The organism is Pseudomonas lundensis, from assembly GCF_001042985.1.
Lineage (GTDB): Bacteria > Pseudomonadota > Gammaproteobacteria > Pseudomonadales > Pseudomonadaceae > Aquipseudomonas > Aquipseudomonas lundensis.
The window spans coordinates 115344-160922 of record NZ_JYKY01000009.1; the positions used below are offsets into that span (position 1 = coordinate 115344).

The 45579-nt window shown below is 59.2% G+C and carries 45 protein-coding genes and 1 pseudogene (1 of these 46 cut by a window edge); 21 read left to right on the plus strand and 25 right to left on the minus strand.

The genetic code is table 11. The annotated features are described in order from the left end of the window. Together TU74_RS25190 and TU74_RS25195 are read left to right on the plus strand one after the other, a co-directional pair. A pseudogene (locus TU74_RS25190) lies at window positions 1-235 on the plus strand (HAMP domain-containing protein); its annotated part reaches 797 nt to the left of the window's first position; the annotation flags it as partial. A 93-nt stretch (window positions 236-328) separates the two neighbouring features. Then, window positions 329-1093 carry a methyl-accepting chemotaxis protein gene (locus TU74_RS25195; protein WP_428982728.1) on the plus strand — a complete coding sequence of 255 codons (765 nt, stop codon included), beginning with the start codon at window positions 329-331 and terminating at the stop codon, window positions 1091-1093. A gap of 32 nt (window positions 1094-1125) precedes the next feature. Here the strand turns inward: TU74_RS25195 and TU74_RS24450 are convergent, their stop codons facing one another. Both TU74_RS24450 and purU read right to left on the minus strand, forming a co-directional pair. Further along, window positions 1126-1299: a hypothetical protein gene (locus TU74_RS24450; protein WP_162841624.1), complete on the minus strand. Its 174-nt coding sequence runs from the start codon at window positions 1297-1299 to the stop codon at window positions 1126-1128. 116 nt (window positions 1300-1415) lie between these two features. Next, the gene (gene purU / locus TU74_RS09850) at window positions 1416-2264 is read right to left on the minus strand and encodes a formyltetrahydrofolate deformylase (RefSeq protein WP_047276766.1); all 849 of its coding nucleotides are present in this window, start codon (window positions 2262-2264) and stop codon (window positions 1416-1418) included. A 351-nt stretch (window positions 2265-2615) separates the two neighbouring features. Here purU and mvaT point away from each other — a divergent pair, with 351 nt between their 5' ends. Beyond that, window positions 2616-2993: a histone-like nucleoid-structuring protein MvaT gene (mvaT, locus tag TU74_RS09855; protein WP_047276768.1), complete on the plus strand. Its 378-nt coding sequence runs from the start codon at window positions 2616-2618 to the stop codon at window positions 2991-2993. 75 nt (window positions 2994-3068) lie between these two features. Here mvaT and sbcB read toward each other — a convergent pair whose 3' ends face one another. The 3 genes from sbcB to TU74_RS09870 form a co-directional block, all read right to left on the minus strand. Further along, entirely contained in the window at window positions 3069-4520 is a 1452-nt protein-coding gene (gene sbcB / locus TU74_RS09860; RefSeq protein WP_047276770.1) for an exodeoxyribonuclease I, read from the minus strand. 71 nt (window positions 4521-4591) lie between these two features. Then, complete coding sequence (locus TU74_RS09865; RefSeq protein ID WP_047276772.1) at window positions 4592-4951, minus strand: PilZ domain-containing protein; 360 nt, start codon at window positions 4949-4951, stop codon at window positions 4592-4594. A gap of 210 nt (window positions 4952-5161) precedes the next feature. After that, on the minus strand, window positions 5162-5536 hold the full coding sequence (locus TU74_RS09870; protein WP_048376285.1) for a lipoprotein: 375 nt from the start codon (window positions 5534-5536) through the stop codon (window positions 5162-5164). A gap of 160 nt (window positions 5537-5696) precedes the next feature. On the opposite strand from TU74_RS09870, the gene pyk reads away from it, so the two are divergent. Beyond that, window positions 5697-7148, plus strand: coding sequence for a pyruvate kinase (gene pyk, locus TU74_RS09875; protein WP_048376286.1), 1452 nt, complete (start codon window positions 5697-5699; stop codon window positions 7146-7148). 57 nt (window positions 7149-7205) lie between these two features. Here pyk and TU74_RS09880 read toward each other — a convergent pair whose 3' ends face one another. After that, the gene (locus TU74_RS09880) at window positions 7206-7961 is read right to left on the minus strand and encodes an enoyl-CoA hydratase-related protein (RefSeq protein ID WP_047278034.1); all 756 of its coding nucleotides are present in this window, start codon (window positions 7959-7961) and stop codon (window positions 7206-7208) included. 30 nt (window positions 7962-7991) lie between these two features. Further along, entirely contained in the window at window positions 7992-8930 is a 939-nt protein-coding gene (locus tag TU74_RS09885; protein ID WP_048376288.1) for an iron-sulfur-binding ferredoxin reductase, read from the minus strand. Window positions 8931-9241: 311 nt separating this feature from the next. Here TU74_RS09885 and TU74_RS09890 point away from each other — a divergent pair, with 311 nt between their 5' ends. Further along, window positions 9242-10765, plus strand: coding sequence for a fumarate hydratase (locus TU74_RS09890; protein ID WP_048376290.1), 1524 nt, complete (start codon window positions 9242-9244; stop codon window positions 10763-10765). A 123-nt stretch (window positions 10766-10888) separates the two neighbouring features. On the opposite strand, the gene yiaY is transcribed toward TU74_RS09890, so the two are convergent. After that, a complete protein-coding gene (gene yiaY / locus TU74_RS09895; protein ID WP_047281025.1) occupies window positions 10889-12037 on the minus strand; it encodes an L-threonine dehydrogenase in 1149 nt (382 codons plus the stop codon). A 147-nt stretch (window positions 12038-12184) separates the two neighbouring features. On the opposite strand from yiaY, the gene TU74_RS09900 reads away from it, so the two are divergent. Next, on the plus strand, window positions 12185-13210 hold the full coding sequence (locus tag TU74_RS09900) for a DUF4917 family protein (RefSeq protein WP_048376317.1): 1026 nt from the start codon (window positions 12185-12187) through the stop codon (window positions 13208-13210). 14 nt (window positions 13211-13224) lie between these two features. Here the strand turns inward: TU74_RS09900 and TU74_RS09905 are convergent, their stop codons facing one another. After that, window positions 13225-13767 (minus strand): helix-turn-helix domain-containing protein, encoded by a 543-nt coding sequence (locus TU74_RS09905; protein WP_047276786.1) that lies wholly within the window; start codon window positions 13765-13767, stop codon window positions 13225-13227. A gap of 150 nt (window positions 13768-13917) precedes the next feature. Between TU74_RS09905 and TU74_RS09910 the strand changes: the two genes are divergently transcribed. Together TU74_RS09910 and TU74_RS09915 are read left to right on the plus strand one after the other, a co-directional pair. Then, window positions 13918-14700, plus strand: coding sequence for an aldolase (locus TU74_RS09910; RefSeq protein WP_048376292.1), 783 nt, complete (start codon window positions 13918-13920; stop codon window positions 14698-14700). 30 nt (window positions 14701-14730) lie between these two features. After that, entirely contained in the window at window positions 14731-15618 is an 888-nt protein-coding gene (locus tag TU74_RS09915; RefSeq protein ID WP_047281028.1) for a dihydrodipicolinate synthase family protein, read from the plus strand. A 58-nt stretch (window positions 15619-15676) separates the two neighbouring features. On the opposite strand, the gene TU74_RS09920 is transcribed toward TU74_RS09915, so the two are convergent. Further along, a complete protein-coding gene (locus tag TU74_RS09920) occupies window positions 15677-16009 on the minus strand; it encodes a YegP family protein (RefSeq protein ID WP_047276791.1) in 333 nt (110 codons plus the stop codon). Window positions 16010-16190: 181 nt separating this feature from the next. Here TU74_RS09920 and TU74_RS09925 point away from each other — a divergent pair, with 181 nt between their 5' ends. The 3 genes from TU74_RS09925 to TU74_RS09935 all read left to right on the plus strand — a co-directional run bounded on the left by TU74_RS09925 (window position 16191) and on the right by TU74_RS09935 (window position 20347). Then, the gene (locus TU74_RS09925; protein ID WP_047276793.1) at window positions 16191-16730 is read left to right on the plus strand and encodes an RNA polymerase sigma factor; all 540 of its coding nucleotides are present in this window, start codon (window positions 16191-16193) and stop codon (window positions 16728-16730) included. After that, window positions 16727-17677, plus strand: a complete 951-nt coding sequence (locus TU74_RS09930) for a FecR family protein (protein ID WP_048376294.1) — start codon at window positions 16727-16729, stop codon at window positions 17675-17677. The genes TU74_RS09925 and TU74_RS09930 overlap by 4 nt, the downstream gene beginning before the upstream one ends. Window positions 17678-17797: 120 nt before the next feature. Next, window positions 17798-20347 carry a TonB-dependent receptor gene (locus tag TU74_RS09935; RefSeq protein WP_048376296.1) on the plus strand — a complete coding sequence of 850 codons (2550 nt, stop codon included), beginning with the start codon at window positions 17798-17800 and terminating at the stop codon, window positions 20345-20347. Window positions 20348-20380: 33 nt separating this feature from the next. On the opposite strand, the gene TU74_RS09940 is transcribed toward TU74_RS09935, so the two are convergent. From TU74_RS09940 to TU74_RS09965, 6 genes are all read right to left on the minus strand, one after another. Further along, a complete protein-coding gene (locus TU74_RS09940) occupies window positions 20381-20686 on the minus strand; it encodes a ribbon-helix-helix domain-containing protein (RefSeq protein WP_047281031.1) in 306 nt (101 codons plus the stop codon). A gap of 15 nt (window positions 20687-20701) precedes the next feature. Continuing rightward, window positions 20702-21283 carry a DJ-1/PfpI family protein gene (locus TU74_RS09945; RefSeq protein ID WP_047276800.1) on the minus strand — a complete coding sequence of 194 codons (582 nt, stop codon included), beginning with the start codon at window positions 21281-21283 and terminating at the stop codon, window positions 20702-20704. Window positions 21284-21429: 146 nt separating this feature from the next. Then, a complete protein-coding gene (locus tag TU74_RS09950; protein WP_047281135.1) occupies window positions 21430-22647 on the minus strand; it encodes a class I SAM-dependent methyltransferase in 1218 nt (405 codons plus the stop codon). Window positions 22648-22754: 107 nt separating this feature from the next. After that, window positions 22755-23369, minus strand: a complete 615-nt coding sequence (locus TU74_RS09955; RefSeq protein WP_048376298.1) for a TPM domain-containing protein — start codon at window positions 23367-23369, stop codon at window positions 22755-22757. Window positions 23370-23396: 27 nt separating this feature from the next. Continuing rightward, window positions 23397-24140, minus strand: coding sequence for a TPM domain-containing protein (locus tag TU74_RS24905; protein WP_048376300.1), 744 nt, complete (start codon window positions 24138-24140; stop codon window positions 23397-23399). A gap of 65 nt (window positions 24141-24205) precedes the next feature. Beyond that, window positions 24206-24817, minus strand: coding sequence for a LemA family protein (locus TU74_RS09965; protein WP_047276808.1), 612 nt, complete (start codon window positions 24815-24817; stop codon window positions 24206-24208). Between the two features lie 262 nt (window positions 24818-25079). On the opposite strand from TU74_RS09965, the gene bglX reads away from it, so the two are divergent. Further along, window positions 25080-27371: a beta-glucosidase BglX gene (gene bglX / locus TU74_RS09970; protein ID WP_048376302.1), complete on the plus strand. Its 2292-nt coding sequence runs from the start codon at window positions 25080-25082 to the stop codon at window positions 27369-27371. A 355-nt stretch (window positions 27372-27726) separates the two neighbouring features. Here the strand turns inward: bglX and TU74_RS24135 are convergent, their stop codons facing one another. After that, window positions 27727-27936, minus strand: a complete 210-nt coding sequence (locus TU74_RS24135; protein WP_141228740.1) for a hypothetical protein — start codon at window positions 27934-27936, stop codon at window positions 27727-27729. A gap of 125 nt (window positions 27937-28061) precedes the next feature. Here TU74_RS24135 and TU74_RS09975 point away from each other — a divergent pair, with 125 nt between their 5' ends. Continuing rightward, the gene (locus TU74_RS09975; RefSeq protein ID WP_047276812.1) at window positions 28062-30947 is read left to right on the plus strand and encodes a ribonucleoside-diphosphate reductase subunit alpha; all 2886 of its coding nucleotides are present in this window, start codon (window positions 28062-28064) and stop codon (window positions 30945-30947) included. Window positions 30948-31161: 214 nt separating this feature from the next. On the opposite strand, the gene flgE is transcribed toward TU74_RS09975, so the two are convergent. The 6 genes from flgE to TU74_RS10005 form a co-directional block, all read right to left on the minus strand. Continuing rightward, entirely contained in the window at window positions 31162-32490 is a 1329-nt protein-coding gene (gene flgE, locus TU74_RS09980; protein WP_047276814.1) for a flagellar hook protein FlgE, read from the minus strand. Between the two features lie 29 nt (window positions 32491-32519). Beyond that, window positions 32520-33248, minus strand: coding sequence for a flagellar hook assembly protein FlgD (gene flgD, locus TU74_RS09985; RefSeq protein ID WP_048376304.1), 729 nt, complete (start codon window positions 33246-33248; stop codon window positions 32520-32522). A gap of 15 nt (window positions 33249-33263) precedes the next feature. Further along, a complete protein-coding gene (gene flgC, locus TU74_RS09990; protein WP_047276817.1) occupies window positions 33264-33707 on the minus strand; it encodes a flagellar basal body rod protein FlgC in 444 nt (147 codons plus the stop codon). 3 nt (window positions 33708-33710) lie between these two features. Further along, entirely contained in the window at window positions 33711-34118 is a 408-nt protein-coding gene (gene flgB / locus TU74_RS09995; RefSeq protein ID WP_047276819.1) for a flagellar basal body rod protein FlgB, read from the minus strand. 252 nt (window positions 34119-34370) lie between these two features. Next, on the minus strand, window positions 34371-35198 hold the full coding sequence (cheR, locus tag TU74_RS10000; protein WP_047276821.1) for a protein-glutamate O-methyltransferase CheR: 828 nt from the start codon (window positions 35196-35198) through the stop codon (window positions 34371-34373). A gap of 46 nt (window positions 35199-35244) precedes the next feature. Further along, on the minus strand, window positions 35245-36177 hold the full coding sequence (locus TU74_RS10005) for a chemotaxis protein CheV (RefSeq protein WP_047276825.1): 933 nt from the start codon (window positions 36175-36177) through the stop codon (window positions 35245-35247). A 77-nt stretch (window positions 36178-36254) separates the two neighbouring features. Between TU74_RS10005 and flgA the strand changes: the two genes are divergently transcribed. The 4 genes from flgA to TU74_RS10025 all read left to right on the plus strand — a co-directional run bounded on the left by flgA (window position 36255) and on the right by TU74_RS10025 (window position 38852). Beyond that, window positions 36255-37025, plus strand: coding sequence for a flagellar basal body P-ring formation chaperone FlgA (gene flgA / locus TU74_RS10010; protein ID WP_047281034.1), 771 nt, complete (start codon window positions 36255-36257; stop codon window positions 37023-37025). A 151-nt stretch (window positions 37026-37176) separates the two neighbouring features. After that, window positions 37177-37500, plus strand: coding sequence for a flagellar biosynthesis anti-sigma factor FlgM (gene flgM / locus TU74_RS10015; protein ID WP_048376306.1), 324 nt, complete (start codon window positions 37177-37179; stop codon window positions 37498-37500). 50 nt (window positions 37501-37550) lie between these two features. After that, on the plus strand, window positions 37551-38018 hold the full coding sequence (locus TU74_RS10020; RefSeq protein ID WP_047276830.1) for a flagella synthesis protein FlgN: 468 nt from the start codon (window positions 37551-37553) through the stop codon (window positions 38016-38018). Between the two features lie 93 nt (window positions 38019-38111). Continuing rightward, window positions 38112-38852: a flagellar brake protein gene (locus TU74_RS10025; protein WP_047278066.1), complete on the plus strand. Its 741-nt coding sequence runs from the start codon at window positions 38112-38114 to the stop codon at window positions 38850-38852. Window positions 38853-38903: 51 nt separating this feature from the next. On the opposite strand, the gene TU74_RS10030 is transcribed toward TU74_RS10025, so the two are convergent. Together TU74_RS10030 and TU74_RS10035 are read right to left on the minus strand one after the other, a co-directional pair. Next, window positions 38904-40244 carry an MFS transporter gene (locus tag TU74_RS10030; protein WP_048376307.1) on the minus strand — a complete coding sequence of 447 codons (1341 nt, stop codon included), beginning with the start codon at window positions 40242-40244 and terminating at the stop codon, window positions 38904-38906. A gap of 103 nt (window positions 40245-40347) precedes the next feature. Next, a complete protein-coding gene (locus TU74_RS10035) occupies window positions 40348-41589 on the minus strand; it encodes a glutamine synthetase family protein (RefSeq protein ID WP_169836381.1) in 1242 nt (413 codons plus the stop codon). A gap of 279 nt (window positions 41590-41868) precedes the next feature. Between TU74_RS10035 and TU74_RS10040 the strand changes: the two genes are divergently transcribed. The 4 genes from TU74_RS10040 (at window position 41869) to TU74_RS10050 (ending at window position 45327) form a co-directional block, all read left to right on the plus strand. After that, a complete protein-coding gene (locus tag TU74_RS10040; protein ID WP_048376310.1) occupies window positions 41869-42879 on the plus strand; it encodes a LacI family DNA-binding transcriptional regulator in 1011 nt (336 codons plus the stop codon). Between the two features lie 147 nt (window positions 42880-43026). After that, a complete protein-coding gene (locus tag TU74_RS10045) occupies window positions 43027-43860 on the plus strand; it encodes an inositol monophosphatase family protein (protein WP_047276837.1) in 834 nt (277 codons plus the stop codon). Window positions 43861-43939: 79 nt separating this feature from the next. Beyond that, complete coding sequence (locus TU74_RS24910; protein ID WP_262502277.1) at window positions 43940-44449, plus strand: MFS transporter; 510 nt, start codon at window positions 43940-43942, stop codon at window positions 44447-44449. Continuing rightward, complete coding sequence (locus TU74_RS10050) at window positions 44356-45327, plus strand: MFS transporter (RefSeq protein WP_277620526.1); 972 nt, start codon at window positions 44356-44358, stop codon at window positions 45325-45327. Before TU74_RS24910 ends, TU74_RS10050 begins: the two co-directional genes overlap by 94 nt. Window positions 45328-45579 lie beyond the last annotated feature (252 nt).

The following is a 45579-nucleotide window of genomic DNA, read 5'->3' on the forward strand; positions in this document are numbered from 1 at the left end:
GGCATTTGCCATGCTCAGCACCTTCCGCACTTCAGCGATCATCGCCACCGTGATTGCGGTGATCTCGATCATTGCCTTGCTCGGCTTGCTGATTCGTCTACTCATGCGGCCGCTGCACGTCATGACCCGTGCCATGCAAAACATCGCGGAAGGTGAAGGCGACCTGACGCGCCGCCTGGTCGTCGAGTCCAAAGATGAATTCGGCACATTGGGAAGCGCGTTCAACCAGTTTGTGGAACGCATCCACACCTCCATGACGGAAGTGGCCTCCGCCACCGAGCACGTCAATGAAGTCGCGCTGCGTGTGGTCAGTGCGTCCAACTCGTCCATGGTTAACTCAGACGAACAAGCCAGCCGCACCAACAGCGTGGCCGCAGCGATCAACGAACTGGGCGCCGCGGCGCAAGAAATCGCCCGCAATGCGGCCCAGGCCTCGCATCAGGCCAGCGATGCACGCGGCCTGGCCGAAGAAGGTCAGCAAGTGGTTGAGCGCAGCATTGGCTCGATGCAGCAACTGTCGCAGATGCTCAGCACCTCCAGCGGCCATATCGAGTCGCTGAATGACAAGACCGTGAATATCGGGCAGATCCTGGAGGTCATCACCAGCATTTCTCAGCAAACCAACCTCCTGGCTTTGAACGCCGCGATTGAAGCGGCACGTGCCGGTGAGGCCGGACGCGGGTTTGCGGTCGTGGCCGACGAAGTTCGCAATTTGGCGCATCGCACTCAAGAGTCTGCGCAACAAGTGCAAAAGATGATCGAGGAATTGCAAGTCAGCGCCCGCGACTCGGTAAACACCATGGAAGAGAGCCAGCGTCACAGCAAAGACAGCGTAGAGATTGCCAACAGTGCCGGCGCGCGCCTGACCAGCGTGACCGAACGCATTGGGGAAATCGACGGGATGAACCAGTCGGTCGCCACTGCCACCGAGGAGCAAACGTCGGTCGTGGAATCGATCAACATGGACATTACCGAGATCAACACCCTTAATCAGGAAGGCGTGGAAAACCTGCAGGCGACGTTGCGCGCCTGTTCTGACCTCGAGCAACAAGCCGCCCGCCTGAAACAACTGGTCGGCAGCTTCCGCATATAAAGGAACGCTTGATCTGTGGCCGCCGGACGCGGCTACAGATCAGGTTCGGTTTCTCCCTCTTGCTGTAATGCCTCCCACAGCCGGGCAGCGTCAGGAAACTCGGTTCCGTCTTCGGGGCCCAAAGCCTGCGGGTCGTAACGACTCAAACACCCCTCACCCAACGTGGCCGGTGCGCTGGACGTCGCCTTGTCGAGTGGATCGGTCATCGCACATCACCCCGCGTGGAATTACAGCGTTTGGTGTCATAGAAAGACAACGCGAGGCTGCACTCAGAGCGCAGCCTCGCGTGGGTCGTCATGGTGGGTGCTCGACAAAGGTTTGGTCAGAACACGACCGTCTTGTTGCCGTGCACCAACACGCGATCTTCCAGGTGATAGCGCAGGCCACGAGCCAGCACCATCTTCTCGACATCACGGCCGAAGCGCACCATGTCTTCAATGCTGTCGCTGTGACTCACACGTACCACGTCTTGTTCGATGATCGGGCCCGCATCCAGCTCTTCGGTCACGTAGTGGCACGTAGCGCCGATCAGTTTTACGCCGCGCAGCGACGCCTGATGGTAAGGCTTGGCGCCGACGAAGGAAGGCAGGAAGCTGTGGTGAATGTTGATGACCTGGCCTGCGTATTCTTTGCACAGGTCCGGCGGCAGAATTTGCATGTAGCGCGCCAGAACCACCACTTCAGCCTCGTGTTGTTTGACCAGACGCGAGACTTCGGCAAACGCCGGCTCTTTGTCTTTTGGATCAACCGGCACGTGGTAATAAGGAATACCGTGCCACTCCACCATGCTGCGCAGGTCATCGTGGTTAGAGATCACACACGCGATCTCGCAATCGAGTTCATCGCTGTGCCAGCGGTGCAGCAAATCCGCCAGGCAGTGCGATTCGCGGCTGGCCATCAGCACCACGCGCTTCTTCTGCGCCGTATCCGTAATGCGCCACACCATCGAGAACTCTTCAGCGATAGGTGCAAATGCTTCACGAAATGCCTCGATGCCGAACGGCAGCGAATCGGCACGAATTTCGTGACGCATAAAGAACCAACCACTCTGGTCGTCCGAGTGGTGGCTCGCTTCAGTGATCCAGCCATTGTGTGAGGCCAGAAAATTACTGACCTTGGCGACAATGCCGACGCCATCGGGGCACGCAATCACCAGTCGAAAAGTGCGCATGTAGGGCAAACTCCAAAAACTTTACTAAGGCCGCCATTCTAGCGAGTGCGCAGCAAAACGACAGTATTCGTTGAGACTGATTACGCGCCCCCCTGCACTCGCGCTGTCACGGGCCAGCCTCAACAGTACCGCGGCCTGCATGCTTTTTAACACGGCCCGAATGTAGCTGATTAATCGTTTTTATTAGCCTGATAGCGTGACCTCTATTTAATAGCGCGCTTATTCAATACCGCGAAGTTAATGAATAAAAATTTAACTAAATGTGCGAAGACAGGTTTACTTGCTCAAAGTGTCTGACTATTATTGCCCCACTGTGTCCCTGTTAACCCTTTTCAACATAAGGTTATCCTCATGTCCCTGATCAACGAATACCGCGCAACTGAAGAAGCTATCAAAGAGCTGCAAGCTCGCCTGAAGAACCTGTCGGAAGACGACAAACTTCAAACTGAGCTGGAATTCGAAGGCAAACTGCGCACGCTGATGGGCGAATACCAAAAATCGCTACGCGATATTATTGCGCTTCTGGACCCAGAGTCCAAAGTAAGCAAAACGCCACGCGGTGTTGTGAAAACTACCGGTACCAAACGTGCCCGTAAGGTTAAACAATACAAAAACCCGCACAACGGCGAAGTGATTGAAACCAAAGGCGGCAACCACAAAACGCTGAAAGAGTGGAAAGCCAAGTGGGGCGGTGACGTGGTAGAAGGTTGGGCAACTTTGCTCGACTAAGTAACACCCGCTCGCAGCCTAGTTGCGATGCTCTAAAAAAACGCCAGTTCGCTGGCGTTTTTTTATTGGCGCCGGTTAATCCTCGCTGCCCTGCTCGCCTTCGACAAACAGGCGACGGCTGATCCCTTCGGCATACCGGCGCCACTCATCCAACAACGTCAATTGCGCAGGCGTTGCGCTGCGTGACAGGGCTGCCAGGCTCTCCAGAAATGCATCGAGGGTCAACGGCGCGCCCATCTGCGGATCGGACAATCGCTGCTGGCAGAACACCCGCCAGCGTGCCTGCTCTTGCTCGCTCAACGTATCGGGAAAGTTACGCGCCCGGTACCGAAACAATAATTCAGGTAATCGCTCGTCATCAAAAGGCCACGTATCTTTGGCCAGAGCCTGCGGATCACTGAGTCTTACTTGTTCGCACAAGCGCCGGTCACGGTCACCGATAAAACCATCATATAACTGCTGCTCGGGATCGCTGCTCGGCACAAAGTCTTCACCGGCATAAATCGCCGTTAATTTATCCCGCCAAAGTTCCTGCGCTTCGATAAGTGTTTGCGCCCGTGCCTGGTATTGGCCAACGTCCAATTGCAAACGCGCCTGATCCTGTGCACGCACTACATTCATCGGCGCCACCACCGGACAACGATTAACGTGTATTAGCTTGAGCGGCACCGGTAATTGCCCTTCGGGCAAATCTTCTCGACGTGTATAGAGCAGTGCACGCAGTGACTCTGCGTCCAATTCCAATAATGGCCGTGGGTCAAAGTGCAAATCACAGACAATCAGCGCATTGCGGTTTTTCGGATGCCACGCCAAGGGCAGCACCACCCCCAAATAATGACGCGCCGCCGAAAACCGTCCTGAGATATGCACCATCGGCTGTAACAGTCGAACCTGATCCAGCACCCGCTGTTTCGTTCGCAACTGGAAGAGCCACTCATATAACTTGGGTTGTTTGTCGCGAATCAATCGGGCCAGGGCAATGGTGGCGCGCACATCCGACAACGCGTCATGGGCCTGACCGTGATCAATCCCGTTAGCCGCGGTCAAGCGCTCCAGCTTCAGGGTGACGCGCCCCTCCTCTTCAGGCCACACAATCCCTTCAGGGCGCAAGGCATAGGCGGTGCGCACCACATCGATCAAATCCCAGCGGCTGTTGCCACCCTGCCATTCACGGGCGTAGGGATCGAAGAAGTTGCGGTACAGACTGTAGCGCGTCACTTCGTCATCAAATCGCAAGGTGTTGTAGCCTGCGCCGCAGGTGCCGGGCAATGACAGGTGCGCGTGAGTGCGCGTCATGAACTCGCCTTCGACCAGCCCCCGGTCTTCCAGGCGACTGGGCGTGATACCGGTGATCAGGCAGGCCATAGGGTGCGGAAGGATGTCGTCGCTGGGCTGACAGTAGAGATTGAGCGGCTCGTCAATCTCGTTCAATTCAAGGTCAGTGCGAATGCCGGCCACTTGTACTGGCCGGTCACAACGAGGGTTGATGCCGGTGGTTTCGTAGTCGTACCAGAAGATAGTGGTCACGGGGTGTTCCTGAACAGTAGACCCCGCAAGTCTAGGCGTTCAGCCCTGAGCAAGACCAGCCCTGTGCGGCCTCAGGCCGACGCTGGCAAGGGATAAAAGCTGAAATACTGGCGCAAGGCCGTGATCAGGGCGGTGTATTCGGGAGGCGGCTGATAGAGGGTGAAACCGGCGTCGTAGTAGCGCGGGGTGACATCTTCATGGCACCACAGGCAGCGCGCTGTCAGGTCGACCACTTGCACACGACCGTCACTGTCCGGCAGCTTGAGTCGCAATTCGAAATTGGCATCGACCAACAACGGGAGCTGGCTGATGAGCATCAGCCCGTCCTCGCAGACGTTGCCCAGATACCCCATGGGTTTGTCCGTGAAGCGATTGAACACCTTCAAGAAATACGGCAGTTGATGACGCTCGATACGGCGATCAGTAAACATGCTGAATATCACTTTGAAAGGCCATTAAGCATGGCCGCGCTAGTACCAGCCCCCCCCCCAACGCTACACGACGCCCGGGAGTTGAAATGACCACTCAAGTGGTTCGCAAAGGCTTTTGTCACTCACGGTCAGACTGTGCAGACACACAAACGTCACTTCGCATATCGCACAGCAATATTAGTAAATGCAGGGCAAATGGCCAGCTCGCGGTTAAATTTTTGCCGGGATGGCCTGCGAATTGGCGTTGCCGGGTATGAACTTGAGGATGCGCAACGTTTCAATACGCGCTTTGGCCCGATACGCCCACTCACTCTGCGGGAACTCCTTGATGATCCATTCGTAGGTCTGGGCAGCATCCAGGTAAAACTTCGTACGCTCCAGGCACAAACCGCGCAGCATGGCCGTTTGCGGCCAGATATAAGGACGGCCACGGCTGTCGCGATCGACTTCCGACAGCTCCAGCATGACCGCCTCGCAATTGCCTCGGTCGTAGGCGCGATAAGCATTGTTCAAGTGGTGGTTCATCGACCAGCGGGTGCAACCGACCACACTGGTGGCCAACAGTACAACGAGCAAAATTCGCATGGGTATCTCCTGTTCTCAGCAGGGTATCGACCCGGCGAGCGAATTCTTCAACCAATGACCGTATGCACCACAACTTAAGTCGAAAGTAGTGCAGAGGAACAATGACTACAACTTGAGACCATAGTAGCCTTTGGCAGCGCTTGAACTCAGGAGTCTTTGCATGTCCGTTCGTCGAACCAAAATCGTTGCCACCCTTGGCCCTGCCAGTAATTCACCGCAAATGCTGGAGCAGCTGATCCTGGCTGGCCTGGACGTTGCCCGTCTGAACTTTTCCCACGGCACGCCCGATGAGCACAAGGCCCGCGCCAAGCTGGTGCGCGACATCGCCGCCAAGCACGGCCGCTTCGTCGCTCTGCTGGGTGACCTGCAAGGCCCGAAAATTCGCATCGCCAAATTCGCCAACAAACGCATCGAGCTGAAAATCGGTGATCGTTTCACCTTCTCCACCAGCCACCCGCTGACAGAAGGCACTCAGGAAATCGTCGGCATCGACTACCCGGATCTGGTCAAGGATTGCGGCGTGGGCGACGAACTGCTGCTCGACGATGGCCGCGTGGTCATGCGTGTCGACACCGCCACCGATGACGCCCTGCACTGCACCGTGCTGATCGGCGGCCCGCTGTCGGACCACAAAGGCATCAACCGTCGCGGTGGCGGCCTGACAGCCCCGGCACTGACTGAAAAAGACAAAGCAGACATCAAACTCGCGGCCGAGATGCAGGTCGACTACCTGGCCGTTTCGTTCCCGCGTGATGCGGCGGACATGGAATACGCCCGTCAACTGCGCGACGAAGCCGGCGGCACCGCCTGGCTGGTGGCCAAGATCGAACGTGCCGAAGCCGTGGCCGACGACGAAACCCTCGACGGCCTGATCAAGGCCAGCGACGCGGTGATGGTTGCCCGTGGCGACCTGGGCGTCGAGATCGGTGACGCCGAGCTGGTAGGCATCCAGAAAAAAATCATCCTGCACGCACGCCGTCACAACAAGGTCGTGATCGTTGCGACCCAGATGATGGAGTCGATGATCCAGAACCCGATGCCAACCCGCGCTGAAGTGTCCGACGTGGCCAACGCCGTGCTCGACTACACCGACGCCGTGATGCTCTCGGCTGAAAGTGCTGCCGGTGCTTACCCGCTGGAAGCCGTACAAGCCATGGCGCGTATTTGTGTCGGCGCTGAAAAGCACCCGACCAGCAAAACCTCCAGCCACCGCATTGGTAAAACCTTCGAAAGCTGTGACCAGAGCATCGCGCTGGCGGCCATGTACACCGCCAACCACTTCCCGGGCGTCAAGGCCATCATCGCCCTGACCGAGAGTGGTTACACGCCGCTGATCATGTCGCGCATTCGCTCCTCGGTGCCGATCTACGCGTTTTCCCCGCACCGCGAAACCCAGGCCCGTGCCGCCATGTTCCGTGGCGTCTACACCGTGCCGTTCGACCCGGCCTCGTTGCCGCCAGAACAGGTCAGCCAGGCTGCCATTGACGAGCTGCTCAAGCGCGGCGTTGTCGAAAAAGGCGACTGGGTCATCCTGACCAAGGGCGACAGCTACCACACCATCGGTGGCACCAACGACATGAAGATCCTGCATGTCGGCGACAAAATGGTGTAAGCCTTAACCGGCCCACACCCCAAGCCCCGCCCGAGCAATCCGGCGGGGCTTTTTGCATCAGGGGGCGGCTTTATGGATAAAACCGGATAACGCCGCCACTGCCTCAGGCGATTTCAAGCGCTGAATAAACAGCCAGCTTTCTTCTTCAATCACCCGTTGCAACTGCTCACGCCCCGGCGCCCTCATCAACCGCTTGCTGTCCTGCACCGCGGCCGGGGCCAGCGCAGCCAGTCGATGCGCAGCCGCATGGGCTTGGCGCAGCACCGCCTCACCGTCCTCCAGCGCGGCATTGGCCAGCCCCCAGTTCGCCGCCTGCTCCCCGCTAAACCCCTCACCCAGCAGCAACAACCCGGCCGCCCTTGCCTGCCCCAGCCGTTGCGGCAACAGCAGGCTCGACCCGAATTCCGGGCTCAGGCCCAAGTTGACAAACGGCATGCGCAGCCGTGCATCGCCCGCCACATACACCAGGTCGCAATGCAGCAAGAGCGTGGTGCCAATGCCCACCGCAGCGCCAGCCACCGCAGCCACTACCGGTTTACGGCAGGCCAGCAAGCTGCGCATAAAGCAAAACACCGGGCTGTCCATGTCCGTCGGCGGGACTTCAAGAAAGTCCACGATGTCATTGCCGCTGGTGAAACAGTGCGCACTGCCGCACAACACGATGGCATGCACCGACGCGTCAGCATCGGCCTGCTGCAGCGCAGTGGCCAGGCGGCTGTACATGTCGCGGGTCAGGGCGTTTTTCTTTTCGGGGCGATTCAGGCGCAGGGTCAACACCGCGCCGTCACGTTCACTAACGATGGTTTGAGTCATGGGCACGCTCAAAAAGGGGAAAGACAGCACTCAACCCCGACTTAAAAAGGCATCCGCCAGCAGTTGGTTGCGCGACAACCCGGCCAGGAACAAACGCTTGGCGAACGCCTCCACCGTGTCAGGATGCCCACACACTAGGGCACGTGTCTGGCGCGAAACAAGGCGCATCCGGACTAGAAAATCCGCCAATTCATCCTGCCGTACGTATTCGACCTGCAACTGAGGGTGGGCCTGGGCCAACGCTTGCAGTTCGGCCTTGAGGTAATGCGAGGCCTCATCACGGGCCACATGCACCACACGAATCGGGCCGTGGTGCGCTTGGCGCAAGGCTTCACGCAATACGCCATACAACGGGCCCAGCCCACTACCCGCCGCCAGCAACCACAACGCCAGCTCCTGCCAGTCCGGGTCGTAATGCAGCGCCCCACCGCGCAACTCGCCCAACCGCACCGCATCCCCCACCGTGAGCTGACGCGCTGCGCGGACAAAGGCACCGGGCCGGGCGCACTCGAGATGAAACTCCAGAAACGGGTCTTCTCCCGGCAAACTGGCCAACGAATACGGCCGTGCCACCCCGTCGGCCGTCCACAACACCAGATGCTGCCCGGCGCGATAGCGCAGCGGGCGCTCCGGCACGAGCCGAAGCCGCAACAACGTCGGGCTTAACCAGTCCAGCGCTGCCACCCGGGCAGGCAGGCCGTCTCGCACCGGATCAAACGCCTCAACCTGCAAATCCCCGACCACCTGGCACTGACAAGCCAGGCGCCAGCCTTGCTCGCGCTGGGCACGGGTCAAGGCTTCGGGCTTCAAGTCCAGCGGCTCGCCCTGCACGCAACGCACCAGACACGCATGGCAACTGCCCGCACGGCAACTGTAGGGCACACCTACCCCGGCCTGATTCAGGCTGTCGAGCAAATTACTGCCGACGGTAACCGGCCAGCACTGATTGGCGACGTGTAACTCGGGCACTTCGGGGCTCCTGTGGGCAATTAGTCTTATAGACGCTAGCGGGTTGTGAGGGACCGACTGCCCCGCACGCCCGCAAACCCGTGCAATCAATAGCATGCGCAGGCTCCGGGCCCTTATCGCAGCCTTAGGCGGCGACTACAAGTTTTGCCTGCTCAGGTGTATCAATGAGAGGGCCGGGTTATACTGCCGCGCCTTTTTTGTGCCGGTCATGCGTGCCCGGTGCATCCCTGCAAAGATGTTTACGACAGACCGAACGACCCAGGTCGCAAACACCTTATTGAATGTTCCCGTCTTATAGAGGAGCGCGACCCATGACCGTGATCAAGCAAGACGACCTGATTCAGAGCGTTGCTGACGCCCTGCAATTCATTTCCTACTACCACCCCGTGGACTTCATCCAGGCCATGCACGAGGCCTACCTGCGCGAAGAATCGCCGGCAGCCCGTGACTCGATGGCACAAATCCTGATCAACTCGCGCATGTGTGCCACCGGCCACCGCCCGATCTGCCAGGACACCGGCATCGTCACCGTGTTTGTACGTGTGGGCATGGACGTGCGCTGGGATGGCGCCACCATGGGCCTGGACGACATGATCAACGAAGGCGTGCGTCGCGCTTACAACCTGCCGGAAAACGTCCTGCGTGCTTCGATCCTGGCCGATCCGGCCGGTGCCCGCCGCAACACCAAGGACAACACCCCGGCGGTCATCCACTACTCCATCGTCCCGGGTAACACCGTGGAAGTGGACGTAGCGGCCAAGGGCGGCGGTTCCGAGAACAAGTCGAAAATGGCCATGCTCAACCCGTCCGACTCGATCGTAGACTGGGTGCTCAAAACCGTTCCGACCATGGGCGCTGGCTGGTGCCCACCGGGCATGCTGGGCATTGGGATCGGCGGCACGGCTGAAAAAGCAGCCGTCATGGCCAAAGAAGTGTTGATGGAATCCATCGACATTCACGAGCTGATCAAGCGCGGCCCGTCCAACCGTATCGAAGAGATGCGTCTGGAGCTGTTCGAAAAGGTCAACCAACTCGGTATCGGCGCTCAGGGCCTGGGCGGCCTGACCACCGTGCTCGACGTAAAAATCATGGACTACCCGACCCACGCCGCCTCGCTGCCGGTGTGCATGATCCCGAACTGCGCCGCCACCCGTCACGCCCACTTCGTACTGGACGGCTCCGGCCCGGCAGCACTCGAAGCGCCACCGCTGGACGCCTACCCGGAAATCGTCTGGGAAGCCGGCCCGTCGGCTCGCCGTGTCAACCTCGACACCCTGACCCCGGAAGACGTGCAAAGCTGGAAGCCGGGCGAAACTGTCCTGCTGAACGGCAAAATGCTCACCGGCCGTGACGCCGCGCACAAACGCATGGTTGAAATGCTGAACAAGGGCAAAACCTTGCCGGTCGACCTCAAGGGCCGCTTTATCTACTACGTGGGCCCGGTTGATCCGGTGCGTGACGAAGTGGTGGGCCCTGCCGGTCCGACAACTGCAACGCGGATGGACAAGTTCACGCGCCAGATCCTCGATCAGACCGGCCTGCTGGGCATGATCGGCAAATCCGAACGTGGCCCGACCGCCATCGAAGCGATCAAGGAACACAAAGCGGTGTACCTGATGGCCGTCGGCGGCGCGGCTTACCTGGTGGCTCAAGCGATCAAGAAGTCGCGCGTGGTGGCGTTCGCCGAACTGGGCATGGAAGCGATCTACGAGTTCGACGTAAAAGACATGCCGGTGACCGTGGCTGTCGACAGTTCAGGCGAGTCGGTTCACATCACCGGCCCAGCGATCTGGCAGAAGAAAATCAGCGAAAGCCTGGCGGTAGAAGTGCAGTAAGCGCTTTTAAGTCAGACACAAAAACGGCCGGGTTAAACCGGCCGTTTTTTTATGCGCGTGATGTACAAGCCCCTCACTCAACCCTCTGCTAAAGGGAGGGTTGGGGTGAAGGCTGGCCGTGACTCAAAACGCGTTACGGAAGATTTCTTCAATCTGCGCCTGATCGGCCTTGCGCGGATTGGTCAGACCACACGCATCTTTCAATGCGTTGGTCGCCAGAATCGGGATGTCATCCAACTTGGCGCCCAAGTCCCGCAGGCCCGCCGGGATGTCGACAGCTTTGGCCAAGGTCCGAATCGCCGCAATCGCCGCCTGAGCACCCTCTTCCGGGCTCAACCCGCGGATATCCGCGCCCAGCGCATGGGCCACGTCAGTCAGGCGTGACGCACACACGCTGGCGTTGAAGGTCTGCACGTGGGGCAATAGCACGGCATTACACACGCCGTGGGGCAAGTCGTAAAAGCCGCCCAACTGGTGCGCCATCGCGTGCACAAACCCCAGCGACGCATTGTTGAACGCCATGCCGGCCAGAAATTGCGCATACGCCATGTTCTCGCGCGCGGTCAGGTCCTTGCCGTCATGAACCGCCTGACGCAGGTTTTGGCTGATCAGCTCCATCGCCTTGATCGCACAGGCATCGGTAATCGGGTTGGCCGCAATGGACACGTACGCTTCAATGGCGTGCGTCAGCGCGTCCATGCCGGTGGCCGCCGTCAGGCCTTTGGGCATGGCCACCATCAATTGCGGGTCGTTGACCGACAGCAGCGGCGTCACGTTGCGGTCGACGATGGCCATTTTCACGTGGCGCTCTTCATCGGTGATGATGCAAAAACGCGTCATTTCACTGGCCGTGCCGGCGGTGGTATTGATGGCCACGAGGGGCAGTTGCGGCTTGGCCGAGCGGTCGACGCCTTCGTAATCGCGAATATGCCCGCCATTGGTGGCGCACAGCGCAATACCCTTGGCGCAATCGTGGGGCGAGCCACCGCCCAGCGACAGCACGAAATCACACTGATGTTGCTTGAGCACAACCAGACCGGCTTCCACGTTGGCAATGCTCGGGTTGGGTTTGGCCCCGTCGAACACCACCGCATTGATGTCCTGCGCGGCCAGTTTTTCGGCAATCATGGCCGCCACGCCCGCCTTGGCCAGCCCGGCGTCGGTCACGATCAACGCGTTGCGAAACCCATAATTGCGAATTGCAGTCATGGCTTCATCCAGACAACCGTTGCCCATGATGTTCACGGCCGGGATAAAAAAGGTACTGGTCATGGCGAGTCCTCTTTGCGGGCGCACCCGCGACGCTGATGAAGTCAATGAGCATAGCTTCAACTCATCAGCGCATCCGGATGTTGATCTGGCTCAACACATGGTCGTGATAAAGTCCCGCACCGCCCACGCTTTGAGATGACCTACGCGATGACCCCCTTCCAGGAATTTGATGCCGAACTAGAAGACTGGAACGCCCTACGCACCAGCACCCCGTGCAGCGGCTTGCTGCTCGGCAATGGCGCAAGCATGGCCGTGTGGCATGACTTTTATTACGACTCGCTGTTTGAAAAAACCAAAAGCGTGGCCGAAAAACCCCTCAGCCAGACGGAACTCAGCGTGTTTGACGCCTTGAACACGCGCAATTTCGAGCACGTGCTCAGCGCCCTGAAAACCGCAAGCAAGGTCAACAAGGCGCTGGCCATCAGCTCTGCATCACCGCGCAAACGCTACTACGCCATCAAGGAAGCCCTGATCAACAGCACTCAGGATGTCCACATTCCCTGGCGCTTGATGTCCGCCGCCACGCTGGATTGCTGGCAGGAAGAACTGGCCTGCTACAGCACGGTGTATTGCTCCAACTATGACCTGCTGGCGCCGTGGGCGCTGATGCAGGCGCCCAAGCGTTTCAACGATTTGTTCCAGACGCCGGGTGCCACTTTTGAACTGGCGCAGGCCGCAGCCAAAGGCAAAACCACCCGCGTGCTGTACCTGCACGGCGCGCTGCACCTGGTGAAAAATCAGGAAGGCAAGGCACGCAAATCCGTGGGCGATCCCGCCGCGCTGCTCAGCAACTTCGCCATCAATCACTCCATCAGCGCGCTGGATGACGTGCCGCTGTTTGTCAGCGAAGGCACCAGCGACGACAAGCGCAAGTCGATCCGGATGTCGGATTACCTGTCGTTTTGCCATGAACAGTTGATGGCCCACAAAGACAGCCTGTGCGTCTTCGGCCACAGCCTGGGTGAGCAAGATCAACACCTGATTGACGCCCTGCGCCTGGCGCCCCTGAAAACCCTGTGCATCTCGATTTATCCGCGCAGCGAAGCCTTCATCCGCTTCCAGAAAAACCATTACACGCAGCTATTTGCACAGAACAAGGTGGCATTGCGCTTCTTTAACGCTAAAACGCACCCATTGGGCGACAGCCGTCACTCAGTACCGGTCGAGCGCTGAAAACGCCCTTCGCCTTACTCCTCGGTGCTGTGCACCACCACCAACAATTGCGCTTGAACCTCACCCACCGAACGCACGCGGTGAGGTTTTTGCGCATTGAAATGCAGGGCATCGCCGCGCTGCAAAATCACCCGCTCATTCATGAAGTCGACCTCGACCGCGCCTTCGTGCACAAACAGAAATTCTTCCCCCACGTGCGCTTTGAAGCTGGGATCAGCGAACGCTGCGGGCGGGTAAATCATGAATGGCAGCAAGTTACGCTCACTGACCTGATGTGCCAGCACCGCGTAGCCCGGTGAGTGCTCGCTGCCCGATAGCAACTGGCGCTGATCGCTGCGCACCAGGCTGTAACCCTCAATCCCGGCCTTGTCCTCAGCGAACAACTCTTCGACATTGACGTTCAGCGCCTTGGCCAACTTGAGCGCGGCGGCGATTGAAGGGGTGTTCAAGCCACGCTCGACTTTCGACAAATAGCTCTTGGTCAGGCCGGAATGTTCAGCCAACGCCTCAAGGGTGATGCCCAGTTTTTTTCTGAGTAATTTCAAACGGATAGACATGTAGAGCGATTAATCCATCAAGGGAGCTGCGAGTTTTACTTGCCAATGACACTTTGTGTCATATAGCCTCTTAAGTGTCATAAGCACTGCCACCCATCACCTTCGACGCCATGGGGGCAGACACATCCGGCAATCACCGAGGACACCGACATGGCCAAGACCTTAGCACTCCCGAAAGAGCAACTGGTCAAGCAAGCGCTTGTGCAGATGCAAAATACGCTGACGGATAATACGTGGACTGACCGGCAAAAGCTGGCACTCACCTGCCGCATTCTGTTCGAAAACGGCCACGACTCCGGTCTGGCCGGGCAAATCACCGCCCGCGGGCCACAACCCGGCACCTATTACACCCAGCAACTGGGCCTGGGGTTTGATGAAATCACTGCCAGCAATCTGCTGTTGGTCAACGAAGACCTGGAGGTGCTTGAAGGCCACGGCATGCCGAACCCGGCCAATCGCTTCCACAGCTGGGTGTACCGTGCCCGTCCGGATGTGAACTGCATCATCCACACGCACCCCACACATGTGGCCGCGCTGTCGATGCTGGAAGTGCCGCTGGAAATTTCGCACATGGACCTCTGCCCGCTGTACGAGGATTGCGCGTTTCTGGAAAGTTGGCCTGGCGTGCCGGTCGGCAATGAAGAGGGCGAACTGATCGCCGGTGCGCTGGGGGACAAGCGGGCAATCCTGCTCTCGCACCACGGTCAATTGTCCACCGGCGCCAGCATTGAAGAAGCCTGCGTCATCGCGCAACTGATCGAGCGGGCAGCCAAACTGCAATTGCTGGCCATGGCCGCAGGCACCCTCAAGCCCATCATCCCGGCCCTGGGCCGCGAAGCCCATAACTGGATCAGCCGCCCCAAACGCCATGCGGCCGCTTTCAATTACCACGCCCGGCAAAACCTGCGTCGTCATGCCGACTGCCTGAACTGAGCCACCTCCCTCCCCCACAGGACACCCACCATGACGACTCCAGTAATCCACGGCATCATCGGCTACACCATCACCCCGTTCAGCGCAGACGGCAGCGCCATCGACCTGCCCGCGCTCGGGCGCTCCATTGACCAATTGATCGACAACGGCGTGCACGCCATCGCGCCACTGGGCAGCACCGGCGAAGGCGCGTACCTGAGCGACGCCGAATGGGATCAGGTCAGCGAATTCAGCCTCGCCCACGTGGCCAAACGCGTGCCGACCATTGTCAGCGTCTCCGACCTGACCACCGCCAAAGCCGTGCGCCGCGCCCGCTTTGCTGAACAGCACGGCGCGGACGTGGTCATGGTGCTGCCGGCTTCCTACTGGAAACTCAGCGAGGCTGAAATCCTGGCCCATTACCGCGCCATCGGCGACAGCATCAACACCCCGATCATGCTCTACAACAACCCGGCCACCAGCGGCACTGACATGTCGGTGGACTTGATCCTGAACATTTTCAACACGGTCGACAACGTGACCATGGTCAAGGAAAGCACCGGCGACATTCAGCGCATGCACCGCTTGCAACAACGAGGGGAAGGCCAAGTGCCGTTCTACAACGGGTGCAACCCGCTGGCACTGGAGGCCTTCGCTGCGGGTGCGAAAGGTTGGTGCACAGCGGCGCCGAACCTGATCCCGGCGCTGAATTTGGCGCTGTACGACGCCGTACTGGCCAACGATCTGAACGCCGCACGCGCGCTGTTCTACCGCCAGTTGCCATTGCTTGAATTCATCCTCAAAGGCGGTCTGCCGGCCACCATCAAGGCGGGTTTGCGCCTGACCGGCCTGGAAGCGGGCGACCCGCGACTGCCCGTGTTCCCGTTGGCCGACGCTGGCGTGATGCAGTTACACGGGTTGCTGGCTCAACTGAAATAACCCTGCTCCGGCCGACGCGCACCGGGCTGCCTCGCCCGGCACGTCGGCCACCGGCCCCTCACAGCTTCTCTTTGATGACCGTGGTGGGCCCATTGCTTTTCACACTGGCAATGCCCTTCTCTCGCGCCGCTTCGGTGCTGTATTGCTCACTGGTGCCGATGATCTGGTGATTGGCCGCCTTCAGGTTGAAATACGGTTTGCCGTCTTTCGCCACCTTGCGGTCATAGCGTTCATCCAGCGGGCTGTTGGCCTGAACCGAAGCAATGCCCTTTTTCGCCGCCTCGTGCGTGGTGTACTGCTCACTCACCAAAATGGTTTCGGCATTCGCTGCTTTCAATACGAATCGGAACTGCCCGTTGCTGGTCTTGCTCAACTCATACCAACCCGACATAGCGTTTCTCCTTGTGGCTGAAGGTCATGTGTCCCCTTCAGTAAAGCGCTCACCCAGCAATTAGCCATTTATCTGTAGGAAAAAAGAAAAAAGGAAAGGTGAATTTACATAGAGACAAATAGTAATAATTCTCGATACCATTCGCGGCTTATTTTGCATCGCTGAGTCCACAAGGATTTTCATGTCTCGCTTTAAACCTGACCCCGCGTTGGCCGAATCCTTACGCGAGTTCTATACGCAGATTCTGCATTTCCTGCGTAAGCGCACCGACAACGCCAGCGATGCAGCTGACATGACGCAAGACGTTTTCACGCAATGGCTGGGCTATCAGGACCGGGCCAAGGTCCAGCAACCCCGGGCGTTTTTGTTTCAGATGGCGCGCAACCTGCTGCGCGATCACTGGCGACGCCAGCAGGTGCGCCAATCCGTGCATGCGGATCAGGTTGAACGCGAAGACGAGCCGTTAAGCGATGAGAGGGATGACCCCATGCTGGCCGCACACCGCCTGCAACGGCTTGAACAGCTCAAGACCGTACTCGCAGAGCTCTCGCCCCGGCGCCGTGAAGCCCTTATCCTGCACCGCTTCGAAGGGTTGAGTCAGGCGCAGATCGCGCAACGCATGGGAATCTCGGTCAGCATGGTAGAAAAGCACATCGCCTTTGCGTTGTTGCACTGCAAGCAACATTTACAGCGGGACAGCGGCAAGGAGCAGCCACAATGAGCCCTTTTCAATCGGCCGCCCACGACAGCATTGATGCGCAGGCGGCCAGCTGGTTTGCACGCAATCGCAATCGGCCCGACGCACAGACCCGCGCGCAATTCGACGCCTGGCATGCGCAACCGGCGCATGCACGGGCGTATGCCGAGTTCGAGTCGCTATGGGCCGACTTGGGCGAACTGCAACACCGGAACAAACCGCTGCCACTGCCAGTAAAACCGGCGATCAAGCGTCGTTCGACGTTTGCCCTGGCTGCGGCGGCAGCCGTGTTGGGTGCCGTGCTGGCCTTGAACATCGGCACCCCCGTCACGCTGCACCAGCAACAGCTCACGACCCAGTCCCAAGGTGCGAAAACCCTGACACTGCCCGATGGCAGCACCCTCTACGTCAATGCCAACACCCAACTGCGCCTCGATTTCAACGCACAACAACGCGACATTTACCTGGAACGCGGTCAGCTGTACATCGAGGTCGCGGCCAATAAAGACCAGCCGCTGGTGGTGCACGCCGGTGACGCGCGCATACGGGTGGTCGGCACCGGTTTCGATGTGCGGCGCAGCCCACGCCAACTGGTGGTCAGCGTCGCCCACGGCCAGGTTGCGTTCGTGCCTGACGCCAAGCGCTCTGCCCTGCTCGGCGCCGATCAGCGTGCCACGTACGACTACGCGCGCCAGACATTGACTGAACACACCCTCACGGCCAGCGAAGTCGGCGATTGGCGCAACGGGCACCTGGCCTTTCGCAACCGCGAGCTGGCCAGCCTGATCGACGAACTGGACCTCTACCGGCCCGGCATCATCGAACTGGCCAATGGGCCGCTCCAACAGTACAAAGTGTCAGGCCACCTCGACGTCAATGATCCGCTGGCACTGGTGAAAGCCTTGCCCGCCTTGATCCCGGTGAACACCGTGTGGCTGGACAACGGAAAAATCCGCATCGAACCCCGCTAAAAAAACATATGCGAATATTTTGCATTCGCATATGTGGTTTTTTAATGGCCCCGCGTCTTCCTTCGGTCTGCGTTGTTAACGCATGTCTTTTTGGCCTTTGTTGCCGCACTGGGGGATTTCATGTTTCGCGCACCGCATCACGTCTCGCATTTCTGCACACGCCCGACCCTGCTGGCCGCCTGCCTGGCGTTCTGCCTGCAGGCTCACGCCGAGTCGGTCCAACTGCAACTGCCTGCACAGTCGCTGGCCAATTCGTTGAGTGCCGTGGCCCGGCAAGCCAACATCCAGTTGCTGTTTGACGAAGCACTGTTGCGCAACATCAAGGCCCCGGCGCTGAGCGGCCGTTACAGCGCGCAAGAGGCCATCAACCAATTGTTGCGCGGCACCGATTTCAGCCTGACCCAAGTCGACCGCACCTTCGTCGTGCGCCCCAAGGAAGAAGGCACGACGACCAGCAACAGCCTGCAGCTCAGTGCCATGAGCGTGATCGGCACCGGCAATGAAGTCGACTCCAGCAACGTCGGTAAATCGACCCTGACCCAAGCTGAAATCAATCGCTATCAGGCCAACAACATTCCCAGCCTGCTGGCGACACTGCCCGGCATCAACCTCGGCGGCTCGCTCAAGCCCGGTGGCCAGACCATCAACATTTGGGGCATGGGCGAAGCCGAAGACGTGCAGATGACCGTCGATGGCGCGACCAAAAGCGGCTTCGAACGCTACATGCAAGGCACCATTTTCATTGAGCCGGAGTTGATCAAGGGGCTGGTGGTCGAGAAAGGCCCGCACGATATACGCACCGGCAACGGCGGCTTTGCCGGCTCCGTGCACATGGAAACCAAAGACGCCCCGGACTTGCTCGCAGAAGGCAAAGACACCGGCGCCATGCTCAAGTACGGCTACAGCAGCAACGATCACCAGCAGGTTTACAGTGGCGCCGTGTATGGCCGCACCGATGATGGTCGCGCGGATGCGCTGGTGTATTACACCAAGCGCGATGGCGACAACATGAAGCTGGCCGGGCACATGCCAGACCCCAAGAATGCCTACCCGATCAACCCCAAACGCTTGCCCAACACCGCCCAGGACCTGGACGCGCAACTGCTCAAAGTGAACCTGCACTTCAACGAAGAGCACAGCCTGGGGATGTCGTACTCACGCTCCAACAACTACCTGTGGGTGCCCTTCTCGGCCATCAGCTACCCGGCCCCGCCGAGCCAGGCCAACATCGACAAATATGGGTACGACATCGCCACCCGGCGTTACTTGTCGAACCGTTCGACCATCGACACCACGTGGTCCGCCAAATACAAGTACCAGCCCCTTGAAAACCCCTTGGTGAACCTTGAGGTCAAGTACTCGCATTCCAATACCGAGCAAACCGATACGCGGGGCGCTCAAGCTTATTTCCAGCCGTCCACCGGCGGTCGCAAGATGGAAACCGGCTACACCGACGACATGGTGCAAATCGAAAACGTCAGTCTGTTTGCCAGCGGCCCGCTGGACCATGCCGTGACCACGGGCATGCAGGTGCGCAAGCACCAGCGTGATGTCGACATGTGGATGCCGGGCAAGACCTACGAAGTAGAAAAATACAACTACGGCCACTACCAGCCCAGCTTCATGCCCAAAGGCAAAGTCGACACCCACAGCTTTTACCTGCAAGACGCGATCACTCTCGGTGACTTCACCCTGACCCCGTCCGTGCGGTACGACCACGTGCGTAACCGCGGTGAAGAAAACGATGCACCGTTCTATAACCACGCGGAATTGGGTCACGACTACAGCGACAAAACCTACACGGGCTGGTCGCCTCGCCTGTCAGCCTTTTGGAAAATCACCCCCAACACAGCGCTGTTTGTCGACTACAGCAAAACCTGGCGCGCCCCGGTCATCGACGAACAATACGAGCTACAAGGGCTCGGCAGTCGCACAGCGACCAGCCTGAATCTGAAACCGGAAAGGATCACAGGCTGGCGAGCAGGCAACATCACCAACTTCGATCAGATCTTTACTGACAGCGACCATGCACTGATCCGCACCACGCTGTTTCAAAACACCGTCGACAATGAAATATTCAAGGCCACCGGCGTCGGCTGTGCCGCCCAGACAGCGGCGGGCAGCCTGTCCAAAGACTGCGGGCCGGGCAACATACCGAACTACCGCAACATTGGCAGTGTGACCATCAAGGGCTTTGAAGTTGAAAGTTTCTACGAATCCACGTACCTGTTCGGATCACTGTCGTACGCGTGGATGACCGGTAAACACCAAGGTGCCTACACCAACCCGTGGGGGCCAAACGTCTGGGCACGTGACATTCCGGCGCCTAAATGGGTCGCCGTGCTGGGGACCAAAATTCCGGCATGGGATGCACGCGTGGGCTGGAAAGGTGAGTTCGTGCGCAAGACCGACCGTCTGCCAAGCGACAAGTATTCGGGTAACGAGATCAGTGTGTTAGGGGATCGCTACTACGACCAACACGCCAATGACGGGTACAACGTGCAGGGCCTGTTCGCCAACTGGACCCCTCAGCAGCCTTACCTCAAAGGCACCGAGGTCAACTTCACGGTCGACAACCTGTTCAACAAAAGTTACCAGCCGATGCTCAGTGGGGATAACGCCTACAGCCAGGGCCGCAATGCCAAGATCAGCGTGACCCGTTTCTTCTGAGAGCGACCCTGGCCGCTGCGGCGAGCACGACCATCAACCGTGCTTGCGCGGCACCACATTCAAACCGATCGACGGCACCCGACGCTGACTCAGGTAACGGGTGCAACTGACCCGCAGGAACGAGGCGAAGTTGACCACTTCGCCTTGGTAATCCATCACTTCTTCGTAGAGCTTGGCCACCAGTTGATTGGTGGTCATGCCATCGGCGTCGGCGATTTCACTGAGGATGTCCCAGAACTGGTTTTCCAGACGCAACGTCGTGACCACGCCACCGATACGCAACGATCGCGAGCGTGACTCGTACAGAATCGGATCGGCTTTGACGTACAGTTCACACATGGTCACGCCCTCGTCTTACACGGTAATGGTGGTGCCCAGCAGGCTCACAAACGCCGCCAGCCACGCAGGGTGCGCGGGCCAGGCAGGCGCGGTGACCAAATTGCCCTGCACATGGGCCTGGCTGACGTCGATATCCATAAACGTACCGCCCGCCAGTCGCACTTCCGGGGCACACGCAGGGTAGGCGCTGCACTCGCGACCTTCCAGGATCCCGGCCGCCGCCAGCAACTGCGCACCGTGGCACACCGCAGCGATGGGCTTACCGGCCTTGTCGAAGTCGCGCACCAGTTCAAGTACTTTTTCATTCAAGCGAAGGTATTCCGGCGCACGACCACCTGGCACCAACAAGGCGTCGTAGTCGCCCGCCTTGACCGTGTCGAAATCACAATTCAGGCCAAACAGGTGGCCGGGCTTTTCGCTGTAGGTCTGATCGCCTTCAAAGTCATGAATGGCCGTGCGCACGGTCTGCCCCGAGGTTTTGCCCGGACAGACGGCGTGCACCTGATGGCCGATCATCAACAGCGCCTGAAACGGCACCATCACTTCGTAGTCTTCGACGTAATCGCCCACCAGCATCAGAATTTTTTTCGCCGCCATGTCGCGTACTCCCGTGAGTGAGGATTGCCCTGGCAGGCGCTGCCGGAGGCAGGCCTGCGGGTCATCGTTGGTTTTCGAAAGCTCGGAAACCCCACAAGAGTAGTCACTGAGTACCTACACGGGTAATAACCCGGTACTACACAGGCTTACTTCAGCAACCCATCGGCCCGGAGCAGGGTTTCGAGGCAGTGTTCCTCAATGCCGTAGAACGCCTTGAGTTCTTGAATCTTCACCAGCAACTGCGCAGGGTCTACAGGCTCGGCGCGTTTGACCGCGAGGATCATTTTGTTCTTGTTGGTGTGTTCCAGCGAGATGAACTCAAACACCTTGGTGTCATAACCGCAGGCTTCCAGAAACAACGCCCGCAGGCTGTCTGTCACCATCTCGGCCTGCTGGCCCAGGTGCAGGCCGTATTGCAGCATCGGCTTGAGCAGCGCCGGGCTCTGGATTTGCAGGCGGATCTGCTTATGGCAGCACGGCGAACACATGATGATCGCGGCGCCCGAGCGGATGCCCATGTGAATCGCGTAATCGGTGGCGATGTCACAGGCATGCAGCGCGATCATCACGTCAATCGGCGTCGGTGCAAAACTGCGCACGTCACCATGCAGAAAGCTCAGGCCCGGATGCTCCAGACGCTGCGCCGCGTTATTGCACAACGTGACCATGTCTTCACGCAGCTCAACGCCGGTGACCACGCCTTCAGCGTGCAGGCTGTGGCGCAGGTAATCGTGAATCGCAAACGTGAGGTAGCCCTTGCCCGAACCGAAATCCACCACCTTGACCGGCTGATCCAGCGTGAGCGGCGAGCTGCTCAGCGCGTGGGAAAACACTTCAATGAACTTGTTGATCTGCTTCCACTTGCGCGACATGGCCGGGATCAGTTCTTGCTGTTTATTGGTCACGCCCAGATCAGCCAAAAACGGACGCGTCAGGTCCAGAAAGCGATTTTTCTCACGATTATGCTCAGCCGACGGCACTTCCCGCGCGTGCTGGCTTTTGCCCCTGAACAGCGAGCTTTTGCCTTTTTTGCTGTACTCCAGCTGCACTTCGTCGGTCAGGGTCAGCAGGTGCGCGTTCTTGAACGCTTGCGGCAACAAAGCGGCAATCGTCGTCACCGCCTCGTCCAGCGGTAAATTCTTGGTGATATCGCGGGTTTTGTAGCGGTACACAAACGACAGGCAAGGCTGATCCTTGACCGTGACCTGCTTGATGATGACCCGCTGCAGCTCAGGCTCAGGCCCCACGTACTTGGCCAGCACCAGCTTGATAAACGAGTTTTGCGCCAGGCCGGTGTCCAGCAGGTTCAAAAATTGCGCACGATGATCCGGTGCAGACGCGGCGGTGGTAGCAGTCACTGACATTGAAAAAAGCGCCTCGGGGGATGCAGGAGGGGAAATCAGGAAAGGAATGGCGGCCATTTTAGGCGTGTTGGCCGCCATGAGCACGGGGTTATTTCAAGGGGCGTCAATTACAACACCACCAACCGATTCGGCAGTTGGTTACGCGGATGGGTTTTCGGGATGTGGGTGGCCAGCAGTTCAGCGCTGGCGTCGATGCAGGCAATGAACCCTTCGGCGGTATGGCCCAGGCCCACGCGACGCGTGAAATCGCTGACGATGGTGCCCCAGTCACTGTTGTCCAGATGCCGGGAAATGCCTTCGTCCACGATGATTTCGACGTAGCGCTCGGCCTCGCTGACAAAAATCAGTACGCCCGTGCGCCCTTCGGTGTGGTGCAGTTTTTGCTCAAGAAACTGGCGGCGCGCCAGGTTGCTCGCACGCCAGTGCCGTACGCGCGGCGGGATCAGCCGCGTGGTGATCGCAGGAATGCGAAAAATCAGGCTTAACACCACGAATGTGGCCCATTGCAGCATCAGCAAGGAATACGTCTGCATACCGGCCATGAAGAAGTGCGCCAGTGCAGGCACCAGCAGCGCAATCAGGCTCGCCCACAACAAGGGGATGTAACTGTAGTCGTCTGCGCGCGGCGCCAGGACGGTGACGATTTCGGCGTCTGTGTGTTGTTCGGCACGGGTCACGGCGTCTTCGACCTGCCGTTGTTGCGCTTGTGTGAGTAAAGCCATGGGTATCAATGCTCGTCTAAAAATGAATTACCAGCCGCCAGAAGCACCGCCGCCGCCAAAACTGCCGCCACCGCCAATGAAGCCGCCACCTCCTCGGCCACCGCCGAAGCCGCCCCCGCCAAAGCCACCGGAGCGCGAACCGCCTGAGCCCCCGGCAGTACAAATGCCATAAAACTGGCAGGCGGCGACCACTATGACAAACAGGACAAATAGCAGCAGTACGACAAAGGGATGCTCGGCCATGAAATCACTGCCCTCCCCCTGGCCGCTGGCGTAGGCCGGTTCTGCCAGGGGATCGCCGCCCAGTACATGCAGCATCGCGGCCACGCCGTCGCTGATGCCCTGACTGAACTGGCCTGCCTTGAACGCAGGGGTGATGACCTGGTTGAGGATGACGGACGACTGCGCGTCTGTCAGGCGGTCTTCCAGCCCATAACCGACCTCAATGCGCAGTTTGCGATCATCACGGGCGACGATCAGCAATGCACCGTTGTTCTTGTCTTTTTGCCCGATGCCCCAGGCGCGCCCCAATTGGTAACCGAAGTCTTCAATGGAGGTGCCTTGCAGGTCAGGCACGGTGACCACCACCACTTGCTCGCCCGTGGCTTTTTCGTGGCTTTCAAGGGTTTGCGTCAGCTGTTGACGCGTGGCGGGGTCGAGCATGTGGGCGTCATCGACCACGCGGCCGCTGAGCGCGGGAAAAGTCAACGCGTGCGCCGTGGCCATAAAAAGCCACAGCAACACGCAAAGACCCGGTTTCAATACGCGCATTAGCACCTCATCAATGGGACACAGCGCCTGTGGCCGCTGCCACAGGCTGGCACACGGGCCGAGCGTCAGAACTTCACTTCAGGCGCTTTGTCGGCGTCCGGGCTGGTGGCTTCGAACGTCGGACGCACGGGCAAATCGCTGTACATCACGGCATGCCACAGACGCCCCGGGAAGGTGCGGATCTCGGTATTGTAACGCTCGACCGCGAGAATGAAGTCGCGACGGGCCACGCTGATGCGGTTTTCCGTGCCTTCGAGCTGCGATTGCAACGAGAGGAAGTTCTGGTTGGACTTGAGGTCCGGGTAGCGCTCGGAAACCACCATCAATCGGCTCAAGGCACCAGTCAGCTGATTTTGCGCATCCTGAAACTGCTTGAGTTTTTCAGGGTTATTGAGGGTGCTGGCATCCACTTGAATCGAGGTGGCCTTGGCCCGCGCTTCAATCACCGCGGTCAGCGTCGCCTGCTCCTGTTTGGCCGCGCCCTTGACTGTCTCTACCAGGTTGGGGATCAGATCCGAACGACGCTGATACTGGTTTTGCACCTGTGACCAGGCCGCCTTGACCTGCTCGTCAAGGGTCGGAATGGTGTTGATACCGCATCCGGCCAAGACGCTGCTCATCAGCAGCAACGCCATGACTTTCCAGCCGGTGGCGGCCTGTACGCGTTGTATTCCCATGGTTGTGACGCTCCAAAATGATCGCATTGAATTCATAGACATCGCCTGCCCGAGAAAAACTCCATCGCCTTCATTGAATATCGCCAGCAGCACTGGATTGCGGGCAACGAATCAGATAAAAGACTTCTCGCATGTAGGGCTACTCCTACTAAAGATAGGGTAATTCTTTAAGTTAAGTAGTCCCTATCCCAATCCAGAACGATATCGCTTCAAGAGCGCAGGGCTTCCTCGCTTTATGTGAGCGGCTGCGTAGAAGAATTCCATGAGAAAAATGTGTTTGCTGGGCATCGCCATCAGCCTGGCCAGTTCCTGCGCGTGGGCGCAGACCCCGTCCGTCGCGCTGGAGCATAAAGCGGCGTTCATCACGGACTTGATGAGCCGGATGACCCTGGATGAAAAAGTCGGGCAGTTGCGCCTTATCAGCATTGCGTCAGACATGCCGCGAGAGTTGATTCGCACGGAAATTGCGGCAGGCCGCATCGGCGGCACGTTCAACTCGGTGACGCGCCCCGAAAACCGCCCCATGCAAGACGCTGCCATGCGCAGCCGGCTGAAAATCCCGATGTTTTTTGCCTACGACGTGATTCACGGGCACCGCACCATTTTCCCGATCAGCCTGGCGCTGGCCTCCAGCTGGGACATGGACGCCATCGCCCTGAGCGGTCGGGTGTCGGCCAAAGAAGCCAGCGCCGACAGCCTTGACCTGACCTTTGCCCCGATGGTCGACATCGCCCGCGACCCGCGCTGGGGGCGCACCTCTGAAGGGTTCGGGGAAGACACCTACCTGGTCTCGCGCATCGCCAAAGTCATGGTGCAGGCGTATCAAGGCGTGTCCCCGGCCCTGCCCGGCAACATCATGGCCAGCGTCAAGCATTTCGCCCTGTATGGCGCCGTCGAAGGCGGCCGCGACTACAACATCGTCGACATGAGCCCGACGCGCATGTTTCAGGATTACCTGCCGCCTTACCACGCCGCCATCGACGCCGGCGCGGGCAGCGTGATGGTGGCGCTGAACTCGATCAACGGTGTACCGGCCACCTCCAACACCTGGCTGATGCAGGATTTGTTGCGCAAGCAATGGGGCTTCAAAGGCGTGGCGGTCAGTGACCACGGCGCGATTCTGGAACTGATCAAGCACGGCGTGGCCAAGGATGAGCGTGAAGCCGCCACGCTGGCGATCAAGGCCGGGGTCGACATGAGCATGAATGACCTGGTGTATGGCAAGGAACTGCCGGGCCTGATCAGGTCCGGCAAAGTGCCACAAAGCGACCTGGACAACGCGGTACGTGAAGTGCTGGGCGCCAAGTACGACATGGGCCTGTTTAAAGACCCGTACCTGCGTATCGGCAAAGCCGAAGACGATCCGGCCGACATCAATGCCGAAAGCCGCCTGCACCGGGCCGAGGCCCGCGAGGTGGCGCGCAAGAGCCAAGTGCTGCTCAAGAATGAATCGCGCACCCTGCCTTTGAACAAGCGGGCGAACATCGCGTTGATCGGGCCGCTCGCCGATTCGAAGATCGACATGCTCGGCAGCTGGTCGGGCGCCGGGGTTCCCGCGCAGTCGGTGACCGTGCTTGAAGGCTTGCGCGCTGCCGTGGGCAAACCGGGCACGCTGACCTACGCCCGTGGTGCCAACGTGACCGATGATCAGGCCGTGGTCGACTACCTCAATTACTCCAACCCCAACATGCTCGACCTGACCAACGACCCGCGTCCCGCACAAGCGATGCTCGATGAAGCCGTCAAGGTGGCGCAACAGGCCGATGTGATTGTGGCCGTGGTAGGCGAAGCCCGGGGCATGTCCCACGAAGCGGCCAGCCGCACCGACCTCGACTTGCCTGCGACACAACGCGCGTTGATTAGTGCCCTCAAGGCCACCGGCAAACCGCTGGTGCTGGTCTTGATGAATGGCCGCCCGCTGTCAATCGGCGATCAGGTGCAACAGGCCGATGCCGTGCTGGAAACCTGGTACAGCGGCACAGAAGGCGGCAATGCGATTGCCGACGTGCTGTTCGGTGACTACAACCCCTCGGGCAAGCTGCCGATCACCTTCCCCCGCTCGGTGGGCCAGATTCCGAGTTACTACAGCCACCTACGCATCGGTCGACCGTTCACGCCGGGCAAGCCGGGCAACTACACCTCGCAGTATTTCGATGCCCCGAACACCCCGCTCTACCCGTTCGGTTATGGCTTGAGCTACACCGACTTCAGCGTGTCGGCGCCGCAACTGTCGGCCAACACCCTCAAGCCCGGGTCAGCCCTGACGGCCAGCGTGACGGTGAAGAACACCGGGCAGCGCGCCGGTGAAACCGTGGTGCAGCTTTATATACAGGACGTGAGTGCGTCGATGAGCCGCCCCGTCAAAGAGCTGAAAAACTTCCAGAAGCTGATGCTCCAGCCGGGGGAAGAAAAGGTCGTGCAGTTCAGCATCGACGAAGACGCCCTGAAGTTTTACAACACCCAACTCCAGTACGCTGCCGAACCCGGCGAATTCAACGTGCAAATTGGCCTGGATTCGCAAAACGTCCAGCAAACGAGTTTCCAGCTGCTCTGACGTCGCCGCCGGGGAGGCTTTGAACGGTCTTCCCGGCACTTCTTGAGCGCAATATCCGCTTGACCTTTTCGATCTTTGCGCCCGCCTCAAAATGCGTTCGGACAGCGCTGTTTTTTGTGGTAGGGTTCGCGCCCTCAAAATCCAGCGCGCCCGATTTCCTCCTGGCAAAAACAGTGACAGACGGTGGAATGCCGGTGTCATGCGGCCTACGTGGAGATTCGAGGGTTCATACACAAATTACACACAGGGTTATCCACAGGTGGTGCATTGCACACCTCCTGTAAAACGCATATCTTGTATCAATTCCGCCAAAAGACCCCACATATAGGGTTTTAGGGCAAAAACCCAACACAACTCAGCCGAGAATTTCAAGTGCTTTTCTCGCCCCTGTCGGGTTGAACCAAACAGCGTTTTCAAAGCCCAAACCGCTCATGCGGATGGCAACCGTTTTCCAGCGCTGGCGCGGAAAGCGGCCCGGGTGTTGCAGTACAAAGACTGTCACCCACCAGGAATAAGATTTGAGGCGGTATGCGCAAATCTGAGACTTCGGCAAGGAAGCGGCCAAAACACCCCTTTCTGTACGTCCCGAGGTCGTTATGCCCGGTTTATCCCCGGTTGTAGTGCGTCAGGACGGAACGGTGGGCACCTTTTTGAGGCGCCCAAATAAACATAGAGAATGTGGAGACACCCATGCAAACCGACTCAACTCGCGAGAACTCGCAGGGCACCGCGTCGCAGAACGATTCAAATCTGGATCTGTCGGCAACTGCGCCAGGCCAATTGCGCGTGATCAAGCGTAACGGAACCGTCGTTCCTTACACCGATGACAAGATCACCGTCGCCATCACCAAAGCGTTTCTTGCAGTTGAAGGCGGCAATGCAGCCGCTTCGTCACGCATTCACGACACCGTTGCCCGCCTGACCGAACAGGTCACCGCAACCTTCAAGCGTCGCATGCCTTCGGGCGGCACCATCCACATCGAAGAAATCCAGGACCAGGTTGAACTGGCCCTGATGCGTGCCGGCGAGCAGAAAGTGGCCCGCGACTACGTGATCTACCGCGATGCCCGCTCCAAGGAGCGCGCCACCCGCGCACCGGCCGAAGACGCCGTGCAAGCGCACCCGTCGATCCGCATCACCCGCGCCGACGGCAGCTTCGCGCCGCTGGACATGGGCCGCCTGAACACCATCGTCACCGAGGCCTGCGAAGGCCTGGAAGAAGTGGACGGCGACCTGATCCAGCGCGAAACCCTGAAAAACCTGTACGACGGCGTGGCCCTGAGCGACGTCAACACCGCGCTGGTGATGACGGCCCGCACCCTGGTTGAGCGTGAGCCGAACTACTCGTTCGTGACCGCCCGCCTGCTGATGGACACCTTGCGTGCCGAAGGCCTGAATTTCCTCAATGTTGCCGAAAGCGCCACTCACCACGAGATGGCCGACCTGTACGCCAAGGCGCTGCCTGCTTACATTGCCAAAGGTATTGAGTTCGACCTGCTGAACCCGGTGCTGGCCACCTTCGACCTGGAAAAACTGGGCAAGGCGATCAACCACGAGCGCGATCAGCAGTTCACCTACCTAGGCCTGCAAACCCTGTACGACCGTTACTTCATCCACAAGGATGGCGTGCGTTTCGAACTGCCGCAGATCTTCTTCATGCGTGTGGCCATGGGCCTGGCGATCGAAGAGAAGCAAAAAGAAGACCGCGCCATCGAGTTCTACAACCTGTTGTCGTCCTTCGACTACATGTCGTCGACACCGACCCTGTTCAACGCCGGCACTCAGCGTCCACAGCTGTCCAGCTGCTACCTGACCACCGTGCCGGACGACCTGTCGGGCATTTACCACGCGATCCACGACAACGCCATGTTGTCCAAATTCGCAGGCGGCCTGGGCAACGACTGGACCCCGGTACGTGCGCTCGGCTCATGGATCAAAGGCACCAACGGCAAATCCCAGGGCGTGGTGCCGTTCCTCAAGGTGGTCAACGACACCGCCGTCGCCGTGAACCAGGGTGGCAAGCGCAAGGGCGCCGTATGCGCTTACCTTGAAACCTGGCACATGGACATCGAAGAGTTCATCGAGCTGCGCAAGAACACCGGTGATGACCGTCGTCGTACCCACGACATGAACACCGCCAACTGGATCCCTGACCTGTTCATGAAGCGCGTCTTCGATGACGGCAAGTGGACCCTGTTCTCGCCTTCCGAAGTACCGGACCTGCACGACCTGACCGGCAAAGCCTTCGAAGAGCGTTACGAGTACTACGAAGCCCTGACCGAGTACCCGGGCAAGGTCAAGCTGTTCAAGACCATCCAGGCCAAAGACCTGTGGCGCAAAATGCTGTCCATGCTGTTTGAAACCGGCCACCCATGGCTGACCTTCAAAGACCCGTGCAACCTGCGCAGCCCGCAGCAGCACGTGGGCGTGGTTCACAGCTCGAACCTGTGCACCGAGATCACCCTGAACACCAACAAGGATGAAATCGCGGTCTGCAACCTGGGCTCGATCAACCTGCCGAACCACATCGTGGACGGCAAGCTGGACACCGCCAAGCTCAAGCGCACCATCGACGTGGCCGTGCGCATGCTCGATAACGTGATCGACATCAACTACTACTCGGTGCCGCAAGCGCGTAACTCGAACTTCAAGCACCGTCCGGTCGGCCTGGGGATCATGGGCTTCCAGGACGCGCTGTACCTGCAGCACATTCCGTATGCTTCGCAAGCAGCGGTCGAGTTTGCCGACAAGTCGATGGAAGCGGTCAGCTACTACGCCATTCAGGCGTCCTGCGACCTGGCTGACGAGCGTGGCGCTTACGAGACGTTCCAGGGCTCGCTGTGGTCCAAAGGCATCCTGCCACTGGATTCGCAACAGATCCTGATCGAACAGCGCGGCCAGAAGTACATCGACGTTGACCTGAACGAATCCCTGGACTGGGCACCGGTTCGCGCCCGTGTTCAGAAAGGCATTCGTAACTCCAACATCATGGCCATCGCACCGACCGCGACCATTGCCAACATCACTGGCGTCTCGCAGTCGATCGAACCGACCTACCAGAACCTGTACGTGAAATCGAACCTGTCGGGCGAATTCACCGTGATCAACCCGTACCTGGTTCGCGACCTCAAGGCCCGCGGCCTGTGGGACTCGGTCATGATCAACGACCTGAAGTACTACGACGGTTCCGTGCAGCAGATCGAACGCATCCCGCAAGAGCTCAAAGAGCTGTACGCCACTGCGTTTGAAGTCGACACCAAGTGGATCGTTGACGCTGCCAGCCGCCGCCAGAAGTGGATCGACCAGGCTCAGTCGCTGAACCTGTACATCGCGGGCGCCTCGGGCAAGAAGCTGGACGTCACCTACCGCATGGCGTGGTACCGCGGCCTGAAAACCACGTACTACCTCCGTGCCCTGGCTGCCACCAGCACCGAGAAGTCCACCGTCAACACTGGTAAGCTCAACGCCGTATCGAGCGGCAACAAAAGTGAAGACGTCGCCGCCGCCCCTGCGGGCCCGGCTCCGGTGCCAAAAGCATGCGCCATTGACGAGCCGGATTGCGAAGCGTGTCAATAAGCTGAGCTGTCCAGCGGGTCACACCGCTTGACTGAAACCCCCGTTAAACCCTGGCAACAGGTGGGTTTAACGGGGGTTTTGTTTTGGCGGGTGAACAATCCAGCGCCCGTTTTCTCGAACAGCTATGACGCGGTGCTCCGTGCCAGGCCGTGATGAATCTGCAGGCAAAAAAAAGCCCCTCAGTCGAGGGGCTTTTTGAAGACGCATTCGCCCATCAGGTCATCTGAATGATGGTCTGCATGATGGTGCTCTGGGTGGAGATGGTCTTGGCGTTCGCCTGGTAGTTGCTTTGCGCCTTGATCAGGTCAACCAGCTCGTTGGTCAGGTTCACGTTGGAGTCTTCCAGCGAGTTGGACTGGATTGCCCCCAGGGTACCGACCTTCGGTGCGTCGTAACCGGCCTGGCCCGAAGCGAATGTCTCTTTCCACGCCGTGCCGCCCACAGGCTGCAAGCCTTGTTCGTTGGTGAAGCTGGCCAGGGAGATCTGGCCGATGGCACGGCTCTGGTTGTTGCTGAAGTTAGCAAACATCACGCCCGAGCCATCGATGGTCAGGTTGGTGATCTGGCCAGTGGCGTAGCCGTCCTGAGTCGGCGGGTTGCGCGAGGTGTCAGTGTTGTACTGGGTCGTTTTGGCCATGTTGATGGCAATACCGCCATCTTTGGCGGCTGCACCGTTGGAAACCCACGCACCGTTGACAGTGGCGCCCGGCACCCAGTCAGTCACCGTCAAGGTGCTGCTGATGATGTCCGGTTCGCCCGGCACCGGGTTTGGCGTGGTGACGCTGGTCAGGGCGCCTGCAGAATCAAACACCATGGTCGAAGGCACTGGGTCCTTGGCGCCCGTTCCCGTCACCGGGCTGCCGTCCGGGTTGCGGCCATCGACGAGGGTGTAGGCTTTCCAGGTGTTGGAGTCCGTTTTCACCATGTACTGATCCATCTCATGGGGGTTGCCCTGAGTGTCGTAGATGGTGGTGGAGAATTTTCTGGAGTAGCTCTCGGACTTCAGCGGATCGAACTTGTTGGCCACCTGATCGACCACATCACTGGTCGAGTTCAAGTTGATGGTCGATTCCACCGAGCCGCTGGCGCGTGGCGCCAGGTTCGAGGTGTCGATGCGCAGGTCGGTCAGTACGCCGTTGACGATCTTGCCGTTGGCGTCAACGCCATAGCCTTGCAAGCGCGCGGTCCCGTCGGTGTTGGTCACGTAGCCGTCTTTATCGGCCTTGAACGTACCGGCACGGGTGTAGCTCAGGGAGCCGTTGTCGCTCAGCACAAAAAAACCGTTGCCCTGGATGCCCATGTCCAACAGGTTGCCCGTGTTGTTGATAGCGCCCTGACCAAAGTTCTGCGAGACGTTGGCCAAGTTCACACCGCTGCCGATGGTTTTGCTGCCAATGCCCAGCTTGCTGGCCGAGTAAATGTCCGAGAACTCGGCACGGGACGATTTGAAGCCGGATGTGGCGACGTTGGCGATGTTGTTGCCGGTCACGTCGAGTTGCTTGCTGGCCGCATAGAGGCCGCTAAGGCCGATATTGAAAGACATGTTGCACTCCTTAAGGCGTATGAGTCGGCTTAGAGGCCAATGGTCTGGACTTTGGACATGCCAATGCTGCCCAGGCCTGCGAGATTGAGCATCACTTCCCCCCCCGTCTTGCTCAGCGTCACACTGTTGACAGTGGCGGGCAGGTACGTGGTGAGGGCCGTGGTTCCGGTGTCAGTTTTTGTCGACGCGGTGAAGGTGTAGTTGCCCTTGGGCATCAGTTCACCGTCATCGTTTTTGCCGTCCCAGGTGAAATCGACATTGCCGGCTTTCTGGGCGCCCATTTCGAGGGTTCGGACCACAACGCCATCGGCATCGGTGATCTTGATGGTGGGTGAGGAGTTAGCATCTTTGACCACCACGGTGCCGTTGAACGGCTTCTCGCTGGCAGGGTCCACCAAGGCTTCACCGGTTTGCACGATCACGGAACGCCCTACCAGCGACGAAGCCTGCAGCGCCTGCGAGGATTGCAAGCCGCCGGTGATGGCCGTCACCGATTCGTTCAGGGACGTGATGCCTTCCAGGCTGCTGAACTGGGCCAACTGCGCAACGAATGCGGTGTTGTCCTGCGGGTCCAGCGGGTTCTGGTTTTTCAACTGGGTGACCAGCAATTGCATGAACGCATCTTTGCCCAATGCCTTGCTGTTGCCCGCCACGGCCTTGGAAGCAGCCGCAAGGCTGGTGTCCATGGCCTTGGCCTGAGAGGAGTTGGCCAGCACCTGATTAAGGGTCTTGTTGCTGACGGAATCGGTCACACTCATTTGCGTCGTTCCTTATCACTGACCGAGGGTCAGGACCTTCTGCATCATGGTTTTGGCGGTGTTCATCATTTCTGCGTTGGTCTGGAACGAACGACTGGCGGAAATCATGTCAGCCATTTCTTCAACCACGTTGACGTTGGGGTAGTACACATACCCCTTGGCGTCGGCAGAAGGATGGTTCGGTTCATAGCGGGCTTCGAGGTTGCTCTGGTCTTCGACCACGCCCAGTACTTGTACGCCCTGCCCGGCGGCATCCTGATTCTGGAACAGCGAATCGCCTGTACCGTTTTGCGCACCTTGAAACATGGTGGCAAACACCGGGTGCCGTGCGCGGTAAGTCTGGTCGATGCTCGACGACACGGTTTCGGCGTTGGCAATGTTACTGGCCACGGTGTTCAGGCGCGTGGTCTGAGCACTCATGCCGCTACCGGCAATATTGAAAACACTGGCTAGAGACATGGATTACTCTCCGCGCAGGGCTGACACCAGCCCTTTGAATTTACTGTTGAGCAGGGTGAAGCTGGCCTGGAAGTTGACCGCGTTCTCTGCGTAATTCGATTGTTCGAGCTGAGCGTCGACCGTGTTCTGGTCGATGGAGGGCTGCATCGGCGTGCGGTACAACAGCGATTCATCGCCGCTGCTCAAGCCCTGGGCTTCGATGTGGCGACTGTTGGTCATGTTCAAGGCAAAGCTGCCGTTCTTGTTCTTGTCATTCTGTGCAGCGAGCACAGAAGCAAAATCCAGATCCCGAGCCTTGTAGTTCGGGGTGTCGGCGTTGGCGATGTTATTGGCCAGGACTTCAGCGCGCTGGGCGCGAAAACCCAGGGCTTGCTCATGGATACCGAGCGCTTTATCGAAGCTGATGCTCATGTCGAAAAACCTTTGTGGGCTGACCTGAACATGTGGTTCAGGTCCTTCTTGCTCTGGATAGAGCAAACCCCGTGCCAATATTCACATGCCCGTATTTCAAGGCTTTGCCGGGGGCTGGGGCCCGGCAATGCCAGAAAAGCGGCAATCACTGACCGCCGACTGCCGCTTTTCTGCCGCTTTGTTGCACGGGACACTCGCACCGCCGCCCCACAGCGCCATAAAAAACGGGAGCCTTGTGGGCTCCCGTTAGGATTACTTGGCCTGGTAGATGATCCCCGGGCTGCACTGGATCATCTGGTAGTGATCCGGCAACCCGTTGAGCGCTTCGGAGGCGCCCAGGAATAAATAGCCGCCCGGCTTCAAGGTGCTGTGAATGCGCAACAGGATATCTTTTTTGACCTCTGCCGAGAAATAGATCAGCACGTTGCGGCAGAACACCATGTCGAACTTGCCCAACCCGGCGTAACTGTCCAGCAGGTTGAACGAGCGAAACTCCACACGGCTCTTGATCGGCGCCTTGACCATCCAGCGCCCCGGCCCTTTAGGCTCGAAGTAACGCTGCAAGCGCTCCTGGGACAAACCGCGGCCGATCGCCAGGCTGTCGTACTCGCCGGTCTTGCAGTTGTTGAGCATCAGGCTGGACAGGTCGGTGGCAACAATTTGCACCCCCGCTTTCAATTGCCCGAGGTTGCTGCGCTCAAACTCATCGATGGCCATCGACAGCGAATACGGTTCCTGCCCCGAAGAGCAGGCGGCCGACCAGATGCGTAAACGTTGCCCCGGATGGGCCTTGGTCAACTCAGGCAGGACTTTGTTTTTCAGCACTTCAAAGGGGTAGGTATCGCGAAACCACAGGGTTTCGTTGGTGGTCATCGCATCGACCACCTGCTCACGCAGCCCGCTGCGGGGCTGGCTCTGGATGCGCTGTATCAGCTCACCCAGTGATTTGATACCTTGCTGTTCCATCAGCTTGTTCAGTCGGCTGGAAACAAGGTACTGCTTGTTCTCCCCTAGCAAAATGCCACAGGCTTTTTCCAGGAAAACCCGGAACTGCTCAAAATCCAAATTAGCCGTAGACAAATGATCCTGCCTCTATAAATCGTGTTGACCGCCAAGGACTGCGTCCTTAGCTGTGATCTGCTTCTTTGATCCGGTCGACGACCCGGGATGCCAGGTCATCAGGGCGGAATTTTGCCAGAAAGTCATTGGCGCCGACTTTCTTGACCATCGCCTGATTGAATACCCCGGACAGCGAAGTGTGCAGAATGATGTGTAAATTTTGCATGCGCGGATCGCTACGGATTTCAGACGTCAGGGTGTAACCGTCCATTTCCGGCATCTCGATGTCCGAGATCATCATCAGAAACTCTTCTGACGGGTCCTTGCCCTCGTCCACCAGTTTGCGCAGATATTCCAGCGCCTGGCGACCATCATTAAGCGAGACCACTTCCACGCCCACCGTTTGCAGGCAACGTGACACCTGCTTGCGCGCCACTGACGAGTCATCGACCGTCAGCACCCGCAACGACACGGCCTTGGTGTGGGTGTCGACATCGACCACACCGTGGGAAATGCTTTCCGATGACGGCGAAACCTCTGACAGGATTTTTTCAACGTCGATGATTTCGACCAGTTGATTGTCCAGCCGTGTCACCGCCGTCAGGTAGTGGTCACGCCCCGTGCCTTTGGGCGGCGGATGGATCTCTTCCCAGTTCATGTTGACGATGCGCTCGACCGCACCCACGAGAAACCCCTGAGTCTTGGTGTTGTACTCCGTGATAATCACAAACGGGCTGCTTTGATCTTTCAGCGCGCCTGAACCGGTGGCCATGGCCAAATCCAGAATCGGAATGGTCGCCCCCCGAATACTCGCAACACCGCACACCACAGGATGGGATTTGGGCATCACGGTCAGCTTGGGGCATTGCAGCACCTCGCGCACCTTGAACACGTTAATCCCGTACAGCTGTGGCCCATCCAGGCGAAACAACAACAGTTCCAGGCGGTTCTGCCCGACCAGTTGTGTGCGCTGGTTAACCGAATCCATCACCCCAGCCATACACGGTTCCCCTTAGAAACTTTAAGTTGCGACGCACATCGCCCGGTAAACGGCACGGGCTTTGCTATTTATCCGCCATGAATGCAAAAACGACAATTTCTTGCCACCGGCCGATCCTTCAGACGCTGCGCCTTCGCTGTGCAAGCGTGCTTGCGGCTGTCTGCCTGATAAGCGTGGGCACACAGTCATACGCAGATGGATTTACTTCTCCTACACAGCTTATCGGCGTGACCCAAGGCTTTCTTGAATTCACCGTCGAAGACTACCTTGCCACTGGTCAGATAGAAGGCCGCTACGAGATTCAGGTCAATAACCTTGATCCGCGCTTGCGCCTCGCTCAGTGCGACAAGGAATTGACAGCCACCCTCGAAAGCCCGGCGCAACCCATGGGTCGCGTGACGGTGCGTGTGCGCTGTGAGGGTAGCTCGCCCTGGACCATTTTTGTCCCGGCACAAGTAAAGTTATTTCGCGAGGTGGTGACCGTGCTCCACCCCCTCAAGCGCGGCACGATCATCAGCGATGACGATGTGGTGTTGCGCGAGCGCGACGTGGGCCTGATCACGCAGGGTTACATGACCGCCGTGGAACTGGTAGTCGGGCAAAAACTTCTGCGACCCATGGTCACCGATCAAGTGCTGACCCTGACGCACCTGGAGCAAGCGGCTGTGGTGCGCAAGGGCGATCAAGTGGTGATCAATGCCCGTAGCGGCACCTTGACGGTGAGAATGCCCGGCGAAGCCCTGTCCGACGGCGGCCTCAGTGAACAGGTGCGGGTGAAGAACCTGAACTCCAAACGGGTTATCAAGGCGCGCATTACCGGGCCGGGGCAAGTGGAGGTGGCTTTGTAGGACAGTTGGCATACGTCTCTCAACTTTCCTACACTGTCGCTTGACGCAGATCAGTACGGTTGCGCGTCGCCGTATGATTAATCGTGCCTAAAGTTTTCTCGGGTATGGCCGAAAACATGGCAAGCGTCCAAATACCCAGAGGTTTTCCATCATGGTCATCGACTTCAGTCGCCTTAACAACGCCGCGCCTTTAACCGGCACTGCGCGCAGCAACAGCAGTCAGGAAGCAGGCAGCGCCACTCAATCGGCCCCTGCCACTCAGGAGCAAGCGGGCGTCAGCGCCCCGAGCGGTGAATCTGTGCACCTCAGTGACGGGGCACAACAATTGCAAAAAATCAGCGATTCGCTGCGCGATCAACCGATTGTCGACAAAGGCCGAGTGGCCGAGTTGAAACAAGCCATCGCCGACGGCACCTACACCGTCGACAGCAATCGGGTTGCCAGCAAATTGCTTAACTTGGAAGCCCAGCGCTAGCCCTTGGGGCAAGCGCCAGGCTTTTGGACGCTTAAATTCCAGAGCCAGCCATGCACGACACGACTTTATTGCAACTGATCAACGACGACTTCGCCCCTGCCGAGAAACTGCTCGCCTTGCTGCAGGACGAAACCATTGCCCTGCAAGGGCGCGACATGTTGGTGCTCGAAGACATTCTGGCGCGCAAACAGTCGTTGATCATTCTGCTCGATCAGCATGGCCGCAAGCGCAGCGAAATCCTGGCGGGGCTTGGATTGCCGGCCAACCGCAGCGGGCTTGAGCAACTGGCCAGCCACTCGGACCTCGGCCCGCAACTGCTCGCTCAAAGCGAGGCATTGAATCAGGTGCTGGCCGATTGTCAGGCCGCCAATGTGATCAACGGCCAGGCCATCCAGACCCAACAACTCATCACAGCCAATCAGCAGCGCATTTTGCACGGCGGCGAAGCCCATACGCTGTATGACGCCCGCGGCACCACCGCACTGGTCAACAAACCACGCGCTTTCAGCCAGGCGTGAGCCCGCGTGACCGCACTATCCTAAAGACGCAACATACTGGCAAAATGCCTCTTTTTTGCGTGTTGTTGTATTTTGTCTGGAGATTGATGAACCGTGTCCCATGCTGAAGATGCTCCGCAGCCTCCCAAGGTGCTTACCACGCCTTTGGAAATTTCCGCCCATTTGCGGATGCTACAAGAGAGCCACGACCCGCTGATCATCACCTTCCACGAACGCAGTCAGCGTTTTCAGAGCTATCTGGTCGAAGTTGATCGCGACACCGCGACCCTGGCTTTTGACGAAATGATCCCGCGTGACGGTGAGCGTTTCCTTGAAGCCGGTGAGCCGTTTCGCGTTGAAGGCTTTCATGACGGCGTTCGCATTGCCTGGGAGTGCACCACGCAACTGACCATTGACGACAAAGACGGCCACCGCTGCTACCACGGTGCGTTGCCGACCGAGATCGTCTACCACCAGCGCCGCAATGCGTTCCGTGCCGCCCTCAAGCTGGCGGATCTGGTGAATGTGAAAGTCGATGGCGACAAAATCAAATTCCCGCTGGAAGGCAAGTTGCTGGATGTCTCAGCCACGGGTTGCAAACTGCGCTTTGAAGGCGACGTCAGCGAGCGCCTGCAACTGGGGCAAGTCTACGAGCGCTTCAACGCCGCCCTGCCCTTCGGCCCTATGACCACGCCCGTGGAATTGCGCTACCTGCATTTTGAAGAACGCCTCAACATCACTTTTGCCGGCATGCGCTTTCACAACATGAGCGGCGGCGTGCAGCGTCAGGTCGAGCGTTTTGTGTATCAACTGCAGCGCGATGCGCGACGGTTCGATAAAGACGACGACTATTGAGGCAGCGCCTCACCCTCTCCCACCGGGAGAGGGTGCAGATTTCACAGTGATTCAAACACGCGGCTGATCAGCGCCTTCTCCCTCGGGCTGAGGGCCTTCGGCGCTTTCAGGGACGACCGTCGGTTCTACGTTGTCCTGCATCTGATCCTGCACCACCTGCTCATCGACCCGAGGGTCAAGCGCCGCCACCAAAGGCGAGCTGGACATGCTGTCGGGCATGGCCACGTGCTGCAGCGGCGCATCGTCGACCTGATGCAGGTTGGTCACCGCATTCGGACGAATGCGCCACACCAGCACCAGGCCCGTCAGGCTGAAAAACGCGTAGAGCATCTGACTGCCCAACACCTTCATCAATACCCCCGCCACCAACGGCCCGATACTGGCCCCGATGCCGTAGGTCACCAGCAGCATCGCCGTCAGTGACACCCGGCGATCCGCTTCCACGTGGTCATTGGCAAACGCCACGGCCAGCGGGTAGATGCAAAATTGCACCAGCGCGCTCAACCAGCCCGCAATAAACAGCACCTCCAGGGGGACTGAGGGCAGGATCGCCAGCGGCAGCGACACCACCGCCAGAATGAACGCGAACACGCGAATCAGCAGGGGCCGGTCATAACGGTCGGACAACCAGCCCAGTGGCCACTGCGCCAGCAACCCGGCAAAAATGCAGCAGCCCATGTACAAGCCGACCAATTCGGTGGACAAGCCCTGCTGCGTGGCATACAGCGGCGCCAGACCGTAGAACGAACCCACCAGCAACCCCGCCCCCAGCACGGCAATCAAGGACTGCGGCACCCGCTGGATGAAAAACTTCGGGTCCATCGGCGCAGGGTGCAACGGCGCCGGGTGAATGCGCCGGGTCATGGCCACCGGCACCAGGCACAGCGCAAAACACAGTGCCACCAGCATCAGCAGTTCCGGGCCAAGGGCCGGGTGGATGACCAGAATCAGTTGCCCGAGCACCAGGCCCAGGTACGAGGCAATCATGTACAGGCTAAAGACCACGCCACGCTGTTTGGCATCAGCCTGCTCGTTGAGCCAGCTTTCAATGACCATGTACTGGCACATCATGCCCAGGCCAACGATCACCCTCAGCAGCAGCCACACCGGCAGCCAGTCGGTGAGGCCGTGACACAGCACCGCCGCGCCGACAATACCGGCGCAGGTGGCATACGCGCGGATGTGCCCCACCCGCGCAATCAACCGGTGACCAATCTTGCCCCCCAGCACCAGACCAAAATAGTTGGCCGCCATGAGGGCACCGATCCACAGGCCGTCGACATTGTCGGCAGCCAGACGCAAGGCAAGGTAGGTACTGAGCAAGCCCGAGCCGATCAACATCATCAGCGAGGCGAAATACAACGCTTTAAAAGACTTCCAGATTTGGCGCATCGGCGTTCCCCGCGACTCCATGCAGTGGCGTGCGCACTGCCCCAAGGCAGCCCGCACGCAGCAGGTTCAAACGGTTGAGCCGAAGCCTGTGCCGTCTGGACGATTAAGCCTGAGCCGCTAACACGCGGCGTTCCCAGGGTGTGATTTCATCAAAGAAGCTGGTGAGTTCCATCGTCTTGGACGCAATGTAACCTTCGATGAACTCCTTGCCGAACAGTTCCTTCGCCAAGTGACTGCGTTTGAGACGCTCCAGAGCGGCATGCAAGGTACATGGCAATGACAATGCCTCAGGCACCTCGAATTCCCCTTGAATCGCAGGGGTCGGCTCCAGTTGGTTTTCGATGCCGTGCAAGCCCGCTGCGAGGCTGGCCGCAATCGCCAGATAGGGGTTGGCGTCGGCACCCGGCAAACGGTTTTCGACACGCCGGGCCACCGGCGAACTGGCAGGAATGCGCAAGCCCGCAGCGCGGTTGTCGTGGGACCAGCACGCATTGTTCGGGGACGCGTACGGGTGGCAGAGGCGCTGGTAGGAGTTGACGTTTGGCGCAAACAAGGCGGTGAAGTCCGCCATGCCGGCCTGCTGGCCGCCGATAAAATGGCGGAACGTCGCGGTCGGTTGGCCCGCCGCATCACTGAACACGTTACGCCCGGTGCCCAGCTCCACCACGCTTTGATGAATGTGCATCGAACTGCCGGCGGTTTTCGCCAGCGGTTTGGCCATGCACACCACCGTCAGGCCATGCTTGAGCGCGACCTCTTTGAGCAGGTGTTTGAACAGGAAGGTTTGGTCGGCCAGCAACAGCGGATCGCCATGCAGCAAGTTGATTTCGAACTGACTGACGCCCATTTCGTGCATGAACGTGTCACGGGGCAACCCGAGCGCGGCCATGCATTCATAGACTTCATTGAAGAAGGGACGCAGGCCGTTATTGGAACTGATGCTGAACGCCGAGAAGCCGACTTCACGACGACCGTCCAGGCCCAGCGGTGGCTGGAACGGCTGGGTCGGGTCGGTGTTGGGCGCAAAGACAAAGAACTCAAGCTCTGTGGCCACCACAGGCGCCAGGCCGCGGGCGGCATACCGGGCGATCACGGCTTTGAGCTGGCCCCGGGTCGACAGGCGCGAACTTTCGCCTGTCAGCTCGTCGGCGTCACAGATGGCCAGCGCCCGGGGTGGAGTGCTCCACGGCAGGCGATGGATGTGCGCGGCATCGGGCACCAGCGCCAGATCGCCGTCATCGCTGCCGTAAAAGCGCGACTCCGGGTAACCGCCCATGATGCATTGCAGCAGCACCCCACGGGCCATCTGCAAGCGTCGCCCTTCGAGGAACCCCTCGGCGGTCATCACTTTGCCGCGGGGAACGCCATTCAAATCCGGCGTCACACATTCAATCTCATCAATGCCGGTCAGTCGCTGCGCGAGTGAACCCTGGCCATCGGTCGTCATGACTCTTTCCTTGTTGTTGTACAAGCCGCGAACGGCGACCCGTACAAAATACGCACCACCTGTTCGGTATTTCAAGCGCACGTGGGTTAAATCCCTGAAATCCTGCGCCCGGTTCCCTATGCATTTAGGGCGCAAGCCATTAGGGTGGCGATTCTACTTTTTCGCGCAGTGCCCGGTATGCCTAAAGACGACGCCCATTTAATCACCGCCCACGATGTGGCCCGCCACGCCGGGGTGTCGCGTTCTGCGGTTTCGCGCACGTTCACCCCGGGCGCCAGCGTTGCGCCCCACACACGCGACAAGGTGCTGGCCGCCGCGCAGGCGTTGGGCTATCAGGTGAACTTGATCGCCCGCACCATGAACAAGGGCTACAGCAACTTTGTCGGGGTGGTCACGGCCGGGTTCGAAAGCCCGTTCCGCGCCAGCCTGCTCAGCCCGATCACCGACGCCCTGAACAAACAGGGGCTGATGCCGCTGCTGATGAATGCCGACAACCCTCAGCAACTGGAGCAATCGCTGCACACGTTGTTGAGTTATCAAATTGCCGGGGTGATTCTGACCTCGGCCTCGCCGCCCCTGTCGGTGGTGCAGCACTACCTCAAGCATCACATCCCCGTGGCGATGATTAACCGGGGTCACGAACTGGAGGGCGCCGACATCATTGGCAGCGACAATCGCGGCGGCGGTCGGCTGGCGGCGCAGACGTTACTGGCCAGCGGTGCCAGGCGCCCGGCGTTTATCGGCCAGGGCCTGCACAATTTCAGCAGTCGCGAACGCTGGCTGGGCTTCAGCGAGGGCTTGGCCGCAGCAAGCATCACCCCGTTGGCGGTGCAGGATGCAGCCCCCGGCTATGAAGGCGGACTGGCGGCGGTCCGGCACTTGTTCAGTGGCGCGGTGCGGCCCGACGCCCTCTTCTGCGCCACCGACATGCTGGCCCTGGGCGCCATGGACGGTGTGCGTATTGAGCACCACCTGGCAGTGCCCCACGACGTGCAAATCATCGGCTTTGACGACATTCCCCAAGCCGCCCATCTGGCCTACCGCCTGACCAGCTTGCGTCAGGACAGCCGCGAACTGGCCAACAGTGCCGTCGCGGCGATTGTCGCCCGTCGGAAAAATTTTCTTCTGCCAACGCCGCACCGCTCTATCCCGGTCACGCTGGTCAGACGCAACAGCACTTTGGAATAATTGTTTTATTTTGACCTTGAATTGAATTTTTATTTCGTGTTGTATGGCCTCAACAGTGGGTCGTCCCTGCACCCTCTCTCCTGCAGCCGGACGACTCACTTTTTTTGAAACCCGATTGCACACGTGTGCAAACCTGAGGATGTCAGCATGCCGAACCGTCTTTCTGCCCTTCTGCCGCCCGAGCCACTCGCCCTTGATGAACGCTACCGTCAGGCTCAGCGCATCGCGGTGCAAGCGGCGCAACTGGGGCTCGACTATTACCGCCAGCGCGCCAGCCTGGAAGTCAGTCACAAGGCGGGCGTGGGGCAAGACGTGGTCAGCATCGCCGACCGCGAGCTTGAAACCTTCATCAAGCAGCAACTGAGCGAGCACTTCCCGCAGGACGGCTTTGTAGGGGAAGAAACCGGCGCCAGCGATTTGCAAGCACGCTGCATCTGGGTGGTCGATCCCATTGATGGCACCAGTTGCTTCGTCAACGGCTTGCACACCTGGTGCGTGTCGATTGGCCTGCTGGTGGACGGCGAACCGTGGCTGGGCGCCGTGGCCGATGCCAACCATGACGAACTGTTTCATGCTTGCCGGGGCCACGGCGCCTTTGTGAATCAGACCCGCATTGAAGTGAACCCGGCCACCGATCTGACCCAGGGCTTGACCGGGGTCGGCACCTCGCACCGGCGCGGCAAAGAACACTTTTTGCCGTTCCTCAATCGCCTGCTGGATGAAGGCGGCATGTTCATTCGTAATGGTTCGGGCGCATTAATGATTGCCTACGTCGCGGCAGGCCGTTTGCTCGGCTACTACGAAACCCACATCAACAGCTGGGACTGCCTGGCCGGGCTGGTGCTGGTTCGCGAAGCCGGCGGGCACTGCAGCGACTTTTTGCGCGACGACGGCCTGACCGACGGCAACCCGTTACTGGTCGCCGCCCCGCAGCTCTACCCTGCGCTGGCGCAATTGATCGGACCGTCGCTGAGCGCCTGACCCACAGCATTGCCTGACCTGAAACAGCGCGTGCCTGCAGGGCGCGAACTGAAAAACAATAAACAGGAAACCTTGCGCCATGATTTCTTTGCTCAATGCCTTCAAGGCAGCGCCCGCCCGGCCAGGCCCGGCCAACCCGGACATGGATCGGTTCAAGCGGTTGCGCTGGCAAACCTTTTTATCCATGTCCCTAAGCTACGCGCTGTTCTACGTGTGCCGCCTGTCGTTCAACGTGGTCAAGCCCGCGCTGGTCGCCCATAACCTGCTCAGCCCCGCGCAACTGGGGATCATCGGATCGGCACTGTTCTTCGCCTACGCCATCGGCAAATTGGTCAACGGGTTTCTGGCCGATCACGCCAACGTGCGGCGTTTCATGATGCTGGGTCTGCTGCTCAGCGCCCTCGTCAATGCCTGCATGGGCCTGACCACCAACACCGTGATTCTGACCCTGATCTGGGGCCTCAACGGCTGGGCGCAGTCGATGGGCGTCGGGCCGTGCGTGTCTCGCTGTCACGCTGGTACAGCGACAAGGAACGCGGCACGTTTTATGGCTTCTGGTCGATTGCCCACAGCCTGGGCGAGGCGCTGACCTACGTGGCCGTGGCCGCCGTGGTGGTCACGTGGGGCTGGCAGTATGGCTACGGGCTGGCGACCCTGATGGGGCTGGCCGGGCTGGCGTTGATCTTCTTTTTCATGGCGGACTCGCCGCAAAGCTGCGGCTTCCCTCCCGTGCACCATGAAGCGCAAACGCCCACCCCCGGCGACTCGCCCGCACCGAGCATCTTCAGCAAACAATTGGCCCTGCTGAAAAACCCGGCCCTGTGGTTGTTGGCAATGGCGTCGTGCCTGATGTACATCGGCCGTTACGCGGTGATCTCCTGGGGCGTGTTTTTTCTGGAGAACGCCAAGGCGTACAACACCTTGAGCGCTTCGACCCTGATCTCCATCACCGGCGTGTTCGGCATCATCGGCACCGGGCTCAGCGGCTTGATCTCCGACCGTTTTTTCAATGGCAAGCGCAACGCACTGGCCATGCTGTTCGGCCTGATGAACACCTTGTCGCTGAGCGCATTCCTGTTCGTTCCGGCGGGCCACTATTGGCTCGACGCAACCGCCATGCTGTTTTTCGGCCTGTCGATGGGCGCGCTGCTGTGCTTTTTGGGCGGCTTGATGGCCACCGACATCGCCGCCAAAGGGGCCGCGGGCGCTGCACTGGGCATGATTGGCATCGCCAGTTACGCAGGAGCCGCCGCCGGGGAAATCCTCACCGGGGTGTTAATCGAACACGGCACCACAGTGCTCAGTGATGGCAGCAAGGCATATGACTTCCAGACACTGTCGATTTTCTGGGTCTGCGCCTCACTGGTCTCGGTACTGATGACGGCCCTGTTCGCCCTGCACCTGCAACAGCGCAGGCCGCCGACCTTGCCCAAGCGCAAAGAAACCCTGGTGCCGGTGCAGCCCTGAACAGCCTGTTGATTTTGAAACAAAAAGTGACATATCCCTGAAACATTCACCCCGCATAGTTGGCAGATGCCAGCAAGGAGTTGTGTTAACCAAGCCCCTCAAATCCCGCGTATTTGTCTTGGATCTAAGGATGCTCCGATCAACTTGTCGTGCAGCCGCGGCAAGTTGCAATTTTCCAGGCACCTACAGCGTCATTGGACGAAAAGTGACCGAAAAATCATGTACGGAGAGCTTTTTCGACCGGTTCTCCGT

What these genes read in the sequence shown, in the direction of transcription:
- flgM (WP_048376306.1), top strand. Translation starts at nt 37,177, where the DNA reads ATGGTCATCGACTTCAGTCGCCTTAACAACGCCGCGCCTTTAACCGGC.
- TU74_RS09930 (WP_048376294.1), top strand. Translation starts at nt 16,727, where the DNA reads ATGAGCCCTTTTCAATCGGCCGCCCACGACAGCATTGATGCGCAGGCG.
- mvaT (WP_047276768.1), top strand. Translation starts at nt 2,616, where the DNA reads ATGTCCCTGATCAACGAATACCGCGCAACTGAAGAAGCTATCAAAGAG.
- TU74_RS24450 (WP_162841624.1), bottom strand. Translation starts at nt 1,299, where the DNA reads ATGACCGATCCACTCGACAAGGCGACGTCCAGCGCACCGGCCACGTTG.
- TU74_RS25195 (WP_428982728.1), top strand. Translation starts at nt 329, where the DNA reads ATGGTTAACTCAGACGAACAAGCCAGCCGCACCAACAGCGTGGCCGCA.
- TU74_RS09865 (WP_047276772.1), bottom strand. Translation starts at nt 4,951, where the DNA reads ATGTTTACTGATCGCCGTATCGAGCGTCATCAACTGCCGTATTTCTTG.
- TU74_RS09870 (WP_048376285.1), bottom strand. Translation starts at nt 5,536, where the DNA reads ATGCGAATTTTGCTCGTTGTACTGTTGGCCACCAGTGTGGTCGGTTGC.
- yiaY (WP_047281025.1), bottom strand. Translation starts at nt 12,037, where the DNA reads ATGACCAGTACCTTTTTTATCCCGGCCGTGAACATCATGGGCAACGGT.
- flgD (WP_048376304.1), bottom strand. Translation starts at nt 33,248, where the DNA reads ATGAGTGTGACCGATTCCGTCAGCAACAAGACCCTTAATCAGGTGCTG.
- TU74_RS24905 (WP_048376300.1), bottom strand. Translation starts at nt 24,140, where the DNA reads ATGCGCGTATTGAAACCGGGTCTTTGCGTGTTGCTGTGGCTTTTTATG.
- TU74_RS09900 (WP_048376317.1), top strand. Translation starts at nt 12,185, where the DNA reads ATGACCCCCTTCCAGGAATTTGATGCCGAACTAGAAGACTGGAACGCC.
- flgB (WP_047276819.1), bottom strand. Translation starts at nt 34,118, where the DNA reads ATGAGCATCAGCTTCGATAAAGCGCTCGGTATCCATGAGCAAGCCCTG.
- purU (WP_047276766.1), bottom strand. Translation starts at nt 2,264, where the DNA reads ATGCGCACTTTTCGACTGGTGATTGCGTGCCCCGATGGCGTCGGCATT.
- TU74_RS09950 (WP_047281135.1), bottom strand. Translation starts at nt 22,647, where the DNA reads ATGTCAGTGACTGCTACCACCGCCGCGTCTGCACCGGATCATCGTGCG.
- TU74_RS09880 (WP_047278034.1), bottom strand. Translation starts at nt 7,961, where the DNA reads ATGACTCAAACCATCGTTAGTGAACGTGACGGCGCGGTGTTGACCCTG.
- TU74_RS09975 (WP_047276812.1), top strand. Translation starts at nt 28,062, where the DNA reads ATGCAAACCGACTCAACTCGCGAGAACTCGCAGGGCACCGCGTCGCAG.
- TU74_RS10005 (WP_047276825.1), bottom strand. Translation starts at nt 36,177, where the DNA reads ATGGCTGGGGTGATGGATTCGGTTAACCAGCGCACACAACTGGTCGGG.
- TU74_RS10045 (WP_047276837.1), top strand. Translation starts at nt 43,027, where the DNA reads ATGCCGAACCGTCTTTCTGCCCTTCTGCCGCCCGAGCCACTCGCCCTT.
- TU74_RS09965 (WP_047276808.1), bottom strand. Translation starts at nt 24,817, where the DNA reads ATGGGAATACAACGCGTACAGGCCGCCACCGGCTGGAAAGTCATGGCG.
- TU74_RS09905 (WP_047276786.1), bottom strand. Translation starts at nt 13,767, where the DNA reads ATGTCTATCCGTTTGAAATTACTCAGAAAAAAACTGGGCATCACCCTT.
- flgC (WP_047276817.1), bottom strand. Translation starts at nt 33,707, where the DNA reads ATGTCTCTAGCCAGTGTTTTCAATATTGCCGGTAGCGGCATGAGTGCT.
- flgE (WP_047276814.1), bottom strand. Translation starts at nt 32,490, where the DNA reads ATGTCTTTCAATATCGGCCTTAGCGGCCTCTATGCGGCCAGCAAGCAA.
- pyk (WP_048376286.1), top strand. Translation starts at nt 5,697, where the DNA reads ATGTCCGTTCGTCGAACCAAAATCGTTGCCACCCTTGGCCCTGCCAGT.
- flgA (WP_047281034.1), top strand. Translation starts at nt 36,255, where the DNA reads ATGAATGCAAAAACGACAATTTCTTGCCACCGGCCGATCCTTCAGACG.
- TU74_RS10030 (WP_048376307.1), bottom strand. Translation starts at nt 40,244, where the DNA reads ATGCGCCAAATCTGGAAGTCTTTTAAAGCGTTGTATTTCGCCTCGCTG.
- TU74_RS10020 (WP_047276830.1), top strand. Translation starts at nt 37,551, where the DNA reads ATGCACGACACGACTTTATTGCAACTGATCAACGACGACTTCGCCCCT.
- TU74_RS10035 (WP_169836381.1), bottom strand. Translation starts at nt 41,589, where the DNA reads ATGACCGCCGAGGGGTTCCTCGAAGGGCGACGCTTGCAGATGGCCCGT.
- TU74_RS09910 (WP_048376292.1), top strand. Translation starts at nt 13,918, where the DNA reads ATGGCCAAGACCTTAGCACTCCCGAAAGAGCAACTGGTCAAGCAAGCG.
- bglX (WP_048376302.1), top strand. Translation starts at nt 25,080, where the DNA reads ATGAGAAAAATGTGTTTGCTGGGCATCGCCATCAGCCTGGCCAGTTCC.
- TU74_RS09925 (WP_047276793.1), top strand. Translation starts at nt 16,191, where the DNA reads ATGTCTCGCTTTAAACCTGACCCCGCGTTGGCCGAATCCTTACGCGAG.
- TU74_RS09935 (WP_048376296.1), top strand. Translation starts at nt 17,798, where the DNA reads ATGTTTCGCGCACCGCATCACGTCTCGCATTTCTGCACACGCCCGACC.
- TU74_RS09920 (WP_047276791.1), bottom strand. Translation starts at nt 16,009, where the DNA reads ATGTCGGGTTGGTATGAGTTGAGCAAGACCAGCAACGGGCAGTTCCGA.
- TU74_RS09890 (WP_048376290.1), top strand. Translation starts at nt 9,242, where the DNA reads ATGACCGTGATCAAGCAAGACGACCTGATTCAGAGCGTTGCTGACGCC.
- TU74_RS09945 (WP_047276800.1), bottom strand. Translation starts at nt 21,283, where the DNA reads ATGGCGGCGAAAAAAATTCTGATGCTGGTGGGCGATTACGTCGAAGAC.
- TU74_RS24910 (WP_262502277.1), top strand. Translation starts at nt 43,940, where the DNA reads ATGATTTCTTTGCTCAATGCCTTCAAGGCAGCGCCCGCCCGGCCAGGC.
- TU74_RS10040 (WP_048376310.1), top strand. Translation starts at nt 41,869, where the DNA reads ATGCCTAAAGACGACGCCCATTTAATCACCGCCCACGATGTGGCCCGC.
- TU74_RS09940 (WP_047281031.1), bottom strand. Translation starts at nt 20,686, where the DNA reads ATGTGTGAACTGTACGTCAAAGCCGATCCGATTCTGTACGAGTCACGC.
- TU74_RS09915 (WP_047281028.1), top strand. Translation starts at nt 14,731, where the DNA reads ATGACGACTCCAGTAATCCACGGCATCATCGGCTACACCATCACCCCG.
- TU74_RS09955 (WP_048376298.1), bottom strand. Translation starts at nt 23,369, where the DNA reads ATGGCTTTACTCACACAAGCGCAACAACGGCAGGTCGAAGACGCCGTG.